The following is a 42,160-nucleotide window of genomic DNA, read 5'->3' as shown; positions in this document are numbered from 1 at the left end:
CTGTACGCCCCGCAGGCGATGCGATGATTACCACAATCTGGACAAGCTCCAGCTCATGGACATTGACCGCTTTGCCTCTGTTCATCTGGATGGGCGAAATTCTCTATCGCACCCGATTATCCCAAGACATGTTTCGCGGCCTTGCCCCCTGGATGCGCTGGCTGCCCGGTGGCCTACTGCACACAAACATCGCGGGCTGCACAATTTTCGCCGCCGTATCCGGCTCCTCCGCTGCGACCCTGACAACCGTCGGAAAAATGTCGATCCCGGAACTGCGCAAGCGTGGCTATCCTGAATATATGATTATCGGCACGCTCGCAGGCGCTGCTACCTTGGGCCTGATGATACCACCTTCGCTCACGCTGATTGTCTATGGCGTGTCAATCAACGAAAGCATCATCAAACTCTTCATGGCAGGCATCATTCCGGGCCTCGTGCTCGCCAGCCTTTTCATGGCCTACATCATGGCATGGCATTTCTTCCGCCCGCACGAACGCCCCGCACCGGAACCCGCGATGAGTTTCGGGCATATGCTGGCTGAGTCCCGCTTTCTCATCCCCGTTCTGCTCTTGGTCTTCGCCGTCATCGGTTCCATGTATTTCGGGTGGGCCACCGCGACAGAGGCTGCTGCCGTAGGCGTGCTAGGCTCGCTCACCCTCGCCGCTTTCCAACGTTCGCTCTCTGCCAGCGTCTTTCTGGAAAGCCTCATGGGCGCAACCCGCACCTCTGCGATGATCGCGCTTATCCTGATGGGCGCGGCCTTCCTGTCGCTCTCCATGGGCTTCACGGGCCTGCCGCGCGCCCTTGCTGCGTGGATCGACGAAATGCAGCTTTCACCCATCACCCTGATCGCGGCACTCACCGTCTTTTATATCATCCTCGGCATGTTCCTTGACGGCATTTCATCCGTCGTCCTGACCATGGCGATTGTCGAACCGATGATCCGCCAAGCAGGCATTGACGTGATCTGGTTCGGCATCTTCATCGTGGTCGTGGTCGTTGTCGAAATGGCGCAAGTGACGCCGCCGATCGGTTTCAACCTCTTCGTGCTTCAGGGCATGACGCGTCACGAGATCGGGTACATATCAAAAACCGCAATCCCGATGGTTGGCCTGATGCTGCTCATGGTGGTCATCCTTGTGGCCTTCCCAGAGCTTGCGACATGGCTGCCCGAGAACGTCCGGCAATAGCGATGCACGTTGCCCTGTCGATCCTGCAACTGGACACAGCATTTCCGCGTGTTCCGGGGGATGTCGGTTGCCCCGAAACCTATCAAGGTGAGGTTGAGATTATCCGCATTCCCGCCGCGACGGTTTCCAAGATCGTCACGGATAGGCCCGACAACATCGACATCACCCCATTTGAGACAGCCCTGAAACGCGCCAAAGGCGATGTCATTGCGACATCCTGCGGGTTCCTGTCTTACTGGCAAACCCACCTCGCGGCGCAAACTGATCGCCCCTTCGTCAGCTCGTCCCTTATCGCGCTAGCGGATCTTGGTGCTCGCTATCAACCCGAAGAACTGATGATCTTGACCTTTGATGCGACCCGTCTTGGAACCCGGCATCTCGGCACGCGTGCAGACTATGCAACCAGCATTATTGGTCTGCCAGAAACCTGCCACCTACGCGATGTCATCAGTAACAATCGGGCGGAACTGGACCAAGTACGTGCCAGCGCTGAAATCTGCGCGCATGTCGCAGCACAGATCAAACCATCGCACAAACACATCCTGTTGGAATGCACAAATCTGCCGCCCTACAAGGCAGCCCTGATCCAAAGAACAGGCCTGCCCATCACCGACATTCTAAGCGTGATCGAAACGCGGCGCGCGGGTATTGTGCGTTCAGCGTTCCTCTGAACCGCTCAGATCATCCGCACTTGGAATGACCGCAGCTTCCGCAGGTCATGCAACCCTCGACCATCCGCAGATCATATTGACCACAGCTTGGGCATGCCTTGCCGCGGTTTGGCGTCATCCCGATAACCTGCGCTTGCGGATCGCTTTTCAGGCCCATGCCTTCACCTTCAAGAAAGCCGATCTGGATCATATGCTGTTCCAGAACGCCGCCAATCGCTGCAAGGATGGAAGGTATATACTTACCGCCAACCCATGCACCACCGCGTGGATCGAAGACCGCTTTCAGCTCTTCAACCACAAAGGTCACATCTCCGCCGCGACGGAACACAGCCGACATCATCCGCGTCAATGCGACGGTCCAGGCAAAATGCTCCATGTTCTTGGAATTGATGAACACTTCGAACGGGCGACGACGCCCGCCGACAATCACATCATTTACGGTTAGATAGATCGCATGTTCAGAGTCTGGCCATTTCAACTTGTAAGTCGCGCCCTCCAAGGACTGCGGACGATCCAAAGGCTCGGACATGTAGACCACATCGCCATGCGGGCGCTGTGGCTCTGCGTCCGTATTGGCGATGACTTCGGGGGCATCTTTGGGCTCGCTTACGCTCAAAACAGACCCGGTCACATCGTTCGGGCGGTAGGTCGTGCAGCCCTTACAGCCGCTATCCCACGCCTCCATGTAGACCTCTTTGAAATCATCAAAGCTGATGTCCTCAGGACAATTGATCGTCTTGGAAATAGAGCTATCAACCCATTTCTGCGCCGCAGCCTGCATGCGCACATGGTCCAGCGGTGCCAGCGTCTGCGCGTTCACAAAATAATCCGGAAGCTCTTTATCGCCAAACTTGTCACGCCACATTTGCACAGCGTAGTCGACGACTTCTTCTTCCGTACGTGATCCGTCCTTTTGCAAAACTTTGCGCGTGTAGGCATAGGCGAACACCGGCTCGATGCCCGAAGATACGTTACCTGCATAAAGGCTGATCGTGCCCGTCGGTGCAATCGAGGTCAGCAAAGCGTTGCGAATACCATGTTCGCGGATCGCTTCGCGCACATCTTCGTCCATATCTTCCATTGCGCCGCTGGCTAGATACGCCTCTGCGTCGAACAAGGGGAACGGACCCTTTTCCTTGGCCAATTCCACTGACGCCAGATAGGCGGCGCGGGCGATCGCGTGCAACCATTCGTCCGTCTGACGCGCCGCTTCCTCGGATCCATAACGCAAACCGACCATCAACAACGCATCGGCCAGACCGGTAACCCCCAGACCAATCCGTCGCTTTGCAGCCGCTTCGCGCGCTTGTGCTTCAAGCGGAAAACGCGATGTATCCACGACGTTGTCCATCATACGCACGGCCGTCGCGACCAGTTCATTTAACGCGACAATGTCAAGCGAGGCTTCAGCTTCAAAAGGATCCGCAACCAGGCGCGCCATGTTGATAGAGCCAAGCAAACACGCGCCGTAGGGTGGCAAAGGCTGCTCGCCGCAAGGGTTCGTTGCTGCAATCGTCTCGCAATACCCAAGGTTGTTGGCCTTGTTGATACGGTCGATGAAAATCACGCCCGGCTCGGCATAATCATAGGTGCCCTTCATGATCTTGTCCCAAAGATCACGCGCGTTCACCGTGCGATAGACTATGCCATCGAACATCAAATCCCACGTCCCGTTTGCCTTCACCGCTTCCATAAACGGATCGGTAATCAGCACAGAAACGTTGAACATACGCAAGCGCGCTGCATCGGACTTGGCAGTGATGAAATCTTCGATATCAGGGTGGTCACAGCGCATCGTTGCCATCATCGCGCCGCGACGCGAACCTGCGGACATAATTGTGCGGCACATCGCATCCCAGACATCCATGAACGAGAGAGGGCCGGAAGCATCTGCCGCCACGCCCTTCACATCCGCGCCTTTGGGGCGAATGGTCGAAAAATCGTAACCAATGCCACCGCCCTGCTGCATCGTCAGCGCCGCTTCTTTCAGCATCTCGAAAATGCCGCCCATGGAATCAGGAATTGTGCCCATAACAAAGCAGTTGAACAGCGTCACATTGCGTGCGGTACCTGCACCTGCGGTAATGCGGCCTGCTGGCAGGTATTTGAAATCTTCAAGCGCAGCATAGAACTGCTCTTCCCAATGCTCGGAATCTTCTTCGACTTTCGCCAGATCTTTGGCGATGCGGCCCCATGTGTCCTCGACCGTAGCATCAATGGGGCTGCCGTCCGCTTGTTTAAAGCGATACTTCATATCCCAAATTTGCTCGGCGATTGGGGCAGCAAAACGATTCATCAGACGATTCCCTTGGTGTGCAGCGGATTTAACAAGTCTACTACAGATGGTATCCATAGGCAGCAACGAGCTTTTGGGTCAAAATACAGGAGTTGTGAAAACGTCATGAAATTACCACACCTTGATGTTGCTCTCAAACTGCATACCATATGTAGTGCAAAACTGGGAAACTTTCTGTGAACACACACATAAACCTTATTAAACTGAGTGTTGGCACAGAATCGGTCGAGGGACTGGAAGACTGGCAACAGATGCGCGCCGCTGCGTCGGACGGTTTGCACCGCCACGTCACCCGAATGTGGCCCAAACGCGAAGAAGAAATTCTGAAGGGCGGGTCGATTTACTGGGTCATCAAAGGCGTCATCCAAGCCCGCCAGCCCATCCTACGTCTCGATGAAGTGATTGGCGACGACGGCATTCGCCGATGCGCCATCGTGATGAAACCGGGATTGATCCTGACCCAACATGCCCTGAAACGACCCTTTCAAGGCTGGCGTTATCTCAAACCCGAGGACGCGCCAGCAGACCTGCCAGAGGGTAAATCCCATGAAGAACCAATGCCAGCGGAGCTAAGCGCCGCACTGGCGGAAATCGGTGTGCGCTAGAAAAATTTCGTGACCGGTTTTCGAAGGTGGCCGAAACCCTGGAATAGCTACAAATTCGAAAAACGCGCGATCCTTACAAAAAACAGGGATGAATTAGATGGCCAATCACGCAGCTCAGCCAAAAGACTTTCTGACCCAATTGTTCAAAGAGGCCGTCGCAACCGCCGATCCGATGCGCGTTGTTGCCCAACACCTGCCGCCCCGCCCAACGGGGCGCTTGGTAATCGTCGGTGCGGGTAAGGCAAGCGCGCGCATGGCCGAAGCTGTCGAGGCTGAATATGGCCCCTGCAAAGGGTTTGTGATTACAAGATACGGCTATGAGCGCCCGACAAAAAGCATCGAAATCGCGCAGGCTGCGCACCCTGTCCCAGATGCGAACGGACAAATGGCGACGCAGCGCCTTCTGGAAAAGGTCTCCGATCTCACTGCCGATGACACCGTGATCGCCCTAATTTCGGGCGGTGGCTCTGCCTTGCTTTGCGCGCCAACCCCCGGGCTTACCCTGGCGGATAAGATTGAAGTCAATCGCGCTTTGCTCGCGTCAGGCGCGGCAATCGGGGACATGAACGTCGTGCGCAAGCATCTCAGCTGCGTCAAAGGCGGCCAGCTCGCCGCCGCTTGCTATCCCGCCCGTTTGCTAACGCTGCTGATCTCCGATGTGCCCGGGGACGACCCCGCGGAAATCGCCTCTGGCCCAACTGTAGGTGACAAGAGCACTCCGCAGGATGCGCTGGCAATTCTTGAACGGCATAAAATTCCAGTTGCACCAAATATCAGACAGGCCATCGCGAATGACTCCCACGTGATCCATCCAGATGACCCTCGCCTTGCGCGGGCCGAAACGAAGATCATAGCTGCGCCCTCCCATTCCCTCGCAGCCGCTGCCGCCATCGCTTCCAACGAAGGGCTTGATGTTCGCATCCTTGGCGATGCGCTAGAGGGCGAAGCGCGCGATCTGGCTGTGGAGCAGGCCGAATTCGCCCTTTCGCTACAATCAAAGCTGGCAAAGGGGGACAAGCCGATCCTGCTACTGTCAGGCGGAGAATGCACCGTCACGCGGCGCGGCGACGGCGTTGGTGGGCCAAACGCAGAATACGTGCTTTCGGCAGCGGTCACATTGAACGGACAGGCGGGAATTCATGTGCTTGCCTGTGACACTGACGGAGTGGACGGCGCTGCCGAAGTCGCAGGTGCCTACGCAGGACCAGACATGCCCGCCTTGGCCCGAAACGCAAAAACCGATCCGCAAACTGCGCTCGCAAACAACGACGCGCACACCTTTTTTGCCCGAATAGAAAGCCAGATCATCACGGGACCGACACTCACAAACGTCAACGATTTTCGGGCGATCCTTATTTTGCCGCAGGCGTAAGGTAAGTACGGAAGCATTTCATCGACAAACCGCCCGAAGGCGCGTTCTAGCCATTCAAAATCGCATCTGCCGCTTTATCCGCGATCATCATGGTCGGCGCATTGGTGTTGCCTGACACAAGCGCTGGCATGATAGAGCAATCTGCAACGCGAAGCCCCTCGACGCCGTTAACCCTCAGTTGCAAATCGACCACGGACGAAGGCGTCGGGCCCATCCGACATGTGCCAGCAGGGTGAAAAATCGTACGCGCCTGCGCGCGGATCGCATCATCCAGATTGTTAGAGCCGACAGAGGTATTTACGCCCTCGCCAGGCCATATCTCATCGCCGACAATGTCCCGAAGCGGTGTTTGCGCAAAGATATCCTGCGCAAGGCGCACACCACGTCGCAGCGTGTCCAAATCCTCGGGGTGCGCCAATGCGTCCGCGATGAAGCTTGGCTGATCCGCAGGGTCGCGCGATTGCAAGCCAAGGCGCCCGCGCGATTTGGGGCGCATCGTCATCGGATGTACCTGCACCGCCTGACAGGCCATCGGTGGCTGTCCTGGTCTGCTCGGCGCGAAGGGTGCAAAGTTAAACTGCACGTCTGGGCGACCGTCCCCGTCGGTGTCTGCGCAGGCCCCTGCATCCAGAATATTCGAGGTCAGCAATCCACGGCGAAACAGAAAATAATCAATTCCGTTCTTGATCGCGGCGAACCCTTTGTCCTGCCCGTATAGACCCTTCATGCCCGTCAGCATCCGTGTCACAGGTGCGCCAACATGATCTTGGTAATTGGCACCAACTTCAGCTGCGTCATGGACGACATCAATGCCATGGCGCAGCAGCTCAGCCCTTGGCCCAATGCCCGAAAGCATCAACAGCTTGGGACTATGAAAGCTACCGGCTGTCAAAACGATCTCACGCGCAGCGCGGATCAAAATGTCGTTTCCAGCGCTATCCTTTGCTTCAACTGCACGCGCGCGGCGACCTTCAATGCGCAGCCGCTGCGCCATCAATCCCGTCAGGACCTGCAAGTTTTCCCGCCCAAGCTCCGGCTTCAAAAAACAATGGGCTGCTGATTGGCGTTGCCCGCCATGGGCGGTCACCTGATACCAACCCGCACCTTCCTGCGTGCCACCGTTGAAATCATCCGTCGCGGGAATGCCCGCCGCAATCGCGGCCTCAATAATACGCTTTGAAACAGGATGCGGCGCTGAAGGATCTGAAACAACCAACGCCCCCTTTGTCCCATGAAACTCATCCGAAAAGCGCGCGTTCTTTTCTTGCCGGCGGAAGATCGGCAAAACATCCTTATAAGCCCAACCCGTGCATCCATGAATGTCCGCCCAATCATCATAATCCCGTGCTTGGCCGCGCATGTAGATCATCCCGTTTACGGACGACCCGCCCCCCAGAACACGCCCTTGCGGAACGTTGAATGGCAAGCCACCAAGCGAGGCATCAGGCTCGGATGTTACCGCATCGGCGTCCTGCCCCTGCAACGCTTTGAAGAAGGTTCCCGGGATATGAATCCAGCGATTGGTATCCCCGCGCCCCCGTTCCACCAGCGCAACGCTACCCCCGCTTTGCGCAGCAAGGCGCGCGGCCATGACACAGCCAGCAGACCCACCGCCAACGACCACATAGTCAAAGTCTAACGTGCGGGTCATGCTTTGGGTTCCCTTTTGATGAATGTCCTATGGCGTAACAATATTGAACCAGAAATCAAAACTGTCATGCAGGTCTAACCACCGCGTGACCACCGCGGTATCACCCTCAACGATCACGCCTTCTTTCATCGCGTCTTCGATCGAAAGCTTTCCACCGCCAAGCGCTTCAAGCTGTGCTTGCGATATCGTGATGCTGGCCTGTGCATTGCTCGCCAAATGTCCCTCGCGCACAAAGGCAACCTGACGACAAACCGTGACCGCCGCCTGCGCATTATCCACATTGAAATTGAGCGTCAGATCAACGCCGCGCGCGCGCTCGGGGTTCAGGCGCAGCGCAAAAGCGTTGAACCAATCAGTCAGGCTCAGCGTCGCGGCAAGATCCTCGATCCGCCCCCCCGTCATGGGCAAACGTGTGATACCTTCGGCAACCTCTTTGGCACCCGAAAGATAGGAGTTTCGCAGGATACCCGATTCCTCGCGATAGCCTTGATGGCGATACACTTCCGCCAAAAGCCTGCGCGCATCCTCGCTCGCGCAGCCTGCAAAAACCATGTGATTCAAGACAGTCGCAGCCCATTGCAGATCATCGGACTCAACCGCCTTTTGCGCAACCAACAGCGCCGCATCAGCACCGCCGACAGCATCGACAAATCGCGTGCCAAGTTGCGCGGGCGACAGTGGATCAATGTTGACGGGCTGGCCATCGAAAAACCCGTAATACATTTGATACACCGCGCGCGCATTGAATTTGAGCGAACCATAATACCCGCGCGCGTGGAACTTCTCGCTTAGCCAGTCAGGCTCTTTGATAAGCTCTGCAATCTCGTTTGGCGTATGTCCAAGGTTTGCGAGACGCAATGTCTGATCGTGCGTGTACTTATAGATGTCCCGCTGTTCAGCCATGTAACTCATGACGTTTTCCTGCCCCCAGACAGGCCAGTTGTGCGAGTTGATTAACACATCCGTCTTAGCGGAAAACAACAGTAAGGCTTCGTCGATTGTTTGCGCCCAAAGCAAAGCATCACGCACCTGTGCGCCGCGTGGGGGCAGAATGTTATGCATGGTTTGCGTGCAAACCTCTGCCATGCACAGAACCTTGTGATCCGGCAGGTAAAAGGTGAATTCGGCTGGGGCTTCTGTACCGCTTGCCATCTGGAACTGGATGCGAACCCCGTCGATCACACGCTCTTCACCGGTTTCACAAATGAACTCGGTTGGCTCCACAAACGTGCGCGTGCCCTTGGCAACGGTCTTGCCAATGCCGCCATCGATGACGCCTTCGGGGCTGGGCTCCAGCGTCAATCCAAACTGATAAATCGCACGGCGTGACGTATGATTGCCGCCAAGCACCCCTTCGGACGCCGCATAGGTCATAAACTCGTCTGGCGCGTAGATCACAGGGTTATCGCCCGTCACGCCCTTAAGGCCGCCAAAATGATCTGGATGCGTATGGGTGACGAGCACTGCGCTAACGGGCCGCGTGCCCAACGTATCATTGAGCAGTTTCAACGCAGCGGCGGCAGACTCCGCTGTCATCAATGGATCAACCAGAATCCAGCCACTCTCGCCCCGAATAATCGTCATATTGGCATAATCGCAAGCACGGGCCTGCCAAACGCCATCGACCACTTCGAACAGCCCAGATATCTTGTTAAGTTGCCCCATGCGCCAAAGCGACGGATTCACACTGCTTGGGCAATCCGCTTCAAGGAAATCAAAATCCGCAATGTCCCACGCCTTGCGTCCGGCCGCGTTCAACACACCACCCTCGGGCAAGGACGCGATCTGTCCGCGACACGCCGCTTCAAAATCATCGCGATTGGCGAGCGGAAGGCGCGTGGCAACGTGGGCATTTACCTTGGCCGTCGCCGCCCCCAGGGCTGCTTTGAGCTCTTCGATGGATTTCATTCAGATTACCCTTCCTGCAACTATCGTAGGCATCAGCGCACGAGTGAATAGGCTGCTCAACAAAAGCAGCGCTATTTTACTTATCATGTGAATTAATTTCACTCGGGGCAAGAATATCTTAACCCATACCGCCTGAATTAAGCATTCTCGCGCCCGGATGAACGGGCGCGATTGCCTTCAACCCAGCTTCAGTGTCTCAAGCAGACTTGCAAAATCATCGCGCTCTGCATCGCCCATTCCAGCTGACTTTGAGCGGAACAAGGTCGCTTGTGACTTCAGCACCGGCCCGTCATCCAACAGGCGCAAATGATTGGCGCGCAGGGTTTCACCAGTCGATGTAATATCTGCTACAGCCTCAGCCGTTTCGTTCTTTACCGTGCCTTCTGTCGCGCCTTGGGAATCCACAAGCTGATAGTCCGCAACTCCGTTCTGACGCAGGTAATCGCGGATCAAACGGTGATACTTGGTAGCAATGCGCAATCTAAAGTTGTTTCGCGCGCGAAACATTGCGGCGGCAGCATCAAGGTCATCCAGCGTGCGCACATCAACCCAAAAGTCAGGCACGGCGATAATCAGGTCGGCATGACCAAACCCGAGCGGTGCCAGTTCCTCAACGCGTTGTTCCCAACCGCTAAGCTTTTCGCGGATCAAATCAGTGCCCGTGACGCCCAAATGAATGCGCCCCGCAGCAAGCTCTCGCGGGATTTCTCCAGCCGAAAGCAGCACAAGTTCAACACCCGAAACACCTTCGACAACGCCCGCATATTCGCGTTCTGATCCGGCCTTGCTTAATCGCACACCATGCGCGGCGAACCAATCGAATGTCTTTTCCATCAAACGGCCTTTGGATGGCACTCCCAGCTTGATACTCATGCCGCGCCCTCCAGGATCATCAACAGATCGGGGCGAATGACACCGCCCACCGCTGGAATTTCAGCCCCCTGCCCCAAGCGCCGTGTAAGCGCATCATAACGCCCGCCCGTCGCAATTGGCGGCAGATCGGCGCGTGTTTCCGCATAAAAGCCAAAAACAAACCCGTCGTAATACTCCATCAAACTGCGGCCATAGCTGGTTTCGAATTCCAGCTGGTCCACATCCACGCCGCGCACCCGAAGCGCAACCATGCGCGCATTCAAACGTTCCACAGCGGCACTGATCGCTGGCAAATCAACCGCCAGATCACGAAGCTGTTCCAGCGCGAAAGGTAGCATTTCGCGCACATTCAAAAGTGCCTCGATCAACTCGATTTCGCGGGGCGAAATGGGCGGCGTTTCTGCATCAATGCGCAGGGCCTCGAGCCGCGCTTCGACCTCTGCCTTGCTACGCAGGCCAATCTCTGGCGCGACGCCCTCAAACGGATTGCTCGCATCCAGTATCTCGCGCTTGACCGCGGGTTTGGAATAGCGGTCCAGAAGCGCGCGGAACCTGCGGGGGCGCCAGATATGACGCAGCAACGCACCCTTGCGCGCCTCGCTCGTTTCAAGCGCTGAAACAGCAGCCACAAGGATGCCGATATCCCCTGTAGACGCACGCACAGGCGCATCGCTCAAGGCCTGTGCAATCAGCGCGAAAACCTCGGCATCCGCCGAAATCGGCTCGGCCCGATCGAACACTTCATAGCCAACCTGCGCATACTCATTCGCGCGGCTTTCATCCTCTTCCTGACGACGAAAAACCGTGCCCGCATAGGTGTAGCGGGCAGGCTCTGCGCCATCGGCCATATGCATCTGTACCACTGGCACCGTAAAATCGGGACGCAACATTTGCTCGCCGCGCGCAGCATCAGACGTAATATAGGCCCGCGCACGAATGTCTTCGCCATAAAGGTCCAACAACGTGCCGGCAGGTTGCAAGATCGACGTCTCAATCGGCACAGCGCCCAAGGATTCAAAACGTGCGCGCAGCGCATTCGCTTTTGCAGTTACGCCGTTCATGCCTACTCAGCCTCTTGGTTGTCAGTGGTTTGGCTTTCCAGAATTTCGCGCACCTTCGCGACCAATTGCTCGCGTGGCACTTCATATTGGCTGGGGCGGTCTTTCCATTCTTCAAGCGTCGCGCTTTCGGCAATCTTCGCGCCAAGGATCAGGTCCTTGATCTGGATAACGCCATTCTCTTTTTCGTCCCCGCCTTCGATAATCGCGATGGGCGAGTTCCGCTTGTCCGCATATTTCAATTGGTTGCCAAAGTTCTTGGGATTGCCCAGATAAACCTCTGCACGGATACCCGCATCGCGCAGCTCCGCGACCATGCTTTGATAATCCGACATGCGGTTCTTATCCATGACAGTCACCACGACAGGACCGCTTGAATGGCTCTTTACACGGCCCTTCATACGCAGCGCAGCGAGCAGGCGATCAACGCCGATGGACACGCCCGTTGCGGGTACTTCCTGACCTGTGAAACGCTTCACCAGATCATCATAGCGACCCCCACCCGCGACAGACCCAAAGTTGCGTGGACGCCCCTTTTCATCTTCGATCTCGAAGGTCAGTTCAGCCTCGTAAACAGGGCCGGTGTAGTAGCCAAGACCGCGAACGACAGACGGGTCGATCTCGATCCGATCAGAGCCATAGCCCTGCGCCGTTAGCAACTCGGCGATGGTGAGCAATTCGTTCACACCTTCCTCGCCAACGCGCGATCCTTGAACCAATTCGCTTAGACGCGCCGCAGTCGCCGTGCCTGTTTCGCGCTTGGCATCCATAAAGCCCATGACGATGTCAGCCTGTGCATCGCTTAGCCCAGCACCTTTGGTGAAATCGCCGCTTTCGTCTTTGCGGCCCTCGCCAAGAAGCGCGCGCACACCGTCGACGCCAAGGCGATCCAGCTTGTCAATCGCGCGCAGAACAATGCCGCGCTCGTCCGCTTTATCATCGCCCGCGATGCCGCAGACCTCCATGACACCGTTCAAAACCTTACGGTTGTTGACACGGATAATGTAATCGCCCCGCGCGATGCCCACGACTTCCAAAGTATCAGACAACATCGCGCAAATCTCTGCATCCGCCGCAACGCTGGATGCGCCAACGGTATCCGCATCACATTGATAGAACTGGCGATAGCGCCCCGGCCCCGGCTTTTCATTGCGCCACACCGGCCCCATCGCATAGCGGCGATAGGGGGTGGGCAAATCATTGCGGTTCTCTGCATAGACCCGCGCCAACGGCGCCGTCAGATCATAACGCAGCGCCAGCCAATCGGCATCGTCGTCCTCTTGCCACGCGAACACACCCTCATTGGGGCGATCCACGTCTGGCAGGAACTTGCCCAGCGCCTCGACCGTCTCAACAGCCGAGCTTTCAAGCGCGTCAAAGCCATAGCGATGATAGACCCCTGCAATCTTTTGTAGCATCTCTGCGCGCTCTGTTACCTCTGCGCCGAAATAGTCGCGAAATCCCTTTGGCGCGGCGGCCTTGGGGCGGGGGGCTTTTTTCACTTTGGCCATGATGTCTCTCTCTCATTGGCTAGGATGCCTGCCCTTTACCGCCCATCGGCTAAGGGGGCAACAGTGCAACGGGAATTGCGCAGGATGCAGCGCCATGATAGCGCGGCAATATGAGTGATACACGTATTCAAGCCCTGGAAGAAAAGACAGCGGAACTGTTAAGAACAGCAGATGAGTTGTCTGATATTGTTGCACGTCAGGAACGCGAAATTGCGGTTCTGACGCATCGTGTGCAAATGCTGATGTCGCGCGAAGGTGAACGTGAGGCACAGGGTGGCGGTGGAATCGTGCTCGGCGACGAAAGACCGCCGCATTATTGAAAACCAAATAGAGTGGCTCACATGAAACCCGTAGACATTGTAAAATGGATTGCCACTGTCATTCAGCTTATCGGCTATGGCCTCACTGGGCTAAATATCGTGCCTTGGAACATCGCCGCATTCGTCATTGGCATTTTCCTGTGGTTCATCGTCGGCGTCATGTGGAAAGACCGCGCGATTATGGTTGTTCACATTGGCGCATTCATCGCAATCATCGGGGGCTACCTCGGATCTTAACCTTTGCGATCCGCAGCGAGCACCCATCCCTTGTGCAACAGCACGTTTGACCATGTCGAATTGCTGCCAATACGATCATAAATCGAAATAAAGACGGTATCTTTTTCAAGCAAACCGATCTTGGCACCGCAGGCTTTCTTTCTACCGACGCCGCACACCGATTGCTTCACACCCTCATAGGCCTTGTCCGTCGTGCTGTAGGGCTGAACGGAACTAGGCAGGCCATAGCGCAATTGTTCATGCATTGTCGGGCTGCCGAACAGCGCGAGCGCCGCTGTGAAAGTGCGGGCGCAATTATCGTCGAACCCTGTCACATAAAACGGGCGTGCACCCGCCGCGCTTGGATTGCTATCAAACATTTTATAGCCGCGGCCGCGTTCGGGGAACTTGCCAACCTCTTTACCCAAACGCCCGCTTGGCAGATCGCAAACACGCGCCACCGCACCGGACGGCAAGGTGGAACCGTATGGAACGATTTGAACATCTGGTCCCTTGTGCGCGCGTGTGCGTTTTGCGAGCACTGATTGTTTTGTTTCGCGCGCGGATGGAGCGGATGGCGCAGTGACAGGGCCAAGCGAGGCAGTTTGCACGTCTGGCTCGTCTGTCAGGCTTTGCTCTTTGGCACGTGCGCCTGCAAGCAGGCCGAACAGACCTTTGCGCGGTTTCGCCTGTGCTGTAGGCGCGCTTGCTGTAACAGCTTCGACCTTTGCATTTTCGACAATTGCTTCACCTGCCGCATCCTGCGTAGGTTCTACTGTCACAATCTCCTGGACAGGCACGGCGGCTTGGACATCCTCTTTCGCACGCAAAAAGCCGAACAAGCCGCGTTTTTCAGTACTCGGCACCGGCGCTGCTGCCACCTCCGAGGATAGCGCGGCGCTCACCGCACCATCTGTTCCCTCAAGGGGTGCCGTTTCCAGTGCCACAACAGGTGCTGCTTCTTCTTTTGCCCCGAACAGGCCCGAGAACAAGCCTTTCGGCGTACTGCCTTGCGTTGGATCGGGCAACGCGCCTACCGTGACTGCGTCATCCGCCAGCTCGACCGAAGACAACTTGTCCACCTTCGCCAAAGGGTCACCGCAGGCTGCAAGCATTGTTAGGGCTGCAAATACTGTAAGCGTCTTATTCAATCGTCAATCCACGCACTTGGAGGGCAAGCAATAGAGCGGGCTTTTAAAGGAATTCAAAGCGCTCGTAAACGCCGCGTTAAAGATGCGGCAGTGCTCCGCTTGTATCGCCGCGCCCAGCGCTATCTAAAGGGCTAAGTAATGTTGGAGGCCGCAATGCTTTTGAAAGCGCAGAACGTTCATAAAAGCTATATCGCTGGTTCAGGTAGCGTCGATGTATTGCGCGGTGTTTCTCTTGATCTGGCAGAGGGGCAAAGCCTTGCGTTGATGGGCGAGTCTGGATCAGGCAAAAGCACGTTGCTCCATTTGATCGGCGGGCTAGACGTTCCAAGTCGTGGCGCGATTCATATTAGCGGCGCGCTGATGTCCGATCCTAGTGATACCAAACGCGCGGGGCTCAGGCGGCAAAAGGTGGGGATCATCTTTCAGCAGTTCAATCTGGTTCCAAGCCTGAATGTCGCCGCGAACATCAGTTTTCAAGCGCAGCTTGCAGGAACGCATGACGCAGATTGGTGCGCATCGCTGGCGCAGCGCATGGGGCTTGAGGATCACCTGAATGCCTATCCCGAAGCGCTTTCTGGCGGGCAACAACAACGCGTGGCTATAGCCCGCGCGCTTGCCGCCAAACCAGCGTTGATCTTGGCGGATGAGCCCACGGGGAACCTGGATGAGGACACAGCGCAAACCGTATTGGCGTTGCTTTTAGAGATCACCCGCGAAACCAGCACGGCGCTGCTGATGGTCACCCATTCCAGCGCGCATGCGGGCGTTCTTGATCGCCAACTCGTCCTTAAGGGCGGGGTCATCGCGACATGAATTACCGCCCTGCCCAGCGCGCGCTGCTTTCGCATTGGCTACGTAACCCGTTGCAACTGTTTACACTGTTCGTCGGTTTAGCCTTGGCAACAGCACTTTGGACGGGCGTGCAGGCGATCAATTCAGAAGCGCGTGCAAGCTACGGCGCAGCCGCCGCACAGGTGACACAAGGCCAGATGGATCGACTGGTCGCGAAACAGGGCGCCGCACTCGTGACGCGGGATTTCACCGCGTTGCGCCGCGCTGGATGGCTGGTGTCCCCGCGAATTTCGGGCGAGCTTGTGGTTGATGGAAAAACACTACACTTGCTTGGCATCGAGCCGCTGACATCCCCCGCGACAAGCATAGCCAGGGATTTGCAATCACTGCCCTTGGAGCGTTTCTTTTCTAATCGCGGCTTTGCTTTGGTTGCGGCGGACGTGGTTGAGGCAATGCAGACCATGGGAATCGAACATACGATCGACGCCGCCCTGCCAAGCGGTACTGCCATGGTTGATATCGGGCTAGCTGCGCGGCTTTTGAAACGCGGCGATGCTTTGGACTATTTGGTGATTTTGCCCGATCAACCGATTGGCAGGACTGAGTTAAACGAAGTTACCCCACATCTAACGCCGATCACGCAGCAAACCGGAAATGATGACATCGCGCGTTTAACAGACAGCTTTCATCTTAACCTCACTGCCTTTGGCCTGCTTTCCTTTGCGGTCGGCCTGTTCATCGTTTACGGCGCGATTGGTTTGGCGTTCGAGCAGCGCCGCGCTATGTTTCGCACCTTGCGGGCGCTTGGGGTGTCCTTGCGCGCGTTGATTGTCATGTTGATCGGTGAACTGCTCATCTTTGCATCGCTTGCCGGATTGTTTGGCGTATTGCTTGGATATCTCATCGCTGCGGCCTTGCTTCCAGATGTCGCGGCAACCCTGCGCGGGCTTTATGGCGCGGAACTCACAGGCGGTTTGCAAATCCGCGCGAATTGGTGGCTATCCGGTCTTGCCATGGCAATCGGGGGTACATTGATCGCCAGCGCTGGCACGCTGTTTCGTCTGTCGCGCGTGGCATTGATGGAGGCTGGAACTCCGCAAGCATGGGCAAGCGCGGCGCGGCGCATAATTGCGATGCTGGCTTTGGCTGGGACGGTTCTGCTGGCGCTTGCGTTCGGATTAAGCCTGACGGCGACAGGTCTGTTGCAAGGTTTCATATTGCTCGGATGCCTTTTGATCGGAGCCGCGTTTCTATTGCCTTGGCTCCTAGATCGCGCGCTGGCCTTCATGGAGCGCCGCACTCGGGCCGCCTTGCCCCATTGGTTCTGGGCGGACACGCGTAGTCAGGTGCCGGGTCTATCAATGGCTTTGATGGCGCTCTTGCTGGCAATCGCGACAAACGTGGGCGTCAGCACCATGGTGTCCAGTTTCCGACTGACCTTTACAGGCTGGCTGGATCAGCGGCTTGCCTCTGAACTTTACGTAACTGTGGAAACAGAGGCACAAGCGGACCGTTTGCAAACCATATTGAATGGCAAGGTTAACGCCATTCTACCGATCATCAGCGCGCCAATTCGCCTGAACGGGCAATCGGGCGAGGTCTTTGCGATAAAGGATCATGCGACCTATCGCGATCACTGGCCGCTGCTTGAACAGGCCCCAAATGCATGGGACGCGCTACAACAGCCGAATGCGGCATTGATTAACGAACAACTTGCCTTGCGCGCAGGATTAAGTGTCGGCGATACGGTCCCCGGCGCGCAAGACCAACGTATCGTCGGGATCTATTCGGATTACGGCAATCCTGCTCCGCAAATGATTATCGGGCTAGAGCCATTTCGCGCGCTTTACCCTGATACGCCTGCGCTACGTTTTGGTCTGCGTGTAACAAGCGATCAGGTAGAGGCGATCACAACGCTTTTGCAAAGCGAATTTGACCTGCCAGACACAGCAATCGCGAACCAAGCCAAAATAAAGGCGCTCTCGCTCGGGATCTTCGAGCAGACTTTCACAGTCACTGCCGCGCTAAACGTTCTGACGCTTAGCGTCGCGGGATTTTCTATCATGATGAGCCTGCTAACACTAAGCCAGATGCGGCTTCCGCAGCTGGCCCCTATCTGGGCGCTCGGGATTACCCGCGCACAGCTAGGACGCTTGGAGCTAATGCGTTCTGTTGTTCTGGCCGGATGTGTAACCTGCTTGGCAATTCCCTTAGGGCTGGCGCTGTCGTGGGCCCTTTTGGCGGTCGTCAACGTTGCGGCCTTTGGCTGGCAATTGCCGATGTTCGTCTTTCCGAAGTCATACATATTGCTGGGTTTGATCGCAGTTCTTGCAGCGATCATCGCTGCCAGCTGGCCGGCTTTGCGCCTTGCCCGTACAGCGCCACATCATTTGCTACAGGTCTTTTCGAGCGGGCGTTGACGTCAGCCAAAGAAGCCGCGGCGCAAAAGGTTAAGTCCGCTGATGATGAGCACGATCAATGTCACTTTGCGAAACGTCGCCTGATCGACGCGGTCCGAAATCCGCGCGCCGATCCACATGCCCAAGATCGCGGGCAACAACAGTGCGAGCGAGAAAGGGAGCGTTTGTGCATTCAATATGCCCGAGTGCGTATGCGCGATCACCAGCAAGACCGCACCCAAGCCGTAGATCACACCCTGCGCCAGCATCTGCTGCCGCTTTTCAGTGCCAATCGCCGTGAGATAGGCCACGGTCGGAGGCCCCCACATGCCCGAGATGCCACCGACAAAACCAGCAAAGGCGCCAACCAGAGCATCAAGACGCGGGCTTTGTGCTGTGTTGCCCGGCGCTGGTGCGCGTCCTGAAAGTTGCCAGAGCGCAAAGAACGTCACCGCAGCCCCCATGCCCAGCAAGAGCGCTTGCGTTGACAGGATCGGGACAAGCTGTGCCGATGAAAAAATCATAACCGCGCCGACAGCTAGAAAGACGCGAAATCGCTTTACGGCATCCCAAACCGCCGACAGACCGTAGCGCAAGACTTGCATCGCGTTGGTAACAAGCGTGGGAAGCAGCAGCCCCGCCAAGGCCAGTTCGGGTGTCGTAAAGGTGCTAAGCCCCGACAAAAGGATCATAGGCATCGCAAACCCGACAATCCCCTTCACCACGCCTGCCAAAACCGCGATGGCAAAAGCGGCAATCCATAGGCTTAGCGGGAGAATCGAGAAAAACATGTCCATGCTTGCTCATAACAGTGCATGTCGCGGCTGCGTAGGTCAGAAAAGCACCAAATCAATGCGCAAGATTAAAACAATTTTTTGCAAGATTTCGTATTTTTGTTGCGCTGCACGTGCGAAAGGATTAATTGACCCGGAAGCGTTTTAAGGAGTTTTCCCGATGGCCCATGATGGACAGGATATGACAATGAGCACACCCGTGATCCTCCCCGATCTATTGCAGACGACCAAGGCCGCACTTGGTCCCATCGAGGCAATCCTGGAAATTGCGCGCGAAAAACTACGCGCACTGGTAAGCGAAGACGGGCGTGTTTCTAACGTACTTATTGAGGAAAATCAAACGGCTAGCCATGGTCTTGCTTGGGTTGCGACCTATGTTGAAAGCCTGCGCCAGATGCACGGCTGGGCCGAGCGCCAGAACGCACAAGGCAAGCTAGGCGAGCTGGAACAACTGCTGCTTCAAATCTCGTTTGGCGAGTACCTTTGGCAGCTCTATGGCGGCATCCCGATGAATCAGGGAGAAATTCTGCGCTTGCAAGATATCGGCCTGACCCAAGACGATATGCGCGCCATGATGGAACCGGCCATTCAGACGCTCACACAAGGCGGCAACACTCAGGCCGCGCGTTCACGGTTGGTTGAACTGATGCAGGAACAAGCAGGCGCGACTATGTTCGGTGCCTCTGGTCTTGACGAAGAGCTGGAAATGATCCGCGATCAATTCCGCCGTTACGCAGTTGAAAAGGTAGAGCCCTTTGCACATGAATGGCACCTCAAGGACGAGTTGATCCCGATGGAAATCATCGAGGAACTGGCGGAAATGGGTGTTTTTGGTCTGACTATTCCCGAGGAATTTGGCGGCTTTGGTCTGTCTAAAGCATCCATGTGCGTTGTGTCCGAGGAATTGTCGCGCGGTTATATCGGCGTTGGCTCGCTCGGCACGCGTTCAGAAATTGCGGCGGAGCTGATTATCGCGGGTGGAACGGACGAACAAAAAGCCAAATGGTTGCCGCGTATTGCGTCTGCCGAAACGCTTCCGACTGCTGTTTTCACCGAGCCCAACACAGGTTCTGACCTCGGTTCCTTGCGCACGCGCGCTGTGAAGGACGAGAACGGCGACTACAAAGTGACGGGCAACAAAACGTGGATCACCCACGCCGCGCGCACCCATGTGATGACCCTGCTCGCGCGTACGGATTCCGAGACGGACAACTACAAAGGCCTGTCGATGTTCCTAGCCGAAAAGACCCCCGGCACCGACGACGCCCCCTTCCCGACAGAGGGCATGACAGGCGGCGAGATTGAAGTGCTTGGTTATCGCGGCATGAAAGAATACGAACTGGCCTTTGACGGTTTCCACGTGAAGGGTGAAAACCTGCTTGGCGGCGAGGAAGGCAAAGGTTTCAAACAGCTCATGGAGACGTTTGAAAGCGCCCGCATTCAAACAGCGGCCCGTGCAATCGGCGTGGCGCAATCCGCGCTGGACGTTGGCATGCAGTATGCCGAGGACCGCAAGCAATTCGGCAAAAGCCTAATCAACTTCCCACGTGTGTCTGGCAAGCTGGCCATGATGGCCGTTGAAATCATGATAGCACGTCAGCTGTCCTATTTCAGCGCGCGTGAAAAGGACGAAGGTCGTCGCTGCGATCTGGAAGCTGGCATGGCCAAGCTTTTGGGCGCCCGCGTGGCTTGGGCGGCGGCGGACAACGCGCTGCAAATCCACGGCGGCAACGGTTTCGCGCTGGAATACAAGATCTCCCGCATCCTATGTGACGCGCGTATCCTCAACATCTTTGAAGGTGCTGGCGAAATTCAAGCTCAGGTCATTGCGCGTCGCCTTCTCGGGTAGCGTTTGCGTTTTAGCTAAAAGCTTGAGTGACCCCCGGTGCCCTGCACCGGGGGTTTCGCTTTTATTACCCTATATGATTAAGATCAAAGCCATCGCCTGCCTTGCCCTGTTACGCGCAAATCGAACGCGAGAATACAGGAGGCTTTCTAATGGCTTGGAACAAAAAACTAGATGAAACACGCAACCAGTTGCGCAGCCTGAACAAGGCCATTCCCGAAACGGCCAGAGCCTTTGGCGCATTGGGAAAGACAGTCAAAGAGGGTGGCGTGCTGGATTTCAAAACCAAGGAATTCGTCGCCCTTGGAATTGCCGTCGCGACCAAATGCGACGCCTGCATTGCTTTGCATGTCGAAGCGCTGGTACGCGCGGAAGCAACCCGCGACGAGGTCGCAGATGTGCTGGCGATGACAATCCAGATGGGCGGAGGCCCGTCGATGATGTACGCGGCTAAAGCACTGGAGTGCTATGACGAACTGACCACCTAACGCAGCACATGCACACAACATTTCGCATGGCGCACGACGCGCCCTGCGGTTGAACCGATGAAACAATCCTCCAGCCCCGGCTTATGCGATGCGATGACAATGCAATCTGCGTTGATCTTTTTCGCATGCTCTACAATCGAAATATGCGGTTTGCCGTGAATGACAGCTGCGTCGTAGTTGTGACCTGTCTTGTGAGCAAGCATATCCATCGCCTTATTCGCATGCTGCTCATTCGACGCAAGCGTGCCATCAGGCAGGTAGTTTTCCACAAAGCTGGGAATGTCTTCGATAACATTTACAAGACTGATCGTGCCGCCCGCATTAAGCATGTGCCGTGCGGCGTTTAGCGATTGTTCGGCATGATCTATGTGATCTATTGCAATTGGAACAAGGATACGATCGTACATAGCGTTACTCCTTTTCGACTGCCTAAGCGTAAACCCGTTAAAAATTTCCTGCGTTGACTAGGATCAATCCGAAAAAAGTTGAAAAAGTTTTAGGAGGATGTCGATTGTGGGTTTGTCCCGTTCGTCATGTCCATGAAAGCGCTTTTGCTTTTATGCGATAAGGAGACGATAAATGACCCTACTGACAACCGCAGCCATTGGCGCAGGCGTTCTCGCCGCTGCCCTTTTGGCGACCCAGCTTTTGCCCCGCGAGGTGACTGTGCTACGATCCGCACAAGTGCAAGCTAGCCCCAGCGACGTGATCGCGCTGCTGGCTTCGAACGAGGGCTATCAGAAAATAAACCCCTACAAGAGCAGCGATCCCGCTTTGAAGATCACCCTCTTCGGGCCCAGCAGTGGCGTCGGATCTGGATTTCATTTTGACGGCAAGGACGGCAAAGGCAGCCAGACGGTATCTGCTGTCACAGACAGTTCCGTGCGCTACGATATCGACATGGGTGCAATGGGCCAGCCCAAACAGATTGTCGAAGTCCGACCAAGCGCGGGCGGCTCTGCCGTGGAATGGCGTATGGAGGCCGATTTGGGCCGCAACCCGATTGCCCGGATTTTTGGGCTTTTCATGGACGGCATGATCGGGAAAACTCTCGACCAGGGCCTTTCTAACCTCAACACTGCTGCATAAGGAACCAGTTCAATGCGTTATACATTCTTACTTTATTCCAACCCCGCCGACTTTGCCGATATGACCCCCGAGGATTGGGCCGCACAAAAAGAAGTATATGGTGCCTATATCGGTGCGCTGAACCAAGCGGGTGTTTTTGTCGATACCGATTGGCTCAACGGTGTTGAGACTGCCACGACCCTGAGCGCCGCGAGCGGGTCAGTTCAGGTGCAGGACGGCCCCTTTGCTGAAACCAAAGAGACGCTAGGCGGATATTTCGTCATCGACGTACCCGATCTGGATGCTGCTATTGAATGGGCGGGCAAATGCCCGGCCGCACAATACGGCAAGATCGAAATTCGCGCCTCGGCGATGGGCGACGAATGATCCAAGCGGCGCGCGCGGCCGAAACGGCGGCGCGCGCCAGTTATGGACGATTGCTTGCCATATTGGCAGCGCGCAGTTCGGACATTGCCAGCGCAGAAGACGCGCTGAGCGATGCTTTTGCCAAGGCGCTCGCGCTTTGGCCCAAAGAGGGTGTGCCTGACAATCCTGACGGTTGGCTGATGCGCGTCGCGCGTAATCGCTTGATAGATATTCAACGGCGCTCAGCCAAACTTGCACCCGAGGAAGAAGCAACAGAGATGGGCATCGAACCCGCAACAGAAGCGATTCCTGACAGGCGGCTGCAATTGATGCTGGTCTGCGCGCATCCAGCGATTGACCCCAAGATGCATACGCCGCTGATGTTGCAATGCGTTATGGGGCTCGACGCAGAGCAGATCGGGCAGGCTTTTCTGGTTCCAAAGGCAACAATGGCACAGCGCCTTGTGCGCGCGAAAAACAAGATCAAGGTAAATGCCGTTCCCTTTGTTATCCCCGAGCAAGACGCGTTTCGGCCCCGTCTTGGCGCAGTGATGGAAGCGATCTACGCGGCGTATTCAGCAGATTGGTTGGACGCGGGGGATGATCTGGGGATGGAAGCCCTGTTTCTGGCCGACGTTCTCTGCGCCCAGGTTCCCGGCAACGCAGAAGCCTTGGGGCTGGCGGCGTTGCTGGGCTTTGCAGCTGCACGGCGCGATGCGCGCATAAGGGACGGCGCGTTTGTTCCACTGGATGAACAAGACCCAAGGCACTGGAACAGCACCCTCGTGCGCGGTGCGCAAGCGATGCTGCACAAAGCCAGCGCGCTTGGCCAGATGGGGCGGTTCCAGTTGGAAGCCGCTATTCAAGCCGTCCATGCAAGGCGCATCGACGGGGAAGACACCGACTGGCGCGGCGCAGTGCAGCTTTATGCAGGCCTTTGCCAGCTTTTCCCGACGCTCGGGGCGCAGATTGGATATGCCGTCGCGCTAAGCCATGTGCATGGGCCCGAGGCGGGTCTGGCGGTGCTGGATGCACTTGATTCACGCGCCGTTGCGGGGCTTCAAAGCTATCATGCAACCCGTGCCCATCTTTGTTCACAGTTGGGACAGTTGAGCGCTGCCGCTGCTTCTTATGAAACCGCAATCGCGCTGACGCCCTATCCCGCGCTCAAGGCCTTTCTCGATGCAAGGCGCAGCGCACTAATCAAGCGGCTTTAGGGCGCGCGAAGATCATCAGAATTGGCACAATTAGGAAGACCGTCCATTGCGGCAGCACAAAAAGCGCGGCGAAATGGGTGATGTTGTAAAACAAAAAGATCAGTGTAAAGCCAACCTGCATAGAGATAACGAACCACTTCAACGCCTGGTTTGGCGTCCGTGCGAGATAGGCGATTGCCAGAGTTGATAACAGCAGCATTAGCGAAACCATATGCCAGACGACCATCGCGATAGCGCGTATCGCAGGATCGAGCGTTTCGGCCTGCATAATCGGTGACATGATGTCGCCAGTCCCGAGAAAAAGATGAACAGCACTCGTCAAGCCCATCAAGCCGGCGGCAATCCACATTAGGTATTTCATTTCCGATCCTCCATACGTAAGCGTATAGTAAGTGATCTTGCAGCAGTCAATACGCTGACGTATGTTGCGCTATGAGCAGATTGTCACAAACCGATTGGATTGCCGCAGGCTTTCGCGCTTTGACCTCGCAAGGGCCGCAAGCGTTGAAGGCAGAACCGCTGGCGCGCGAACTTAAAACGACCAAGGGGTCGTTCTATTGGCACTTCAAAGACGTGCCTACCTTTCAGGATCAAATGCTTGAATTCTGGGAAGAACGGGCAACGCGAGAAATCATTACGCTGCTGGATTCTCTCCCATCACCTGAAGTCAAGCTGCGCACCCTGTCTGAGGTTGCTACAGCCCCGCAAGATGACTTTGGCGGCGTTGGTGCGGAACCCGCAATACGGGCCTGGGCCAAAGCAGATAAGCGCGTCGCAGACGCTGTGCACCGCGTCGACAGCGCGCGGTTGGACCATTTATCCAGCATTTTTAATGAGATGAAGATGGGCAATCCCGACCTGCCCCGCTTGTTTTATGCAGGGCTGATCGGTCTGCAAGAGATCGCACACGGCGATGACACGGCAAGTGCAGCGCCATTGGCCACACTTGCAGATCTCATGATTGCTTTGGCAGAAACCGACTAGAAAACACGCACGCCTTGGGATGCAAGGCGCGTCTGAACAATGTGGATATCTACTTCTGACAGAGGCACTTTGCCCTTGACGCACAGCGCCGCAGCCACGCCAGCGCCCTGACCCGCCACTGCGCAACACGCCATGTTGCGGGTGGCTGCATGAGCCACCTGATCGCCGCCAATCGCACGGCCCGCAACCAGCAGCCCTTCGACCCCTTTGGGTAGCATGGAACGATAGGGAATGTGCATATAGCGTCCGGTCGTGGGCAAAATGAGAATGCCATAGCCATCGATGAATTCAGGATAGATCCCGATGCTGTCTTCAAACCGCGCCTCGCCGCGCACATCCGCGCCCGTCATATTGTAGCGCGCATCAATCTTGCGGGTATCACGGATGCCAATGGACATGCCGAAGTTGCGCAGGCGCACAGCCTCGCATCCGGGCGCGAAGCGGCGCAGCGCTTCGATGGCGAACATGGCCTGTTTGCGCCCTTCGATTTCGAACTGCGTGAGACTGTCTGGATCGGTGCCATCGCAGCCAGCCAGATGCACGAGGTTCATATAGGTCATCTCGCCGCTATCATGCACAGCGCCCCACGTGCCCGCGATGGTGTTAAGATGTGCAGGGATCACGCCAGCTTCGATGGCCTTTTCGAACGGTCGTTTGAGGAAAGGCGAGAACATATCATCCTCTTTGCCATCGGTTTCGACCGTCCATTCACCAGTGGACCAATCCTTGTAAGTCTGCGGATCGGCACGCACTTCGTCCATGAATCGCTGCTTGTCGACGCCCGCCAGATGGAACATGACGGAAGCCGCCTGCATCTTTTCCAGCGGGGTCTTTTGGGTCGCGGCACCTGCGCGATGGGCAACGTCAGCGTCGCCTGTGCAATCGATCACAACCTTGGCGAGGATCGCTTCGCGGCCCGCTTTGCTTTCCACGATGACGCCCTTGATCGCGTTGCCGTCCATGATCGGCGCGGCAAACTGGCGGTGCAGCATGGGGTGGATGCCTGCCTCCTCAACCAGTTTGTCAGCGACCAGTTTAAAGCCTTCGCTATCAAGCTCGTAACTGAGTGATTGGCTTTCAGGCACCGCTGCGCCCATTGCTTTGGCCCGTTCTTCGAACTCCCACCCGATGCCGCCTGCCTCGACAGTTTTCTCGTGGCGATACCAAGCAAAGCCTTCGACGCCGACGACTGTGATATTGCCGCCAAAACAACCGAAACGTTCCAGCAGTGTCACTGCTACCCCTTCGCGCGCAGCGGCCAGAGCGGCGGCAAGACCGCCGGGGCCAGAACCAACAACGAGCACATCCGTTTTATGGATCACAGGGGTTTGGCGTGCGGGCTCTGTAATAATCACAGGGGTTTGCTCCAGAATTGTAAATGGTGGGATGTCTCAACGGGCTGGTCGATATCTTGCCAGTCAAAGCGGGCAATCGCCCCATCAAGCGGCGCGTACCCACGGTTGCGCCAGAAAGGATCAAGCGGGCGGTAGCCTGCTGGCTTCAACGGGTGATCGGCGCGGCGCACAACAGCGCAGAACACGGAATGTGAACAGCCCAACGCCTTGGCCTGCGTTTCGCGACGATCAAAGAAAACATGCCCGAACCCTTGGCCACGATACTCTGGCAAGAGCACGGATTCGGCACAATAGAAGGTCTTATCAAGCGGCAGCGCAGCGCTGGCCAAGGCCGCGCTGAAATCGTCCGAATGTGCCAGAAGCGGGCATCCCGTTGCAGCACCGACAAGGGTTTCACCATCGTAAACCGCAACGATCACAGCACCTTGCGCTTCAGTGTAGACCTGTAAATACCGCTCTTCATATTCGGCGGAACCATCGTAGAGATAGGGCCAGTCGCGAAAGACCGCGATCCGCAAACGGGCCAGATCAGGGAGCGCATCCGCGATTGCAGCCCCTGTCAGCACTCGGATCTCCATCAGGTGACCTGCGCGATCCAGTCAGCGAGATTGTAGTAGGTTGTGACGCGGCTGATTTTGCCGCCGTCGAGATCAAAAAACGATCCTGCGGGCAGCTTGTAGCTTTGCCCGCGCGCTTCGGGCAAGCCAGCATCGGTTGCCAGATAGGTGCCGTTTACCACATATTCAGCCGCACCGCGCGCGCCTGTCTGAAAGATCACCATATCGGTTAACTCTTCGCGATAGCAGCGGTTCATATGTTCGCAAAAGGCGCGGAACTTGTCTTTGCTGGTTCTGATCTGGCCTTCGTTGACATGGTGGGCCACATCATCGCTCAGACAGGCAAGCATTCCTTCGATATCACCCGCGTTAAACGCTGCGAAATAGTTTTCAATCACTTGTGCCATGTGGAGGCCCCCATTTTTCAGTGAGCTGCGCGATGATCTGGTCGCGCGACTGTCTGTAGGCATCTAATTTCGCCTCGCGCGTCTCGCCTAGTCCGGTAGGGTCCATTACTGGCCAATATTCGACATCAAGATGAAAAACCCGCGTCAGTTCCAACGCGCGGCGTTGGCTGGCTGGTGAAAGCGAAATGACTAAGTCGAATGAACTAAGATCATCGCCGAACTCTTCCATTTCGTCGAAAGAGCGAGAGCGATGGCGCTGAAGCTCGACACCCATTTCAGCGCAGACCGTGATGCTGAAACCGTCGATTTCCAGATCATTAAAGACGCCCACAGATTGGACATAGGTTTGCGTGCCATAGAACTGCTTCATGATCCCTTCGGCCATAGGCGAGCGCACAGCATTATGATCGCAACAAAACAGGACCGACTGGGGTAGGTCCGCAACCATCACTTACCCCCCAAAATGCAAAACGCAAATAAGCGTAAAGAGGCGGCGGGCAGTATCAATATCTATCTCGGCTTTACCTTCAAGACGTTCTTGCAGAATACGGCTACCTTCCATGTGAATGCCGCGCCGTGCCATGTCGATGGTTTCGATCTGGCTGGGCGGCAACGTCTTCACTGCATCAAAATAGCTCTCGCAAATCTGGAAATAGTCTTTGACGACCTGGCGGAACGGGCCAAGCGAAAGGTGAAACTCAGCAGCGGTTTCCCTGGCAGCGGTTTTAATGTCAAATACGAGCCGTTTTTCGCGGATCGCAAGCGTCAGATCATAGGGGCCCTCAGGCGTCGGGCGATCATCGCGCGCGGGCAGCGTAAAGGAATTGTCCTCAAGAAGATCAAAGACCGCGACTTTGCGTTCCTGCTCGATCTCGGGCGTAGGGGCCGGGAGATTTGCGTCGTCGATCTCGATATTGGCAATGCGGGACATATTACTACTCATTCAATTTTTGTAAGCGGGCGGTCACGGACAGGCCATGTGCCTCAAGACTTTCAGATGTTGCAAGCACTTCAGCAGAAGGGCCGATGGCGCGCAAGGCCTCGGGCGTCATGCGTGACAGTGTCGTCCGTTTGATGAAGTCCATTACCGAAAGGCCGGACGAGAAGCGCGCAGAACGGGCTGTCGGCAAGACGTGGTTGGGACCGCCGATGTAATCGCCGATGGCTTCGGGCGTCCACTGGCCGAGGAAAATCGCACCTGCATGGATGCATTTAGCGCTAAGCGCATCGGGGTCCGCAACGCAAAGCTCCAGGTGTTCTGGCGCAATGCGGTTTGACAGGGCAGCAGCTTCATCGAGGTTCTGAACAGTAATTACCGCGCCATAGTCACGCCAGCTGGCCCCAGCGATTGCGCGCCGTTCCAGCGTTTCAAGGCGCTTTTCGACCGCCTCTGCGACGGCTTGGCCAAAGGCGGCGTCATCGGTGATAAGAAGCGATTGCGCGCTTTCATCGTGTTCGGCCTGACTCATCAGATCAAGGGCAAGCCAATCAGGGTCGTTGTCCTTATCCGCGATCACCAGAATCTCGGAGGGGCCAGCAATCATATCAATCCCGACTTTTCCGAACACGCGCCGTTTGGCAGCCGCGACAAAGGCGTTGCCGGGACCAGTGATTTTATCCACGGGTTTGATCGTGTTGGTGCCATAAGCCAGCGCGGCAATCGCTTGCGCGCCGCCGATGCGGTAAATTTCATCAACGCCCGCGATGCGCGCAGCCAGTAGCACCGCTGGATTGGCGATACCGTCAGGGGTCGGCACAACGATAGCGAGGCGTTCGACACCTGCTACCTTTGCAGGGATTGCATTCATCAGAACCGACGATGGATAGGACGCCAAACCGCCCGGCACATAGAGGCCAGCCGCAGAAACGGGCGTCCAACGCCAGCCAAGCGTTGCGCCAGCCTCATCGGTCCAGCTGGCATCCTGCAGCATCTGCTTTTCGTGATAGGCCCGAATGCGCGCAGCAGCGAGTTCAAGCGCAGCGCGCTCCGCCTCGGGAACCTTTGCGCAGGCCGCTTCGATTTCCTCGGGCGAGAAAGCAAGCGTTTCGGGTGTCAGCGTCAAACGATCGAACTTGCTGGTCAGATCAATCACGGCTGCGTCACCGCGTGCGCGTACATCGGCAATGATATCCGCAACAACGGCGTCAACATCGGGGCTGTCTTCACGTTTAGCATTCAAAAGCGCAGTAAAGCGGGTTTCGAAATCTGCATCAGCGGTGCTTAGAAATTGCGGCATGGGAGTCCCTCGTGGCTGGCGCAAGACTTAACGCCAGACAGGAGTAGCCTCAAGGGCGCTTAGGCGCGACGCGGCAGCACATAAAGAGCAACGCCAACCAGCATAAGCGTGATGCTGGCGGCAATCGTGCGCAATGTGTTCCAGAACTGCCAACGCGGGGAATAAGCATTCCAGATCTCTTGCGCTTGTGCTGTTGGTAGCATTTCCGAATAAGCCTCAAGAGCAATATTCATCGGCACGTTGACGCTGGCGGTCGGAATGAATGCGCCAATGATATAGACAAGACCAGCGCCCAGGATCAAAATCGCCACCTTGCGTTGGCTGGCCAGGAAGGCAACAGCACCCGTTATAAGCAGCACAACAGGGGTTCCGAAGAACGCTGGCATGAACACACCGTTGCGCACAGAAATATTCATCGCATTCATCGCGGCGATGGCCGTGTTCGGCTCGAGCGTATCCAGCCCCCACATGGTCGAGCAGATCCATGCGTAGAAGAACCCGAAAATTGCCCCTGCTAAAAGGAGCGAAAGGAATATCATAGGTGTTAAAAGGCGTTGCATCGTATCAGGTCCCTGTTTGAATTTTTGTGTAGGGTAATACGAAAGCAAAAGTCGTTTCCGTCGCGTAAGTCAGTCGTGGCTGGGGGTTTTCTTTGAAGGAGCCACATAGGGGCGCGTTACATCCTTCAAAGTCACTTCCAAAGCTTCGACCGAAAGGCGAATTGCACCATCCCCCGCAAGTGTCAGGATGACGTGACCGGACGGTGCCTCTCCCGGTTCGAACTCAGCCGAGAGAATGGACAGGATCATGTCCTTGTCCGAGCGATCAATGCCTTGACTGGATACAGCAGATACGTCCGAAAAGTGCAGCATGGATTGCACACGCTCGGGCGCGCGTTTGCCGCCGTCTTCCCAGCGGAAGCGGTTCACCAGCATGGCAAAACGCTGCTCGCCTGCGAAAAAGCGCATTTCATTCGCGGGGAAAACAGCGTCTTGAACCAGCGCAGAGATGATCTTGAGATCATCTTCATCCTGCGCACCGATGTTCAGCGGTGCTTCGATACCGTCTTCAAAGCGTGCGTCGTCGCTCATGAGCCTTTGACCCGTTCAATATTTGCACCAACCGCGCTAAGTTTTTCTTCGATCCGTTCATAGCCGCGATCAAGGTGATAAACGCGGTTTACTTGCGTTTCGCCTTCTGCGCGCAGGCCCGCGAGGATCAAGGAAACAGAAGCGCGCAAATCGGTTGCCATCACTTGCGCACCGTTCATCTTGTCAACGCCCGTGACAGTTGCAGTGCCGCCGTGGACTTCGACATGTGCACCCATGCGTAGCAATTCCGGCGCGTGCATAAAGCGGTTCTCGAAAATCGTTTCTTCCAGAACGCTGACACCATCAGCAAAGCACATCATAGCCATGAATTGCGCTTGCAAATCAGTCGGGAACCCGGGGAATGGTTCGGTCGTAACATTCACAGGTTTGATCGGGCCATCAGGCTTGGTGACGCGCAAGCCAAGTTTGGTTTCTTCGATGATTGCGCCAGCCTCTTGCATCTTTTCGGCAAAAGACGGGATCAGATCAAGCCGGCCGCCAAGCAGTTCAACAGAACCTCCAGCAATCATGGGCGCAATCATGAATGTGCCCATTTCGATACGATCAGGGATCACGGCCTGTGTAGCGCCATGCAACGAGTCAACGCCCTGAATGGTAATAGTCTCTGTGCCCGCGCCCTCAATCTGCGCGCCCATGGCGATCAAACAATCAGCCAGCGCCTTTGTATCGGGTTCGCGCGCAGCGTTTTTGATAACGGTTGTGCCCTTCGCCAGCGTTGCCGCCGTCATAGCGTTTTCAGTCGCCCCCACAGACGCAAAGCGTAGCGGGATTTCAGCACCTTTCAGACCTTTCGGCGCTGAGGCATGCACATAGCCGTCTTTCAGCTCAATAGTCGCGCCCAGCCGCTCCAGCGCATCAAGATGCATATCAACCGCACGCGCACCGATGGCACAGCCTCCGGGCATGGAGACAATCGCTTCGCCTGCACGGGCCAGCATTGGACCAAGCACATTGAAAGACGCGCGCAGTTTGCGCACCAGATCATAATCCGCTTTATGCGAGGTCAGTTGCGTTGCATTCAATGCCAGCACGCGGCCATTGGCCAGCTGAGCAATCTCGCAACCGAGCGATTCAAGCACGTCGCTCAAGGTTCTGATATCCGCCAGACGCGGTACATTTGTCAGCGTCAAAGGCTCGTCCGTCAGCAAAGCCGCGCACATAAGTTTAAGAACTGTGTTTTTCGCACCTGCAATCGGGATCTGCCCGTTCAGCGCGCCGTTACCTCTGACGAGAATTGAATCCATGTGCCTGACCTACTCTTTATGTATCGCCCTTGGGCGTTTTTTCCATTGGCGATTGTTCTTGCCCAGCGCGTGTCCGCACTTTCGCTTGCGCCTTACGCCGCCCTAAGTTTGCTTTCAACGCCGCTTTGAGCCGATCTTCGCGAGAAGCCTGCTCTGAACGCTGTTTTTTAGGGTCGTTTCGCTCTGCCATGGACCTTCTGTAACCTAGCTCACTCAGAGCGTCCAGATTGCGCTTGCGCGAGTGTCAATTTGGGTCTACTCAGCCGCCCACAGCGGGCTGCTGTAGCTCAGAGGTAGAGCACTCCCTTGGTAAGGGAGAGGTCGAGAGTTCGATTCTCTCCAGCAGCACCACGAATGCGCTTATCTCTAAATAGTGATTCGACTAAAATCAGTGCCATTTGCCCTATCTGACGACCATTATGAGCCGATTGACGCTACGGCGCAAAAATTTTTATATTTGGTTAATAATTCTGTAAGCGAAACAAGAATTGAACGAACAATACGCGACGCAGGTTGATTTAACTTTTCAATGACGTGAATTCCTTGCCCCGACCCAAACAGTTCAATTGTGGCAAAGCTAATCTGTCTTCTATTCAAATTGTGCGTATCCGACGAATTAATTGAAACAATCTCGCTCGGCTCGCTCTCTGTTTCCAAAAGCGAACCAATCGCGCGCCACGGGCCCCCGACACTACGCAGCGACACATGCACCCCCAAGCTGCAACGCAGCCCGCGATCGCGCTTGGACGAGCCCTTGGAATAACGTTAGAAATCCAATTTCTACGTCACTTTGCCACGCGTTTTCCCCGTAAACAAATGGGGCAAATCATTGACCAAAGTGGCGATTTTGTGGCATGCATGACTTGTCGTGAATTGTTTAGACAAGTTTTCGACACATTGTTCATAGTCGCCCGCTGTCAAAATTAGGGCGACCTGGTCGGTGTTTGGTGTCTGCTGTGTTGGAATTCCAACGACTGTTTGATTGCGCCCCTGCTAGGGCGGGTTTTGAAGTCATGCGTACATCATGGTTTGTGTTGTGGCTCTTGGGCTGCGTTGTGGTTATTGGGGATCGCTCAAATGGCATCACATGATAGACGGCTTACGACCTATGCCGACATCATTGGCGGACTGCCGCGCGCAACGTCAGAATTGCAGGTGCGATCGCTTTATGGATCTATCATCAAGCCTACGCTTGATGTCATCCTGACATTGCTGGTTGCGGTCCCTGCTGTGCTGATCGTTGGCCTGTTTGCGCTCATCATTATGAAAGACGGTCACAACCCGTTCTATCGCCAGACCCGTCTTGGCAAGAATGGTCGTGCGTTTGGCATGTGGAAGCTGCGCAGCATGGTTCCCAATGCAGAAAGCGTATTGGACGATTATCTGGCCCAGAATCCTGAAGCACGCCGTGAATGGGACCTGACGCAAAAGCTGAAAAGTGATCCGCGCATCACGCCGATTGGACGCTTGATCCGCAAGACATCTATCGACGAACTGCCCCAGCTCCTAAACGTGTTCAGCGGTGATATGGCCCTTGTTGGTCCGCGTCCGATGATGCTGGACCAGCGTGTCATGTATCCGGGTGTTGCTTATTATGCGATGCGCCCTGGCATCACGGGTTTCTGGCAGACCTCTTCGCGCAACGAGAGCAGCTTTGCAGAACGCGCGACATTCGATGCGTCCTATTTTAGCGAAATGTCGCTCGCGACTGATCTGCGTGTCCTGTTGAAGACTGTAGGCGTCGTATTTGCCGGAACTGGCTACTAGGCTTTAGCGCTGCGCATCAACGGCGCGGCGCAATTGAATGGCGACGGCCTTTCCCCAAGTATCCCAATTCAATCGCTCGTCATATTCCTTGCGCGAGCTTTCGCGCAACTTTTCATGTGCTTGCGGGTTAGCAAGATACTCCGAAATCACGGCGGCGAAGTCTTCGCCGGTTGAGCCAACTGGCAACGCATGTCCATTCACCCCGTCACGGATGGGAATACCACCGGCGCGAAGCGCCAGCGATGGCAGGCCATATGCCGAAGCTTCACAAAACGCGAAGCCGTAGCTTTCCATTGATGGGTTGATTAGAAAGTGCGCTTTTCTAAAAAGGTCCTCAAACGCGGCCAGGTCCGCATCATTGGACTTATCGAGTTGTGGAATCACTTTGACAGTATCGCTGTTCTTTATGCCACGCGGAGTACAGCCCAGAATGGTGAGCCGTGCCGCATGACCACGCGCTTCCAGTGCGCGCAATGCGTCTAAAGCCAATTGACCGCCTTTGGCGAACCAGTTGCGTCCGACAAACAAAAGTTCGACAGGGGCATCAGCACGCAAAGGGTTTGGAAATTCTGGTGGCTCTACCCCGAATACATTCGCGCCCCACGGAATCACGCAGATCGTTTCACGATCTATTTCGAACGTGCTTTTTATCCCGCTGCGCAACCACTCCGAAGGTATAAACAACAAATCTGTATCGGCTAACACCTGCTGTTCTTTTTTCGTGATCCAAGGATCAAAATAACGCGAAAGCGACCAGCCCGAACCATAGATTTTACCAATCACCGAGTTCTTGAATATCGTTGGCGTTGCGTCTGTCGTAAAGGCGCTCACAACGCCCGGAACGGACCCGAGCCCTGCAAGCGATTGAAACGAATAGGCGCAAAACAGAACGTCGTAATCGCCTTTGATCAATTCGCGGCGCAATCGCAACGAAATGATCCGCCCGAGGACCAGATGTAACCGCCAACGAAGGCGCAGGTTGATACGTTCTGGCAACATATGCATCAAACGGCGCACAGGTTCTGCAAGCCCCCATGAATTGCCGATAATCGTCACTTCGCCCGCCTGACGTTGCAGCGCACGGTATATGCGTGCGTTACCGCCGGAATAGAGGTTCGTGTTGAGCGGACTAATGTCGCACAGATATGCAATTTTCAAAGGACGATCTATCATACCCGTAGGGTATGCACGAAACGTGGCAATTACATGGCAGATTGCGCAAAATCATCACGTTTCATCACGACACAGCTGCACGACATAGTGTCGCCGCTTTTTGCGGCGTATAAGGTGGCAATTCCCGGCTCACGCTGGATCTGAACGAGCGCGAAACCACTATGCCAAATATCATCGCATTTGGGATGCTGGCCATTTGGCCCTTCGTCACTTTGGTGATGTTTCGACGCTTGCCTGTGGAAAAGGCGTTCATCTGGGCGATTGTCGCAGGCTATCTGATACTGCCGCCGCCCCCTGCGGGATTTGATTTCCCGTTATTGCCGGCCTTTGACAAAGACACAATTCCCAGCCTTTCTGTCTTCATCATCTGCTTTTTCATGTACGGGCATCGTGGCTCGCTCATGCCTGACACGCTGCTGCCGCGACTTGTACTTGCCGTGTTTATCCTTAGCCCGATGTTCACAGTTCTGACCAACGGCGAGCCTGTTTTCTACGGGCAAGTCGGCATTCGCGGGCTGGGGACAACGGACATGCTAGCCCTATGCATGTTGCAATTCATCACGGTCATCCCTTTCCTGATTGCCCGCAAGTTTCTGGTAGATGCGGCCAGTCAAAAGGAAATTCTGAAGGTTTTCGTATTCAGCGGTTTGGCTTATTCGCTATTAATGCTGATCGAGGTTCGCCTGAGCCCACAGCTTAACACCTGGGTCTACGGTTATTTTCAGCACGTCTTCGGCCAATCCATCCGATTTGGCGGGTATCGCCCACTAGTTTTTCTCTATCACGGTATCTGGGTTGCGCTGTTTGCAATGATGGTTGTGATCTCCGCCCTCGCAATCGCTAAGGCGGAAGCAGGCAAGGAAAAACTGATGGCCTATGTCGCTTGCGCTTACATGCTGGTGGTTCTGGTGCTTTGCAAATCCATGGGCGCGCTCTTGTTTGCGATCTTTCTTTTGCCGGTTGTTTTCCTGTTCAAGCGCAATGCACAGATAAAGATCGCGGCCCTGATCGGTGCACTGGCTGTCGGTTATCCCCTTTTGAAAGGTCTTGATCTGGTGCCAGTGCAATGGATGCTGGATCAAGCCGCGGCCGTCAGCGAAGAGCGCTCTGCATCGCTCAAGTTCCGCTTTGATAACGAGATCATCCTGATGGAACGCGCGATGCTCAAACCGCTATTCGGTTGGGGCAGCTGGGGGCGCAATCACATCCTTGATCCTGTAAGCGGCATTATCCTAACCGTGACGGACGGGCGTTGGATCATCGCCATCGGCGTCTATGGCTGGGTCGGTTTTCTTGCCGAGTTTGGGCTGCTCACCTTGCCAATCTTTATGATCTGGCGCGAAGCTAAACCAAGCTATGGCGCGTCGATCACCCCTTATGCAGGAGCGATCTCATTGCTGCTCGCGATCAACGTGCTTGATATGATCCCGAATGCCACGCTTACCCCCCTTACGTGGCTTTTTTCAGGTGCGCTGCTTGGCTATGCCGAAACCCTACGCGCCGAACGCATAGCACGAACCCCCAGTATGGAACCGTTTCACTGGCGGACAATTCTTTAGATGAGCAACCCACCACGCGTTTTAATCATCGCCGAAGCGGCGAACCCCGAATGGGTGAGCGTTCCACTCGTAGGTTGGTCGCTGGCGCGTGCGATCAAGGATAAATGTAACGCCCACATCGTAACGCAGATCCGCAATCGCGACGCGTTCTTGCGGGCTGGCATGGTCGAAGGCACAGATTTTACCGCTATCGATTCAGAGGCATTCGCGCGCCCCCTTTGGGCAATTGGTGAAAAGCTCCGTATGGGCGAGGGCAAGGGTTGGACAACGCTGCAACTTATCAACGCGATCAGCTATCCCTATTTTGAGCGTCTCATCTGGAAGCAATTCGGCGGTGCAATCCGTGCAGGTGAATATGATATCGTGCATCGCGTCACGCCACTTAGTCCGACAATTATCAGCCCGATAGCGCGCAAATGTGCGAAAGCGGGCGTGCCCTTTGTGCTTGGTCCCTTAAATGGCGGCGTACCTTGGCCCAAGGGCTTTGATTCAGAACGCCGCCGCGAACGCGAATGGCTTTCTTATCTACGCTCTGGCTACAAAGCCTTGCCCGGACGCACATCAACGCTGAAGCACGCGGCTGCAATCCTCACAGGCTCGCGCCATACGGCGAGTGAAATGCCTGCGCGTTTCGCTGAGAAATGCATCTACATGCCCGAAAACGGCATCGATCCAGCGCGGTTCTCAGGTGTAGCAAATCCCGCAGAAACCGGTCCCTTGCGCGCATGTTTTGTCGGTCGAATGGTCCCCTATAAAGGCCCGGACATGTTGCTCGAGGCGGCCGCTCCCCTTCTGGACAGCGGCGCTTTAGAAATTGAGATGATCGGCGACGGACCGATGCTGGAACCCTTGAAAGCGGAACATAGCAAAGGCGTTCACTGGCACGGCTGGATGGCGCATGAAGAGGTGCAGAGCGTGCTAAAAACCTGTCATCTGCTATCGTTCCCATCCATACGGGAGTTCGGCGGCGGGGTTGTTTTGGAAGCCATGGCGCTCGGCGTTCCGCCCCTGATCGTGGACTATGCGGGTCCAGGCGAGCTGGTGGAAAAGGATTGGGGCATCAAGGTGCCAATCGGTACACGTGACGAAATAATCACCCGCTTTCGCGATGAATTGACTGCGCTTTGCGCTGACCCCGGCCCTCTCGCCCCAATGCGTGCTGCCGCGGCGGCGCGGATCGAAAGCCACTTCACGTGGGAGCGCAAAGCAGAGCAGATGCTTCAGGTTTACGAATGGATCGCCAACGGCGGGCCGGCACCGCGCTTTTTCTAAATTGGACGTGCGGGAATCCCGACAACCGTTTGACCCGCCTCAACATCGCCGGTGACAACAGCATTGGCCCCAATTCTCGCATGATCGCCGACTTTGAGTGGCCCCAGCAATTTGGCACCCGCGCCAATATCCACATGCCCGCCTAGCTCCACCGCGCCAGCAAGGGTGACCTGATGAAAGATCATGCAGTTGGGACCAATGATGGCGTCGGGATGAATGATGATACCTGTAGGATGGGTCAGGCGAAGGCCGCCAGCGATTTTTGTATTCAGATGGATTTCGCTTTGGGTGATCGTGGACCAGAACAGATGTGAAAGCGCCCAACGTTTGCAAGCCAGCTTGCCAAGCAAACCACCCCGCGCCTGCGCGGCCTGATACCGCCGAACAGAACGCAAGAGTTTTTGGCCAGGTTGCCAGAAACGCGTGACCGTTTCACGGCTCCAATCAGGATCTGTGGCAGAAACATTCAGGTCATCGGAGTCTTGCATTAAGTGCCTCATTCGTTCACCTGCAAACTAGGCTTTTGATCCGATTTCCGAAACCCCCTCCATCAAATCGCCACAAAGCACTGGCATTTGAACCAAGACGCCCTTGTTTACCCTTGTTAGACTGCACGTATGAGTAGCCACACGCCCCCCCTTTACCGCCCGGAAATCGACGGGCTGCGTTCTATCGCGGTCTTGGCCGTCGTATTGTACCACTTTGGTGTTTCAGGCTTGCAGGGCGGCTTTGTCGGGGTCGACGTATTTTTCGTCATTTCGGGCTTTCTTATTGGTGGATTGCTCTGGCGCGAAGGCCAGGGCACGGGTGCTATCAGCCTCAAACGGTTCTACATGCGTCGTATCAAGCGGCTTGCCCCGGCCTATGTGTCCATGGCTGTTACCGCGTTGTTTGTTGGCTATGTCGTATTGTTGCCCTTCGAGTTTCGCGAATTCGGCAAATCCCTGATCGCCGCGACGGTCTACCTGTCGAATGTGAATTTCTTCCGCGAAGCTGGCTATTTCGACAGCGCCTCAGAAGACAAAGTACTGCTACACACCTGGTCGCTTTCAGTTGAAGAACAGTTCTACATCGTCCTGCCAATCCTGATGGTAGTGCTGCTGCGCCGCCCCCTTGGATTGCGCGTGGTGCTTTGGCTTTCCTTCTGGGCATCGTTGATCGCTTGCATCTGGATCACCCAGCGCTCACAGCCCGCGGCATTCTACCTTTTTCCGTTTCGCGCATGGGAGCTTTTGGCAGGTGTCTTGCTTGCCATTGAAAGCCAGCGCCGCACCCTTCAGGAACACAGCGCCCTCAGTTTTGCAGGTCTTGCGCTTGTTCTGGGCGGTATCCTCTTTATCCCTGCTGGCGCGCAGTTTCCGGGTTGGCATGCGATTTTTCCGGTTCTAGGCACGGTGCTGCTTATTGCGAATGGCCAACATGAGAACATAGTGAACCGCAGCTTGCGCAGCCCGTTGCCAGTTGGAATCGGGCTAATCTCCTATTCGCTTTATCTATGGCATTGGCCTGTTCTGACACTGTCGAGCTACTACCGTGACGGCTATGCAGGTGGCCTCGAAGTGGTGTTCTGGCTTTCGCTGAGTTTCCTGCTCGCCTATCTATCATGGCGATTTGTCGAGCGACCTTTCCGCCGCTCGACGCTACCACCCTGGCCCACGTTTGGTGTGGCCGCTTTCGTCAGCGGTGCGCTTGTCGCCGCAGGTGGACTGCTGTTCATCAAGGACGGTATGATCGAACGATTTGCCCCGCCCCTGCGCACGCACATCGATGCATCGGCTGATTTTTTGCAAGACTGGTCGCGCTGCACTGTACCTGCCACAGGGCCATTCGCCGGGCTGGAAACCTGCCCCATTGGGCCAGAGGAAACGCCCGACATCCTGATCTGGGGCGATAGCCACGTGCGTGCACTGAAAGAGGGATTGGAACTTGCGGCCTATGAAGCGAATGCCCCTGCGCTTCTGATTTGGCGCGCTGGTTGCGCACCTGTCTTCGGGCTAACCAAGGACGAAACATCCGCAACACCCGCGCAGGACAACGCCTGCACAGATGCCAATGTAAAAATTGAAGCTGCGCTTCGCGAGGACGTTTTTGCAAGGGTGCTTTTGGTGGGTAGATGGGGATATTATTCCAACGGTGGCGGCGTCGGATTGGACGCGGGTAACCTGATTGCCGCAGAGATTGCGGGCATGTCTGGCGCTCAAAGCGAGCAGATTTCTTCAGGTCTAGGGCTAACGACAGGTGCACTGCAAGATCTGGGTTCAAAGGTATTTGTTCTATCTGCCATTCCTGAAATTCCCGATTATGACTCGCGCAAGATCGCGCGTGCGCTGGCAGGACATCGTTTGAGCAGCACCCAGCTGGACGACGCAGTCCAGACACCTCGCAGCAATGTCGAGGCCCGCGCGATGCCACTCGAAAAAGCATTCCAGAAGATGGCGGCTCAAGGGATAACGATCCTTGATCCTGCGCCCTATTTTTGCACTGACACGCATTGTTCTGCCTTGCACGAAGGCAAAGCCCAGTATTTTGACAACAACCATATCATCAACGCGGCGGCATTGCGTATTCGAAGCCTGTTTGCAGATGTGTTCACCAACGGTGCCGCGCAATGAGCCTTGCCGTGTTGGATCAGGACTGGGACGCCGTTATCATCGGGACGGGGATGGGCGGTGGCACCATCGGACGTGTTCTGGCCGAAGGTGGGATGCGGGTTCTGTTCATCGAAAAAGGCCCAAGCGGACATCGCAGCGAACGTCAGGCGTTACATGGTGATGTGTTCACCCCCGAAGCGCGCAGTTTGCGTGGCTTTTGGCCCAAGCCTATGCGCGCAAAAGTTGATGGTCATTCCAGTACGTTTTTCGCGCCCATCGGGGCGGGCGTCGGCGGTAGCTCTGCCTTTTATGCTGCCACGCTGGAACGCCCCGAACGCCACGACATCGACGATCATCCCCATGCAAATTGGCCCGTGCGTTTCGATGCGTTCACACCTTGGTACGATCAGGCCGAAGCGATGTTTCATGTGTGCGGCGCGCCTGACCCGTTATCGCCCGAACCGCAGAACGCGTTAAAGCCCGCCCCCGAGCTGGACCCAAGTGATCGTGCGATCATGGACGATATGCGCGCGCGCGGCTTGCATCCTTATCGTCTGCATTCAGCCATTCGCTATGTCGACGGATGTCTTGGGTGCCTTGGATCGAAATGCCCCAGACCATGTAAAATGGATGGTCGTTCTGCGGGTGTAGAACCCGCGCTTGCGTCGGGCAATGCCGCGCTTTTAGATCGTGCGGAAGTTACCGCGATCGAAAGCAGCGGCACAAAAATTACATCCCTGCGCATGCTCCGCGATGGCATTGAACATACCCTTGCAACCAAACGCGTCATTCTTGCAGGCGGTGCCTTGGGATCGGCGCGCTTGTTGCTTGCCTCCGGGGATGGCGGCCTTGCCAATTCAAGCGGGCTGGTCGGGCGAAATCTGATGTTTCACTTGAACGAAATGTTCGCACTTTGGCCGCGCAAAAAAATCGCTGGTGCGGGTGCCAGTAAGGCGATTTCTTTGCGTGATCTGTACCACCAAAGCGGCGATCGTTTTGGCACTATTCAAAGCATGGGCATTGGCGCGGGCTATGGTGAAATTCTGCACTACTTAAGGCTAATGCTGGCGCGATCCGCTTTTTCGCGCGTTCCTTTGGCAAATGATCTAGCGCGCATTCCTGCCGCTATCGCTGTTAAAATGCTTGGCAATGCCAAGGTCTTCGTCGGCTTGCTTGAAGACTACGGATACCCCAAGAACCGTGTCATCCATGACCCCGAGCATCCGGGTACCTTGAGCATTGAATATACGATTTCGCCAGAGCTAAAGGCGCGGCGCAAAGCCTTTCGCAAGGCCATTCGGCGCGCTTTTCGCGGTCAGCGAAAACTGTTCCTATCGCTGCAACCTGAATTGAACTTTGGTCACCCCTGCGGCACGCTGCGTTTCGGGAATGACCCGAAAACCTCGGTTCTGGACGTCAATTGCAAGGCCCATGATCTGAACAACCTCTGGGTTGTTGACAGCAGCTTCATGCCGACCTCCTTTGGGGTAAACCCATCGCTCACCATTGCTGCCAATGCGATCCGCGTTGGACATCATTTGCTAGAAGAGATGCGCCCATGACCCCAACAGAAATCATCCGGAACGGACCCGCAATTGTAACTGGTGCTGGCTCTGGCCTTGGACGGGCTTTGGCCCACAAGCTCGCGGCTGAGGGAGTTTGCGTTGCACTGCTTGGGCGGCGCATGGACGCTTTGCAGGAAACCGCAGATGCCTATCCCGACCTGCTATTTCCATTTCCTTGCGACGTTGCGGATGCGCCGCAAGTTCACAGTGTTGTCGAGCAGATCAGGACCAAGCTGGGCACGCCACGTATCTTGATTAACAACGCGGCAATCTATCCGCGCCGCGATATTCTGGACGTGCCACAAGGTGCGTTCATCGAAACCATGGGCATCAATCTGGGCGGCGTTGTTCATGCCACCCAAGCCGTGCTTCCGCATATGGTTGAGGACGGCGTCGGGCGCATTTTAAATGTCGCGACTTTCGCGGACATGTCCCCCCTGCCGATGAGCGCAGAATACAGCACGTCTAAAGGTGCCGCACGTATTTTTACCCGCGCGCTTATCGCCGATATGGGGGACAGGTTTCCCGATATTGTTGTCGGGGAC

41 protein-coding genes and 1 tRNA gene are annotated in these 42,160 nt (G+C 55.9%); 21 read left to right on the top strand and 21 right to left on the bottom strand.

Features of this window, described 5'->3' with window-relative positions:
• Together WBC85_RS10870 and WBC85_RS10865 are read left to right on the top strand one after the other, a co-directional pair.
• Positions 1–1,190: TRAP transporter large permease (locus tag WBC85_RS10870; protein ID WP_424436634.1), on the top strand; the 1,190-nt coding region annotated here is incomplete at its 5' end.
• The gene (locus WBC85_RS10865) at positions 1,163–1,861 is read left to right on the top strand and encodes a hypothetical protein (protein ID WP_424436631.1); all 699 of its coding nucleotides are present in this window, start codon (positions 1,163–1,165) and stop codon (positions 1,859–1,861) included. The genes WBC85_RS10870 and WBC85_RS10865, both read left to right, overlap by 28 nt.
• 10 nt (positions 1,862–1,871) lie before the next feature.
• Here the strand turns inward: WBC85_RS10865 and WBC85_RS10860 are convergent, their stop codons facing one another.
• Positions 1,872–4,157, bottom strand: coding sequence for an adenosylcobalamin-dependent ribonucleoside-diphosphate reductase (locus WBC85_RS10860; RefSeq protein WP_424436628.1), 2,286 nt, complete (start codon positions 4,155–4,157; stop codon positions 1,872–1,874).
• Positions 4,158–4,333: 176 nt separating this feature from the next.
• Between WBC85_RS10860 and WBC85_RS10855 the strand changes: the two genes are divergently transcribed.
• Positions 4,334–4,762 carry a DUF1489 family protein gene (locus tag WBC85_RS10855; protein ID WP_424436625.1) on the top strand — a complete coding sequence of 143 codons (429 nt, stop codon included), beginning with the start codon at positions 4,334–4,336 and terminating at the stop codon, positions 4,760–4,762.
• A gap of 97 nt (positions 4,763–4,859) precedes the next feature.
• Positions 4,860–6,134, top strand: a complete 1,275-nt coding sequence (locus WBC85_RS10850) for a glycerate kinase type-2 family protein (protein ID WP_424436622.1) — start codon at positions 4,860–4,862, stop codon at positions 6,132–6,134.
• A gap of 46 nt (positions 6,135–6,180) precedes the next feature.
• Here the strand turns inward: WBC85_RS10850 and WBC85_RS10845 are convergent, their stop codons facing one another.
• The 5 genes from WBC85_RS10845 to hisS form a co-directional block, all read right to left on the bottom strand.
• Entirely contained in the window at positions 6,181–7,785 is a 1,605-nt protein-coding gene (locus tag WBC85_RS10845; RefSeq protein ID WP_424436619.1) for a GMC family oxidoreductase, read from the bottom strand.
• Positions 7,786–7,812: 27 nt separating this feature from the next.
• Positions 7,813–9,693 carry an alkyl/aryl-sulfatase gene (locus tag WBC85_RS10840; RefSeq protein WP_424436616.1) on the bottom strand — a complete coding sequence of 627 codons (1,881 nt, stop codon included), beginning with the start codon at positions 9,691–9,693 and terminating at the stop codon, positions 7,813–7,815.
• A 177-nt stretch (positions 9,694–9,870) separates the two neighbouring features.
• Positions 9,871–10,566 (bottom strand): ATP phosphoribosyltransferase, encoded by a 696-nt coding sequence (hisG, locus tag WBC85_RS10835; protein ID WP_424436613.1) that lies wholly within the window; start codon positions 10,564–10,566, stop codon positions 9,871–9,873.
• The gene (locus tag WBC85_RS10830) at positions 10,563–11,627 is read right to left on the bottom strand and encodes an ATP phosphoribosyltransferase regulatory subunit (protein ID WP_424436610.1); all 1,065 of its coding nucleotides are present in this window, start codon (positions 11,625–11,627) and stop codon (positions 10,563–10,565) included. Before WBC85_RS10830 ends, hisG begins: the two co-directional genes overlap by 4 nt.
• A 2-nt stretch (positions 11,628–11,629) precedes the next feature.
• The gene (hisS, locus tag WBC85_RS10825; protein WP_424436607.1) at positions 11,630–13,135 is read right to left on the bottom strand and encodes a histidine--tRNA ligase; all 1,506 of its coding nucleotides are present in this window, start codon (positions 13,133–13,135) and stop codon (positions 11,630–11,632) included.
• A 110-nt stretch (positions 13,136–13,245) separates the two neighbouring features.
• Here hisS and WBC85_RS10820 point away from each other — a divergent pair, with 110 nt between their 5' ends.
• Both WBC85_RS10820 and WBC85_RS10815 read left to right on the top strand, forming a co-directional pair.
• Entirely contained in the window at positions 13,246–13,455 is a 210-nt protein-coding gene (locus tag WBC85_RS10820) for a SlyX family protein (protein ID WP_424436604.1), read from the top strand.
• Positions 13,456–13,476: 21 nt separating this feature from the next.
• Positions 13,477–13,692 (top strand): DUF6552 family protein, encoded by a 216-nt coding sequence (locus WBC85_RS10815; protein WP_424436601.1) that lies wholly within the window; start codon positions 13,477–13,479, stop codon positions 13,690–13,692.
• On the opposite strand, the gene WBC85_RS10810 is transcribed toward WBC85_RS10815, so the two are convergent.
• On the bottom strand, positions 13,689–14,822 hold the full coding sequence (locus tag WBC85_RS10810) for a hypothetical protein (protein WP_424436598.1): 1,134 nt from the start codon (positions 14,820–14,822) through the stop codon (positions 13,689–13,691). The genes WBC85_RS10815 and WBC85_RS10810 overlap by 4 nt on opposite strands.
• Positions 14,823–14,975: 153 nt before the next feature.
• Between WBC85_RS10810 and WBC85_RS10805 the strand changes: the two genes are divergently transcribed.
• Together WBC85_RS10805 and WBC85_RS10800 are read left to right on the top strand one after the other, a co-directional pair.
• Positions 14,976–15,635: an ABC transporter ATP-binding protein gene (locus WBC85_RS10805; RefSeq protein ID WP_424436637.1), complete on the top strand. Its 660-nt coding sequence runs from the start codon at positions 14,976–14,978 to the stop codon at positions 15,633–15,635.
• Positions 15,632–18,034 carry an FtsX-like permease family protein gene (locus tag WBC85_RS10800; RefSeq protein ID WP_424436595.1) on the top strand — a complete coding sequence of 801 codons (2,403 nt, stop codon included), beginning with the start codon at positions 15,632–15,634 and terminating at the stop codon, positions 18,032–18,034. Before WBC85_RS10805 ends, WBC85_RS10800 begins: the two co-directional genes overlap by 4 nt.
• Before the next feature lie 2 nt (positions 18,035–18,036).
• Here WBC85_RS10800 and WBC85_RS10795 read toward each other — a convergent pair whose 3' ends face one another.
• Entirely contained in the window at positions 18,037–18,810 is a 774-nt protein-coding gene (locus tag WBC85_RS10795; protein ID WP_424436592.1) for a sulfite exporter TauE/SafE family protein, read from the bottom strand.
• Between the two features lie 157 nt (positions 18,811–18,967).
• Here WBC85_RS10795 and WBC85_RS10790 point away from each other — a divergent pair, with 157 nt between their 5' ends.
• Positions 18,968–20,656 carry an acyl-CoA dehydrogenase family protein gene (locus WBC85_RS10790; protein WP_424436589.1) on the top strand — a complete coding sequence of 563 codons (1,689 nt, stop codon included), beginning with the start codon at positions 18,968–18,970 and terminating at the stop codon, positions 20,654–20,656.
• Between the two features lie 149 nt (positions 20,657–20,805).
• On the top strand, positions 20,806–21,141 hold the full coding sequence (locus tag WBC85_RS10785) for a carboxymuconolactone decarboxylase family protein (RefSeq protein WP_424436586.1): 336 nt from the start codon (positions 20,806–20,808) through the stop codon (positions 21,139–21,141).
• Here WBC85_RS10785 and WBC85_RS10780 read toward each other — a convergent pair.
• On the bottom strand, positions 21,138–21,548 hold the full coding sequence (locus WBC85_RS10780; RefSeq protein ID WP_424436583.1) for a universal stress protein: 411 nt from the start codon (positions 21,546–21,548) through the stop codon (positions 21,138–21,140). The two genes, WBC85_RS10785 and WBC85_RS10780, sit on opposite strands and share 4 nt — an antisense overlap.
• A gap of 172 nt (positions 21,549–21,720) precedes the next feature.
• On the opposite strand from WBC85_RS10780, the gene WBC85_RS10775 reads away from it, so the two are divergent.
• From WBC85_RS10775 to WBC85_RS10765, 3 genes are read left to right on the top strand one after another with little or no spacing between them, the layout of a single operon-like run.
• A complete protein-coding gene (locus WBC85_RS10775) occupies positions 21,721–22,230 on the top strand; it encodes an SRPBCC family protein (protein ID WP_424436580.1) in 510 nt (169 codons plus the stop codon).
• A 12-nt stretch (positions 22,231–22,242) separates the two neighbouring features.
• Positions 22,243–22,596, top strand: coding sequence for a YciI family protein (locus WBC85_RS10770; RefSeq protein ID WP_424436577.1), 354 nt, complete (start codon positions 22,243–22,245; stop codon positions 22,594–22,596).
• Positions 22,593–23,792, top strand: coding sequence for an RNA polymerase sigma factor (locus tag WBC85_RS10765; RefSeq protein WP_424436574.1), 1,200 nt, complete (start codon positions 22,593–22,595; stop codon positions 23,790–23,792). The genes WBC85_RS10770 and WBC85_RS10765 overlap by 4 nt, the downstream gene beginning before the upstream one ends.
• Here WBC85_RS10765 and WBC85_RS10760 read toward each other — a convergent pair.
• Positions 23,779–24,153, bottom strand: a complete 375-nt coding sequence (locus tag WBC85_RS10760) for a hypothetical protein (protein WP_424436571.1) — start codon at positions 24,151–24,153, stop codon at positions 23,779–23,781. The two genes, WBC85_RS10765 and WBC85_RS10760, sit on opposite strands and share 14 nt — an antisense overlap.
• 71 nt (positions 24,154–24,224) lie before the next feature.
• Here WBC85_RS10760 and WBC85_RS10755 point away from each other — a divergent pair, with 71 nt between their 5' ends.
• Positions 24,225–24,776, top strand: a complete 552-nt coding sequence (locus WBC85_RS10755; RefSeq protein WP_424436568.1) for a TetR family transcriptional regulator — start codon at positions 24,225–24,227, stop codon at positions 24,774–24,776.
• On the opposite strand, the gene WBC85_RS10750 is transcribed toward WBC85_RS10755, so the two are convergent.
• The 9 genes from WBC85_RS10750 to murA form a co-directional block, all read right to left on the bottom strand.
• On the bottom strand, positions 24,773–26,131 hold the full coding sequence (locus WBC85_RS10750; protein WP_424436565.1) for an FAD-dependent oxidoreductase: 1,359 nt from the start codon (positions 26,129–26,131) through the stop codon (positions 24,773–24,775). The genes WBC85_RS10755 and WBC85_RS10750 overlap by 4 nt on opposite strands.
• Positions 26,128–26,709: a GNAT family N-acetyltransferase gene (locus WBC85_RS10745; protein WP_424436562.1), complete on the bottom strand. Its 582-nt coding sequence runs from the start codon at positions 26,707–26,709 to the stop codon at positions 26,128–26,130. The genes WBC85_RS10750 and WBC85_RS10745 overlap by 4 nt, the downstream gene beginning before the upstream one ends.
• A complete protein-coding gene (locus WBC85_RS10740) occupies positions 26,709–27,095 on the bottom strand; it encodes a ketosteroid isomerase-related protein (protein WP_424436559.1) in 387 nt (128 codons plus the stop codon). The genes WBC85_RS10745 and WBC85_RS10740 overlap by 1 nt, the downstream gene beginning before the upstream one ends.
• Positions 27,079–27,543 (bottom strand): low molecular weight phosphatase family protein, encoded by a 465-nt coding sequence (locus WBC85_RS10735; RefSeq protein ID WP_424436556.1) that lies wholly within the window; start codon positions 27,541–27,543, stop codon positions 27,079–27,081. Before WBC85_RS10735 ends, WBC85_RS10740 begins: the two co-directional genes overlap by 17 nt.
• 3 nt (positions 27,544–27,546) lie before the next feature.
• The gene (locus WBC85_RS10730) at positions 27,547–28,026 is read right to left on the bottom strand and encodes a UPF0262 family protein (RefSeq protein ID WP_424436553.1); all 480 of its coding nucleotides are present in this window, start codon (positions 28,024–28,026) and stop codon (positions 27,547–27,549) included.
• 4 nt (positions 28,027–28,030) lie between these two features.
• A complete protein-coding gene (hisD, locus tag WBC85_RS10725; protein ID WP_424436550.1) occupies positions 28,031–29,332 on the bottom strand; it encodes a histidinol dehydrogenase in 1,302 nt (433 codons plus the stop codon).
• 59 nt (positions 29,333–29,391) lie between these two features.
• Positions 29,392–29,892 carry a DUF1772 domain-containing protein gene (locus WBC85_RS10720; protein ID WP_424436547.1) on the bottom strand — a complete coding sequence of 167 codons (501 nt, stop codon included), beginning with the start codon at positions 29,890–29,892 and terminating at the stop codon, positions 29,392–29,394.
• A 69-nt stretch (positions 29,893–29,961) separates the two neighbouring features.
• The gene (locus WBC85_RS10715; protein WP_424436544.1) at positions 29,962–30,423 is read right to left on the bottom strand and encodes a DUF2948 family protein; all 462 of its coding nucleotides are present in this window, start codon (positions 30,421–30,423) and stop codon (positions 29,962–29,964) included.
• Positions 30,420–31,688: a UDP-N-acetylglucosamine 1-carboxyvinyltransferase gene (murA, locus tag WBC85_RS10710; protein WP_424436541.1), complete on the bottom strand. Its 1,269-nt coding sequence runs from the start codon at positions 31,686–31,688 to the stop codon at positions 30,420–30,422. The genes WBC85_RS10715 and murA overlap by 4 nt, the downstream gene beginning before the upstream one ends.
• 276 nt (positions 31,689–31,964) lie before the next feature.
• Between murA and WBC85_RS10705 the strand changes: the two genes are divergently transcribed.
• Positions 31,965–32,039, top strand: a tRNA-Thr gene (locus WBC85_RS10705).
• A gap of 726 nt (positions 32,040–32,765) precedes the next feature.
• Positions 32,766–33,455, top strand: coding sequence for a sugar transferase (locus tag WBC85_RS10700; protein ID WP_424436538.1), 690 nt, complete (start codon positions 32,766–32,768; stop codon positions 33,453–33,455).
• Positions 33,456–33,458: 3 nt separating this feature from the next.
• Here the strand turns inward: WBC85_RS10700 and WBC85_RS10695 are convergent, their stop codons facing one another.
• A complete protein-coding gene (locus tag WBC85_RS10695; protein WP_424436535.1) occupies positions 33,459–34,613 on the bottom strand; it encodes a glycosyltransferase family 4 protein in 1,155 nt (384 codons plus the stop codon).
• A gap of 176 nt (positions 34,614–34,789) precedes the next feature.
• Between WBC85_RS10695 and WBC85_RS10690 the strand changes: the two genes are divergently transcribed.
• Complete coding sequence (locus tag WBC85_RS10690) at positions 34,790–36,187, top strand: hypothetical protein (RefSeq protein ID WP_424436532.1); 1,398 nt, start codon at positions 34,790–34,792, stop codon at positions 36,185–36,187.
• The gene (locus tag WBC85_RS10685; protein ID WP_424436529.1) at positions 36,188–37,459 is read left to right on the top strand and encodes a glycosyltransferase family 4 protein; all 1,272 of its coding nucleotides are present in this window, start codon (positions 36,188–36,190) and stop codon (positions 37,457–37,459) included.
• On the opposite strand, the gene WBC85_RS10680 is transcribed toward WBC85_RS10685, so the two are convergent.
• A complete protein-coding gene (locus tag WBC85_RS10680; RefSeq protein ID WP_424436526.1) occupies positions 37,456–37,947 on the bottom strand; it encodes a serine O-acetyltransferase in 492 nt (163 codons plus the stop codon). The genes WBC85_RS10685 and WBC85_RS10680 overlap by 4 nt on opposite strands.
• A 129-nt stretch (positions 37,948–38,076) precedes the next feature.
• On the opposite strand from WBC85_RS10680, the gene WBC85_RS10675 reads away from it, so the two are divergent.
• The 3 genes from WBC85_RS10675 to WBC85_RS10665 form a co-directional block, all read left to right on the top strand.
• Positions 38,077–40,071 carry an acyltransferase family protein gene (locus WBC85_RS10675; protein ID WP_424436523.1) on the top strand — a complete coding sequence of 665 codons (1,995 nt, stop codon included), beginning with the start codon at positions 38,077–38,079 and terminating at the stop codon, positions 40,069–40,071.
• A complete protein-coding gene (locus WBC85_RS10670; RefSeq protein ID WP_424436520.1) occupies positions 40,068–41,612 on the top strand; it encodes a GMC oxidoreductase in 1,545 nt (514 codons plus the stop codon). The genes WBC85_RS10675 and WBC85_RS10670 overlap by 4 nt, the downstream gene beginning before the upstream one ends.
• On the top strand, positions 41,609–42,160 hold a 552-nt coding region (locus WBC85_RS10665; RefSeq protein WP_424436517.1), incomplete at its 3' end, for an SDR family oxidoreductase. The genes WBC85_RS10670 and WBC85_RS10665, both read left to right, overlap by 4 nt.

The organism is Planktotalea sp. (assembly GCF_049680325.1).
Lineage (GTDB): Bacteria > Pseudomonadota > Alphaproteobacteria > Rhodobacterales > Rhodobacteraceae > Planktotalea.
The sequence above is the reverse complement of the archived record's forward strand: the minus strand, read 5'-3'. Positions and strand labels throughout refer to the sequence as shown.

Coding starts and splice junctions, on each gene's coding strand:
- WBC85_RS10865 (WP_424436631.1), top strand. CDS start 1,163: ATGGCTGCCCGAGAACGTCCGGCAATAGCGATGCACGTTGCCCTGTCG.
- WBC85_RS10860 (WP_424436628.1), bottom strand. CDS start 4,157: ATGAATCGTTTTGCTGCCCCAATCGCCGAGCAAATTTGGGATATGAAG.
- WBC85_RS10850 (WP_424436622.1), top strand. CDS start 4,860: ATGGCCAATCACGCAGCTCAGCCAAAAGACTTTCTGACCCAATTGTTC.
- WBC85_RS10845 (WP_424436619.1), bottom strand. CDS start 7,785: ATGACCCGCACGTTAGACTTTGACTATGTGGTCGTTGGCGGTGGGTCT.
- WBC85_RS10840 (WP_424436616.1), bottom strand. CDS start 9,693: ATGAAATCCATCGAAGAGCTCAAAGCAGCCCTGGGGGCGGCGACGGCC.
- hisG (WP_424436613.1), bottom strand. CDS start 10,566: ATGAGTATCAAGCTGGGAGTGCCATCCAAAGGCCGTTTGATGGAAAAG.
- WBC85_RS10830 (WP_424436610.1), bottom strand. CDS start 11,627: ATGAACGGCGTAACTGCAAAAGCGAATGCGCTGCGCGCACGTTTTGAA.
- hisS (WP_424436607.1), bottom strand. CDS start 13,135: ATGGCCAAAGTGAAAAAAGCCCCCCGCCCCAAGGCCGCCGCGCCAAAG.
- WBC85_RS10820 (WP_424436604.1), top strand. CDS start 13,246: ATGAGTGATACACGTATTCAAGCCCTGGAAGAAAAGACAGCGGAACTG.
- WBC85_RS10815 (WP_424436601.1), top strand. CDS start 13,477: ATGAAACCCGTAGACATTGTAAAATGGATTGCCACTGTCATTCAGCTT.
- WBC85_RS10805 (WP_424436637.1), top strand. CDS start 14,976: ATGCTTTTGAAAGCGCAGAACGTTCATAAAAGCTATATCGCTGGTTCA.
- WBC85_RS10800 (WP_424436595.1), top strand. CDS start 15,632: ATGAATTACCGCCCTGCCCAGCGCGCGCTGCTTTCGCATTGGCTACGT.
- WBC85_RS10795 (WP_424436592.1), bottom strand. CDS start 18,810: ATGGACATGTTTTTCTCGATTCTCCCGCTAAGCCTATGGATTGCCGCT.
- WBC85_RS10790 (WP_424436589.1), top strand. CDS start 18,968: ATGGCCCATGATGGACAGGATATGACAATGAGCACACCCGTGATCCTC.
- WBC85_RS10785 (WP_424436586.1), top strand. CDS start 20,806: ATGGCTTGGAACAAAAAACTAGATGAAACACGCAACCAGTTGCGCAGC.
- WBC85_RS10780 (WP_424436583.1), bottom strand. CDS start 21,548: ATGTACGATCGTATCCTTGTTCCAATTGCAATAGATCACATAGATCAT.
- WBC85_RS10775 (WP_424436580.1), top strand. CDS start 21,721: ATGACCCTACTGACAACCGCAGCCATTGGCGCAGGCGTTCTCGCCGCT.
- WBC85_RS10770 (WP_424436577.1), top strand. CDS start 22,243: ATGCGTTATACATTCTTACTTTATTCCAACCCCGCCGACTTTGCCGAT.
- WBC85_RS10765 (WP_424436574.1), top strand. CDS start 22,593: ATGATCCAAGCGGCGCGCGCGGCCGAAACGGCGGCGCGCGCCAGTTAT.
- WBC85_RS10760 (WP_424436571.1), bottom strand. CDS start 24,153: ATGAAATACCTAATGTGGATTGCCGCCGGCTTGATGGGCTTGACGAGT.
- WBC85_RS10755 (WP_424436568.1), top strand. CDS start 24,225: ATGAGCAGATTGTCACAAACCGATTGGATTGCCGCAGGCTTTCGCGCT.
- WBC85_RS10745 (WP_424436562.1), bottom strand. CDS start 26,709: ATGGAGATCCGAGTGCTGACAGGGGCTGCAATCGCGGATGCGCTCCCT.
- WBC85_RS10740 (WP_424436559.1), bottom strand. CDS start 27,095: ATGGCACAAGTGATTGAAAACTATTTCGCAGCGTTTAACGCGGGTGAT.
- WBC85_RS10735 (WP_424436556.1), bottom strand. CDS start 27,543: ATGGTTGCGGACCTACCCCAGTCGGTCCTGTTTTGTTGCGATCATAAT.
- WBC85_RS10730 (WP_424436553.1), bottom strand. CDS start 28,026: ATGTCCCGCATTGCCAATATCGAGATCGACGACGCAAATCTCCCGGCC.
- hisD (WP_424436550.1), bottom strand. CDS start 29,332: ATGCCGCAATTTCTAAGCACCGCTGATGCAGATTTCGAAACCCGCTTT.
- WBC85_RS10720 (WP_424436547.1), bottom strand. CDS start 29,892: ATGCAACGCCTTTTAACACCTATGATATTCCTTTCGCTCCTTTTAGCA.
- WBC85_RS10715 (WP_424436544.1), bottom strand. CDS start 30,423: ATGAGCGACGACGCACGCTTTGAAGACGGTATCGAAGCACCGCTGAAC.
- murA (WP_424436541.1), bottom strand. CDS start 31,688: ATGGATTCAATTCTCGTCAGAGGTAACGGCGCGCTGAACGGGCAGATC.
- WBC85_RS10700 (WP_424436538.1), top strand. CDS start 32,766: ATGGCATCACATGATAGACGGCTTACGACCTATGCCGACATCATTGGC.
- WBC85_RS10690 (WP_424436532.1), top strand. CDS start 34,790: ATGCCAAATATCATCGCATTTGGGATGCTGGCCATTTGGCCCTTCGTC.
- WBC85_RS10685 (WP_424436529.1), top strand. CDS start 36,188: ATGAGCAACCCACCACGCGTTTTAATCATCGCCGAAGCGGCGAACCCC.
- WBC85_RS10680 (WP_424436526.1), bottom strand. CDS start 37,947: ATGCAAGACTCCGATGACCTGAATGTTTCTGCCACAGATCCTGATTGG.
- WBC85_RS10675 (WP_424436523.1), top strand. CDS start 38,077: ATGAGTAGCCACACGCCCCCCCTTTACCGCCCGGAAATCGACGGGCTG.
- WBC85_RS10670 (WP_424436520.1), top strand. CDS start 40,068: ATGAGCCTTGCCGTGTTGGATCAGGACTGGGACGCCGTTATCATCGGG.